This window comes from Actinoallomurus bryophytorum (assembly GCF_006716425.1).
Taxonomy (GTDB): domain Bacteria; phylum Actinomycetota; class Actinomycetes; order Streptosporangiales; family Streptosporangiaceae; genus Actinoallomurus; species Actinoallomurus bryophytorum.
In genome coordinates this window covers 2,733,193-2,790,863 of sequence record NZ_VFOZ01000001.1, presented here as the reverse complement: position 1 = coordinate 2,790,863, position 57,671 = coordinate 2,733,193, and the positions used below count along the sequence as shown (strand labels likewise).

The following is a 57,671-nucleotide window of genomic DNA, read 5'->3' as shown; positions in this document are numbered from 1 at the left end:
GGCGTGGCCGCCCTCGCTCTTCTGCTGGGCCTTCGCCGCCTCGGCCAGCGGAAGTACCTCGTCGATCCGCACCTGAAGTGTGCCGTCGGCGACCTCGCGCAGCTGCGTACTGATCACTGCGGCCACCTCTTCGGGCCGCGCCCACCTCGTCGACGACCCCGGCCGCCTCCAGGCCCGGTACGGACGGCAGCGGCGTGGGCATGAACTCCTCGAACCAGCCGCGACGCACCTTGTAGTCCATCGGGTTGACGCCGATCGCCCGTACGGCGATGCGCACCTCGCCTGGACCCGCGTGGGGCTCCTCGATCTCCTTGAGCCGAAGAACCTCGGGGCCGCCGAACTCCTCGAAAACCATTGCCTGCATTGGTCCGCTCCTCCAGCGTGAGAACGACATCCGACCGGCCGCGTGACCGGCCGTCTCACCCATGGTCGACAGAGCGCGGGGACGATCTCGCCGTCCGTTCGGACGGTTCGTCCCCGGCCGAACGGCGGGGCGGGCGCATCGCCCCGCAGTCGTACGCTTGACGACGTGGAGTACGCCGGATTCGCACAGCCCTCATCAGCCCTGGTCACAGCGGCGCACATCATGCATGCCCCGGCATCGGAGATGGCCGGTCACCTGTCCTCGGCCCTGGCCGAGGACGTGCCGCACCGGGCGGTCGCCCTCCTGGCGACCCAGTGCGCGTCATCACCCGTCGCGGCCGTGGGCGACCAGGAGCTCACCGACACGCTCACCGAGGCGGTACTCGGCGCGCTCGTCGCCCAGATCACACCGGGCTACCCGTGGCAGGGGACGGCGCACCTCTCAGGGCCCCGTGGCCGGTCCTCGCCGTCGCGAGCGACTTCACTCCCCGAGGCGCGGGAATGGTCATGGTCCTCGAGGACGACGCTCCTCTTCCGGCGGGCGTCCTCCTGACCGTGCAGGCGCTGGTGGACTTGTTCACCACTCACCTGGAGCGGCTGGTCACAGATGCCACGCCGAGCACACTGGCCCAGTCCCGTGCGGTCGCACAGCCGAGGTCCCACGCCGCCGCCGAACTGGGCGAGGCGCACGCGAGCGCCCTGTCCGGGATCCTGGGCGTGCTACGAAGCCACCGGCTGGACGACACCGTCGCACGGTCGGCCGCCGTCGACCTGGCCGTCGACGCGCTCATAGACCTGCGCAACGAAGCCCAGCGGGGAGTCGGCTGGCAGCTCGGGCTCACCGAGCTGGTGGCGACCGTACGAGACGACGGGCCCGGCGTGCCGCGCGACGATCTTCGCGCCGGCCAGATCGCCCAGCGGGTGGAGGCCCAGGGGGGCTCCTTCGAACTGGACGCCGTACCCGGCTGGGGGATGACGACCAAGCTGGCGTTTCCCCTGGCCATTGTCCGAGGTCGCAGCCGCGAAGACCCCCAGGCCCGCGTACGGCCCGTCGCCGAACGAGACAGCGGGCGCAGACCCGCTGGCCGGTCTGGGGGCACGGGAGATCGAGGTACTCGAACGCCTCGCGCTCGGCCACCGCAACAGAACCATCGCGGAGGAACTCCACATCAGCGAGTCCACCGTGAAGTTCCACGTCGCGAACATCCTGTCCAAGCTCTCGGTCGGTTCACGAGGTGAGGCGGCCGCGTTCTTCCATTCGGCGACGGCGATCTGAGCCCCCGGCCACCGCACTCTCTTGTCGAATCGGCAGGTCAGAGCCGGCGACACGATTTTCGGTACCGACGGCGCTTGAGGCGAATCCGACGCGGAGGTATCGCCCTCACCGCAACATCGCATAATTTGTTCGGATCCGTCGTTTGGCGCTGCCAGGAGATGGAAGATGCCCAGTGTTGACCGATACCGTCGGAACGCAGTGAGCAGGGACAGGTGCCATGCCTGACCGTAACTCCGAGTGGGACGCCTACCGGATGAAACGGCGATCGGAGCCGATTCCGCCGGAGGAGCCCGACACTCCACCCGCCGAGGCCTACTCGCCCGCCGTCGTCTGGGCATTCCCTCTGGACGCGCAGCCTGGTGAACGGGGCGTACAGCCGGCGGCCCCTCAGGCACCTCCCCAGCCCGAAGGACCGACCGGTCCTTCGGGTTCGAAGAGGCCACTCACCCTCCTCGGCATCGCCGGCATGACCGTGTTAGTGGCGCTGACAGCGGCTCTCGCCGTAGCGTTCCTGGCCGGAGGGAGCAGCGACAAACGGCCAGAGGTCACCAGACAACCCCCTCCGGCCGGGACAAGCACCACGCCTCCCCCTTCGAGTGCCGCCCCGAGCATCATCGGACCGGGCTGCGGAGGTGGCGCCTACAAACGTTTCGGTTACTACGTGGACGGTAAAGCAGGGTGGCTGAGCGGTTCGGGCGGCTATGCGGGAGCTGGCTGCAACGGGAGTTTCGACGCGCTTCCGATGTCCGGCGATGCGAAGAAGGCCGATCCCACGCTGTATGCCCAGTGGGAGTTCGATCCCAGGTTGAGGCGTAAATGTAAAGTGCTTCTCTATATCCCTGATAACACCGACAGGAGGTACGTCGGCGGGAGCCCCGCGCGCTATACCGTGGGGCAGAGAAACGGCGATAAGAAGCTTCTTTCCTTTAGTATCGACCAGCCCAAGTCTCTAGGTAAATGGGTGGACAGCGCGGTCTTCAATGTCGATGGCCCCTTTCATGTTCGCCTGGCGAACACAGGGAAGGACTGGACGGACGCGAGGAGCACCTTCACCCATGTCGTAGCGGCCCAGGCCCGCGCCATATGTAGCTGATCACCGCTCACTGCCCCGTGCCGGACGGCAGGCCTCCGGATTACGTGTCGGCGGTCGGCCGGAGTACGCCGGCGCCGCCCGCGATGGCGGCGGTGAGCAGGACGACGAACGCGAAGGACACCGTCAGCGAGGACAGGTGGGCGATGCCGCCGATGATGCCGGGGGCGATCAGCCCGCTGCCGTAGGCGATGCCGGCGACACCGGCGATGCTGCGGCCTGGATGCGGGCCGATGCGCCCCGCGGTGGCGAATACCAGGGGCACCACCACGGCGATACCGATACCGATGAGTGCGAACCCGCCGACCACCAGAATGATGTCGCGGGTGAGTACCACGCCCAGCGCACCCACGGTGGCGCACAGTCCGGCCAGGCGGACCGTGGCCACCGGTCCGACGCGACGTACCACCCGGTCCCCGGCGAAGCGCGCCGCGGCCATGCTGACCGAGAACGTGGCCACCGTCAGGGCCGCCGTACTGGCCGGATGCCCGAGCGCGGTGTGCACGTACACCGCCGACCAGTCCAGCCCGGCCCCCTCGGCGAACACCGCGCACAGCCCGACCAGGCCGATCACCAGCACGGCACGGGACGGCAGCGCGAACGCCGGCGGCGCGTCCACCTCAGGCTCCGGCCGGTGCGGCAGCAGCCAGGAACCGGCCACCACGCCCGTCACCGCGAGCACGGCCGCCGTGAGGAGGAAATGCGGGCGGGCGTCGGGCGTGACCCGGACGGCCACCGCGGCCGCGGCCGAGCCGACCAGCCCGCCGACGCTCCACCAGCCATGCATGCTCGACATCACCGACCGGCCGTACCGCTGCTCGACCACCACGGCGTGCGCGTTCATCGCCACGTCCGCCAGCCCGGCCGCCGCACCGTACAGCACCAGCACGCCGCACAGCAGCACGAGCGAGGTCGGCAGCACCGGCAACAGCAGAGCCGTGCACCACAACAGAATCATGACCCGTACCAGGAAGCGCAGGTCGTGGCGGTGCACCAGGCGCCCGGAGGCCGGCATGGCCACCATGGCACCGATGCCGGGCATCAACAGCGCGACTCCGAGGCCACCGACACCCACCCCGACGTGGCCGGCCACCCACGGCACCCGCGCCGCGAAGCTGCCCGTCACCGCGCCATGCACCGCGAACACCACACAGGTCGCCACACGCGCGCGGCGCAGGTCGGTGGGGATAGGCCGGGTCTCGGTCGCCGCGTCTCCGCCGGCAACGGTGTCTGCCATGAAGGGCTCCAGGTCAGGTGCTACGTCCACCGCCCGCTCACCATATCCGCAATACCGACCAAGTGGTAGGTTTCTTTGGGTGTACCAGAGGTGCGCGAGGTGACCGTGGAGGCCCCGCGCGGCTACGCCAAGGGCCGCGCGAAGCGGCGGCAGATCCTCGACCAGGCCATCGCGCTGTTCGGCGAGGTCGGCTACCGGGGTGCGTCGCTGCGCGAGATCGCCACCCGATGCGGCCTGTCCCACGCCGGCCTGCTGCACCACTTCCCGACCAAACAGTCACTGCTGCTGGCCGTGCTGGAACACCGCGACGAGGTCGACGGCGCACGGCTGGCCGACGGGGGTACCGGCCTGGCCGTCCTGCGCGGCATGGTCGACCTCGCGTCACTGAACTCCACCCGGCCGGGCATCGTCGAGCTGTTCACCGTGCTATCCGCCGAGGCGACCGCCGTCCAGCATCCCGCACACGCCTACTTCGTGCGGCGTTACCAGACGACGGTACGCACGGCCGAGCGGGCCTATGAGCAGGTCCGCGCCGATGGGGCACTACGGCCGGGCGTCGAGGTCGAGGCGGCCGCACGGCAGTTCGTCGCGCTCATGGACGGCCTGCAGATCCAGTGGCTGCTCAGCCACCGACGGCTCGACATGGCGGCCATCCTGCAAGCCCACCTGCAGGCTCAGCTGACGGTCCCGCTGGCGGCCGAGCCGCCCAGCGGTTAGGCACCAGGTGCGAGCGTCCGGCACACAGCGGCTGCCCGGTACACGACCCGGCGGGGTGCCGGGCAGCCGTGTGGCGTACGCGGTGTGGGCTAGCCGACGATCGACAGGGTCGCCTTGCCGCCCTCGAGGTCGCGCGGCTCGATCGGGCAGCGCTTCAGGATCGAGGCGATGCCGGGCGTGAAGTCGGTGACGACCATCGGCGCTCCGGTGAACTTGCCGGAGTCGATGGTGCCGAGGCCGAGGCTCACCGATGACGTGCCGACCTTGCCCGTCTCGGCGCCGGTCGTGCTGGTGGCGCTGCCGCCGTCGGCCAGGTCCCACACGAGGGTGGCCGAACCCGTCATGGTGGCGTTCGCGCAGGTGCCGGTCGCGCGGCCGGACGCCGTCCAGGTGCCGCCCTTCACCTTGGTGCCCTTCCCGGTCGAGAGGTCCTTGCAGGTCCCCAGGTTGCCGAGAACGCTCCAGCTGACGCCGTCAGGCTGCGGGAACGCCGCGCTCAGCGTCACCTCTTCCAGGGCCGCGCCGGCGCAGTGGACCGACGCGGCGGCGTGCGCGGGCGCGGGCCGGAGTAGCAAGAGCATCGACGCGAGGGTGACCAGTGTCAGGGCCGGGGCGACGAGCCACACGGGGATGCGCCGGTTCGTGGCGTACGGTGGCCGGCCGCCGGGATCGGCGGCGTCTGCGGGGTGATCCATATCTTCCTCCTTGGTCCGTTGGTGGGCCTTGGCCGGTCGGCCGGTCGTGGCCGCAGGAGTGCGTACTCACCTCCTCGTCCGTACGAGGGTGGACATCCGTGCGGGACGTGACCGGGCGGGTCACGTCGCCGGACGAGTCAGGCGATCGCCTGCGCGATGACGTGGGCGCCGCCGTCGACGTGCACGATCTCTCCGGTGGTGGCCGGCAGCCAGTCGGACATGAGCGTGACGCACGCGCGGGCGACGCTGGAGTGGTCGCCCGTGCTCCAGCCGAGTGGGGCGCGGGCTCCCCACCGGGTGCCGAGCCCGTCGAAACCGGGGATGGCGCGCGAGGCCACCGTGCTGAGCGGCCCGGCCGCGACGAGGTTGACGCGCACCCCGCGGCCGCCCAGAGCGGCGGCGAGGTAGCGGGCGCACGACTCCAGTGCCGTCTTCGCCACGCCCATCCAGCCGTAGCCGGGACATGCCTTTCCGGCGTCGAAGTCGAGGGCGACGACGGAGCTGGCCGGCGCGAGTATCGGCAGCAGCGCCGTGGTGAGGGCGTGCAGGGAGTGGGCCGACACTCGCAGGGTCGTGGCCACGTCCTCCCAGGAGGTGGTGAGGAAGTTGCCGCCGAGCGCGGCCGGCGGCGCGTACGCGATCGCGTGCAGGACACCGTCGAGCGGACCGCCGAGGAGCTCACCGGCCCGTTCGGCGAGCGGATCGAGGTGCGCCCGGTCGGTGACGTCGAGCTCGATCACCGGGGCCGGCTCGGGGAGCCGCCTGGCGATGCGTTCTACCAGGCCGAGCCGGCCGTGGCCGGTCAGCACGACCTTCGCTCCTTCGCGCTGGGCGAGCGCCGCCACGTGGAAGGCGATCGAGGCGTCGGTGAGGACGCCGGTGATGAGGAGGTTCTTGCCCGCGACGATTCCCGGCATGGACGGCACCGGCCTTTCCTGGCGTACGGGTGTGCGGATCGAAGGATGCGGCCGGCCGTGGTCAGGCGGCCCGGAAGACGAGGACGGCGTTCTGACCACCGAAGGCGAAGGAGTTGCTCATCGCCGCGGCCATCGGCCGCCGCCGGGGGCACCCGGCCACGACGTCGAGGTCGATGGCCGGGTCGGGATGGTCGAGGTTGGCTGTGGGAGGGATCGTCTGGTGCCGGAGCGCGAGCACGGTGCAGGCCGCCTCGATGGCTCCGGCGCCGCCGATGGAGTGGCCGATGACGCTCTTCGTCGCGGTGACCGGCGGCGGCGCCGCGAACACCGCGTGGAGAGCACGAGCCTCGGCGAGGTCGTTGTGGAGCGTCGCGGTGCCGTGGGCGTTCACGTGGTCCACGTCCCGTGGGTCGAGGCCCGCGTCGCGCAGCGCTTCGCGCATCGCCCGGGTCACCCCCCGAGCGGACGGGTCGGGGGTGGTCTGGTGGTAGCCGTCGGCCGTCGCGCCGTACCCGGCCAGGTAGGCGTGGACGTCCGCGCCGCGTGCCGCCGCGTCCGCGGCGCGTTCGAGGATGAGGACCCCGGCGCCCTCGGAGAGGACGAAGCCGTTACGGTCGGCGGCGAACGGCCGGATGGCCGACGCCGGATCGCCGCGACGCTCGGCCAGCACGCGCATCTGCGCGAACATCGCCGTCACCAGCGGCAGGCACGCGCACTCCGTGCCGCCCGCGATCGCCACGTCGCACGCTCCGCCGCGCAGCAGGTCGCGAGCGACACCGATGGCCGTGGCACCCGACGCGCAGGCGGTGGAGGTGACGAGGTTCGGACCGAGCGCACGCAGGTCCATGCCGATCTCACCGGCCACCATGTTGGCGGCGGTGCGGGGGATGGCCAGCGGTGAGATGGACCGGACGCGGCGGGCGCGGAACTTCTCGTACTCCTGGGTCAGCTGGTCACCCCCGCCTCCGCAGCCGATGACGACGGCGACCCGCGTGCCGTCCCAGCCGGCCGGGCGCAGCCCGGCGTCTGCGACCGCCTCGCGGGCGGCGACCAGGGCGAGCTGGGTGAACCGGTCGATGCGCCAGACGAGCCGTTGTCCCAGCCGGGCGACCGGGTCGAAGTCCGGCACCCGGCAGGACAGGTCGACGGGGAGGCCGGCGAGCCGCTCGTCACGTGCGGCGGTCGACCGCCCGGCACACAGGCCCGCCCAGGTCGCCGGCACGCCGACTCCTGCGGGCGTGACCAGGCCGAGCCCGGTGACCGCGATGTCGGTGGGGTTCACGAGGCGTTCTCCGCGACCCCGACCGGCTCTTCGGAATCACCGGGCCCGGCGCGACGGCGTTCGCGGTCCAGGCGTTCGGCGACCTCGCCGAGCGTCATGTCGACGGTGGCGTCGGCGACCGCGTCTTCCGCGCGGAAGCCGTACTCGTCCTCGATGATGACCGCGATCTCGGCCAGCATGAGGGAGTCGACCTCGAGGTCGTCCATGGTCGCCTCCGGCCGTACGAGGTCGGCGGACACACCGAAGTAGGAGACCAGACGCTCCGCGATCAGGTCGTAGACGGGATTCATCGGGAGGGACGCCTTTCTGCCGAGGCCGGATGCGGCCGTTCGATTCGCGGCGAGTCGAGTACGGCGAACAGGAAGTCGAAGCTCAGCGGTCCGGGCCGATGCCCGCTGGGCAGCGCGGAGACCAGCCGTGCCCGGTCGTAGGAGCGCCGGTGCCAGGCGAACGGCAGGAACGGCTGGAAGTACGTGGCCGCGAAGCGCTCGAGGAAGTTCGGGTCGGCGGGGGCAGGGCCGAGCGTGAGCCGGAACTCCGGGACGTTTTCGGCCGCGAGCCGCCACAGCTTCTCGGCCGGAGTGTCCTGGGGGTGGACGACGTGCAGCGTCGTCACGGCGCCGGCGGGACGGCCGGCGATCCGCGCGGACGCCTCCAGCATCGCCTCCGCCGCCCAGCCGACCTGCACCATGTTGAGCCGCGCGTCGGGGCGGCCCGGCAGCCGTACGGTCAGGGGTTCCCGGCCCGGCCGCCGGTGCACGGCGCGCATCCGTGCCAGCAGGCTGACCAGCGAGCCGATCTGGTGGTCCGGTACGCCCGCCGGGGCTGGACGGTCGTGGACCATGAGGCTGGGCCGCAGGACGAGGACGGGCCGGCCGGTACGGGAGGACCAGTCGCGTACGGCGACCTCGGCGTCGTACTTGGACCTCTCGTAGTCGTTCTCAAAGCCCGCCGAGTCGTCCAGCTCGTCTTCCAGGATCAGCCCTTCCCGGCGGCGGCCGGCCACGAACGCCGTGCTGAGATGGCGGACGCGGGCGCCCGGTGGCGCGGCCTCCGCCAGGGCGAGGACGTTCTGTGTGCCGCCGAGATTGACGCGCCGCAGGCTCGCGGGGTCCGCGTTCAAGGTCGTGTCGGCGGCGCAGTGCCACAGCTCGGTCATCGAGGCCGCGAGCGCGGCGAACCGGTCCGCCGGAAGGCCCAGCCCCGGCCGGGTGATGTCCGCCTGGACGGCGGTGACCTGCCGGCGCGCCGCCTGGCGTACGGCGGACGGCGCGGCGAGAGCGTCGAGCGCCCGCAGCAGGCGGCCGTGTGCCCTGCCGGGCTCGTCGCGGCTGAGCACGACCACCTCGCCGGGGTCGCGTGCCAGCATCGAGCGCAGCAGGAAGGTGCCGGTGAATCCGGTGCCACCGGTGATGACTACGGTCATCGCGGGTCCTCGGCGCGCATCCCGAGCAGCCGCCAGAGCAGTGAGCCGGCGGAGGTCATCAGGCCGAGCTCGGCGGCCAGCCGGCGCGGGCCCGCCACGGCCGCGCGGAACTCCGCCCGCCACGCCGGATGACGGTAGGCACGGGCTCTCACTCCGCGCGGGATACCGAACTCCCGGCTCATCGAGCGCGGCGGGCCGAGGACGAGCCCGGCGACGATGCGGACGATCACCGGCATCGCCAGCGCGAGGAGCACCCGGTGGAGACGGCCGAGACGGGGCACGCGATGCCGGAGGTGATGCCGGGCGAACGACAGGTGCCGGGCCTCCTCCGCCACATGGATCCTCATGATCCGCTCCTGCAACGGATGCAGCCGGCCGGCATCGCTCAGAACCCGGCGCTGCGCGTGGTCGATGGGCTCCTCGCCCGCCAGTGCGAAGATCAGGAACAGCTCCGGTGACAACCACGGCAGCAGTGGCACCAGCTCGCCGAGGATCCCGCGGACGGCAGGCAGGCCGGGAACGGGCAGGCCCGTACGGGTCGCGAACTCACCGAACATCAGTCCGTGGCCGGCCTCCTCGATGACCTCGAGGTAGGCGTACCGGAACGCGGGCGAGCCGGCCGGCAGCCGGCGGGCGAAGGTGAGCAGGCCGCGTTTGAGGATGTTCTCGAACTGCACGCCGGTCTGCATCATCGCGGTGATCCGCCACAGGCCCAGCCGCGCCTGCACGGCCGGGCTCAGCTCCTGGTACCAGCCGATGCCGCTCAGAGGGTCGGCGTCGGGGAGCCGCCAGCGAGGGTCGGCCGGGTCGATGCCGAAGTCCGGGTCGTCCCAGGGGATCTCGCGGTAGACCGGCGAGTGCCGGCGGACCGAGGCGCGGGACAGCCGGTCCACGACGTCGGCGTAGGGGCGACCGTCGTCGGCCGACCTGGTCACCATGCTTCCTCGCGTCGCCGGGTCGTGGACGCCAGGTCCCGTACGGCGTGCAGCCACCGGTCGCCGAGGTCGCCCGGGTCGGGGCAGCCGCTGTCGGTGACGAACGCGACGCATGCCGTTTCCCGGTAGGTGGTGAGCGCCGCGCCGAGAGGTTGCCCAGCGGGCAGGTAGGACACGGGGACGAAGCCGGTCACGGGCCTGCCCGCGAGTTGCAGCGGGCGGTCCGGGCCGGGCACGTTGGTGGCGAGCAGGTGGCTGTGCCGGGAGCTCTGGGTGAGCTCGACCAGGGTCCGGGCCAGCCATCCCGGCATGACCGCGCCGAGTCCGCTCTCCGCCGCCGTACGGCCGTCGCCCTTGCCGCGTTCGGTGGCCGCGTGCAGGATCGCCAGGCGTCGCGCGGGGGAGGGCTCGTCGCACGGCAGCTGGATACGGAAGGGAACGAACCGGTTGCCCAGGACGCCATCGCCCGGTCGCCCGCGCGTGTTCATCGGGACCAGCGCCCATGGCCGTCGTACCGGCTCGGACAGGTCGTACCAGGGCGAACCGGGCCACTCGCGCAGGACCGTGGTGAGCCCGGCGAGAAAGATCGTGTTGACGGTGGTGCGGTGCTCCCCGGCGGCGTGCCGCAGGAGATCAAGATCGGTGAACGTCCAGGTGAGCCTGCGCTCGCCGGTCCATACGCCGCTCGCCTCCGGCCGGGCGAGGGGCCAGAAGCCGCGCGTGAGGTTGACCCCGCCACGCGCGGTCTCACGCAGGCTCGGCCGATGCCGGACCTGGGCCCGGCGTCCGGGCGGCGGGGGACCGGCCGGCTCGGCACCGAGGAGCGCCCCCGCGACCCGGTGCGGGATGGACATGCCGTCGTGCAGTGCGTGGTGCCCGAGGTAGAGCAGCGCGAACTCGTCCTCGGCGTGGCCGTGCAGCAGCCAGGCCCGCCACATCGGGCCGCCGCGGGGGATGGCCTCCTGTAACAGCCCGTCGACCGCCGAGACCAGACCCGCGTGACCCTGCTCGGGCGCCAGGACCCGCTCACCGACCAGCGCGGTGAGGGCGTCCCGGTCGAGCGGCAGCCAGGCGCTGCGGCGACGGCCGGCCGGGACCAGCGCGCTGCTGAGCCGGGGCAACGAGGGCAGCCGGTCACGGAACCATCGGCGGACCTCACCGAGCGCGGGCGCGCGCCCGCGCATCAGCGTTAGGCCGCCGATAGCGAGGTTGACCCGGGGGTGTGCGGCGTCGTAGGCGAGGAAGGCGCGCTCCACCGGGCTCAGCGGTGGAACGTGGCCGGGTGGCCGCCCGTCCCGTGGCGCGTGGGTCTCGCGGCTTGCCATCTCATCACCTTTTCTCAGCGGTCGGCGCGTACGGGGCCGGTACCTACGGGGTCGGGTACGGGTGGGTGCCTTGGGAGTACGGTCCGCAGCGGGCGCGGCCACCACCAGTTCCAGCGCCCGAGGACCCGCATCACCGCGGGGACGAGGACCAGACGGACGATCGTGGCGTCGATGACGACGGCGACCAGCAGGGCGAAGCCGAACTCCTTGAGCTCGACGACGGGCGACGGCAGCAGGGCGGCCGAGACGGCGACCAGGACGGCCGCCGCGACGAAGATGGGCCGGGCGGTGCGCTGCACGCCGGCGGCGACCGACGCGGTGTTGTCCCCGGTGCGGTGGTAGATCTCCTGGACGCGGCGGACCAGGAAGACCTCGTAGTCGGTGGAGACGCCGAACACGATCGCGAACAGCAGCAGCGGCAGGTAGACCTGGATGATCCCGTCGCCGTGGAACCCGAGGACACGCTCCCCCCTGCCCCACTGGAAGGTCACGACGAACAGGCCGAGTGTGCTCGCGCAGGTCAGGAGGTTCATGACCACCGCCTTCAGCGGGATCAACAGGCTGCGCATCATGGCGGCGAGGATCAGCAGCGTCGACGCCAGGACGAACGTCAGCACCCACCACAGTTTCCGTACGAGCTCGTCGTGGGCGTCCACGAGCAGGGCGCTGACCCCGCCGACCAGCACCCGGGACGAGTCGTCCGTCACGGTCGACGGCACGATCTCACCGCGAACCCGGCGTACGAGGGCCGCCGTCCGCGGCCGGTCGGGGGCCTCGCGGGGCACGACCAGGAGGACCGCGGCGGACCGCTCCTTGCCCACGGCGACGGCGTCGACCTGGGGGTCGCGTTCGAGGGCGGCCACCAGCCGGGTCACGTCCGGGGCCGGCGCACCGCGCGGATGCCGGACGTCGATGAGGAGCGTGCCGGTCGCTCCGGCGAAGGAGTCGGCCTCCAGCAGGGCGAGCCCCGTGCCGCTCGGCGTCCCCGCGAGCACACTGCGCTGGAGGTCGGCGCCGAGCCGCAGGTGCAGCGCCGGCACGGCGCACAGGAGCAGCGTCGCGGTGCCGGCGAGGAGGTAGGGCCACGGGCGCCGCATCAGGTGCCCGGCCCAGCGTGCCCACCGTCCGTCGTCGGCGAAGGCGGCCTCGTACGGCCGGCCGCGCCGCCACGGCAGCGGCCCGGCGTCGAGCAGGCCGTGGCGTAGGGAAAGAGCGGCGGGCAGCAGGGTGAGCGAGGCGGCCACCGCGACGGCGATCACCAGGAGGGTCGCCAGCGCCAGCTCGGTGAAGATGGACACCTTGACGGCGAACAGGCTCGCCGCCGCGACCGCCACGATCATCGCCGAGTACACGACCGTACGTCCCGCCGTCGCCACGGCGGTCCCCGCCGCCGTCGTACGGTCCGCGGCGCCGTGCGCGGCCGCGAGCTCCTCCCGGAAGCGGCTGACGATGAGCAGCGCGTAGTCGATGCCGATCCCCAGGCCGACGACCGAGACCGCCGTCAGTACGAAGACGTCGAACGTCGTCACCCGGGACAGGACACCGATGGCGCCAAGGGTCACCAGGATCGTCGATCCGGACAGCGCCAGGGTCAGGACCGCCGCCCCCAGAGTGCCCAGCCCCAGCCACAGCACCAGGAACGACAGCACGACGGCCACGCCCTCGATGACACGGACGCCGGAGATCTCGACCGTCCTGACGTCGGCGTTCACGGGAGTGGCGCCGACCAGGAAGGCGGCCACCCGGCCGCCTGACGCCTGCCGGGCCGTGCGCTCGGCCGCCGCGCGCTGCGCGGGGTAGCGGGCAAGCCGCTCCCGGTCGTCGCCGTAGGCCGAGACGAACACGTAGCTGTTGTGCGGATCGCGGTAGGACAGTCCGCGCACCTCGAACAGGCCGATCGGATGAGCCGCCGAGACGTCGCGGACGGCGGGCGGGAACGCCTTCGTGATGATCACACCGGGCTGTCGCGTCAGCGCCTGTTCGGTGGCCGCGACCGTCGACCGGTAGAGCGGCGTCCCGGCCGTCAGCCGGTCCGAGTGGAAGACGAGCATCATCTGCTCGCTCCCCAGCACCGGCATGTCCCGGCGGAGCGCCGTGGTCGTACGGGCGGACTCGGCGTCGCGCACGCTGAGCGGTGGCGCACCGAGCGCGCCCAGCAGCGAGGGCAGCAGTGCGAGCGAGGCGAGGCCGAGCAGCCCCCAGACGAGAAGGACGGTCCATCGGTACTCCGCCGCCATGGCACCACAGCGGAACAGTGCCGAACGCACGCCGCGAGGCCGTGCTGCCATTGTGGGCCGTGACCTCCCCATTTCAGAAGCCCACCCTTCTACGCGGATATCCAGGCGCACGCGTTACGTTCATGCGGATGCATTGCTCGATGGCGCGGCCCAATGGTCGAAAGTCCATTTGCGGAATTGATGGCTCGGTCGCTGGACAACATGTCAACACGCCGCAAAATCAAAATCCACCGGCCGGGCGTTGCGTCGCGTTGCCTCGTTACGATGAGGGAGGTTGTGGTGACTTACCGTGATGTCGCGCGACCTCTGTGGGCGAAGGGACCCCTGTGACATGGCCGAACTCACCTATCGTCACCCGCTGGCCGCGCTGCGCGCGGCGCTGGGCGGCCTGTCCGCCGTGGAATACCTCAACCAGGTGAACCGCCGGCATCGGGCGCTCGGGTTCGGCGCGATGGCGATACGGCGGGAGAAGGTCATCCGATGGGAGTCGGGTGCTTCGGTCCCCCAGCTTTCGGCCCAGCTCGCCATGGCCGACCTGCACGGTGTCCCCGAGGACTCCGTGTACGACCTGGGCTGGCCGTCCTGGCTGTCGTTGGCCTTCCCCGCCGACCGGGCGTTGTTACGCGAGCCGTGGAACCTGGAGGGCACGCTCGCCGCTCTGCCCGGTGCGGCGCGAGGCCGGTTCGCCGACCGCCGCCGCACGCCGTGGACGGCAGGCGCCGGACTTGACGCACTTGTGGGGGAATGGTCCCGCGCGCTGTCGGCGCCGGTCCAGACGATCAAGAACGGCAGGGGACGTGTCACCGAGGAAATGATCGAGGCGTTCACCGACCCGCTCGCCAGGATCAGCCGCCTCGACGACGTTCTCGGCGGAGAGCTGACCCGCCGCATCGCACTGGCGAATTTCGAGGTGCTGAGCTCGATCGCCCACGATTCGACCTACGGAGAAACGACCGGACGCCGCCTTTTCCAGGCACTCGGAGAGGCGGCCAGAATCTGCGGCTGGCTGTATTTCGACTCAGGTCTGCATTCGGCCGCCCAGTCCTATTACGTGACGGCGCTCCGCGCCTCGGCCATGGCCGGCGACGAGGTGACCGGAGCCAACATCCTGGCGTTCATGGCCATCCAGTCCTACTCCGAGGGCGACCCCACGGACGCCGTGAAGCTCGTCGACGCGGCGCTGAACCACTGCGACGGCCGCGCCATACCACGGCTGCGCGCGATGCTCTACAGCCGCCGGGCCCGTGCCCTCTCCAAGACCTCCCACGGACTGAACGGGTGCCTGCGCGACTTCGACAAGGCGCGCCATTGTCATGCGCTCGGATCACATGACGATGACCCGTCCTGGCTCTACTGGCTCACCGAGGGTGAGCTGGAGATGCTCGCGGCGTCCTCGGAGCTGAGCCTCGGCCGGCCGCACCAGGCGCTACGCGCTTTCGACACGGCGGCGCGCGCGGGCCATTCGCCGGAGACCTTCCCCCGCGACCACGCCCTCTATCTCACCCGGACCGCCCGCGCCCACCTCCTCACGGGAGACGTGGAGCAGGCGGGCGCCGTCGCCACCCGGGCCCTCACACTTTCCCGCGGATTCGGCTCAGGACGGGTCCGTTCGGAACTCGCCCGCCTCGGCACGGCACTCAACCGCCATCGCTCCAGCCGCGCCGTACGGGAGTTCACCGACCTCCGCGCGACCACCGAACCTCTGGACGGCCAACCCGGTTGAGCAGCCGCACACCGCCGCGCTGCGGGTTCTGCGGGCGGCGGATGGAGCCGTGCTGAGCGAACGGACCACGCGGGTCAGTGGACCCGAGCGCGGTCGAGGACCTCCTCATTCGTCAACGGGCTCTTCGGATGATGGCTGAGGCACAGTGGCGTGCGGATCTTCTGCGGTGCCTCCCCCTCGGCCGCGACGTAGAACTCGCCCGAGCGCAGCCGCGACACATCGGGGATGTCTCCGCCTTTGGCCTTGGCCATCTCCCGGGCGGCTTCGATCTGGATCGGGCTGTTCAACAGGCCGTAGAACTGGGTGGCAGCGTTGCCCGGAATGCGGTTGTGCAGCCCCTTCGGCGCCTGGGTGGCGAACACCAGCCCGAGCCCGTACTTGCGTGCCTGCGAGGCGAGAGCGAGGGTGCTCTGCGTACACGCCGTCATGGTCCCGGACGGCGCGAGCGTCTGCGCCTCGTCCATCACGAAGAGGCCGAGCAGCGGCCGATCACCGGCCGGGTGCTTCTTGATGTACGCGAAGAGCGCCATCTGCAACTGGTTGACGAAGCTCTGACGCATTTCGTCGGAGGGCAGGCCGACCAGGCTGATCACCGAGACGCGCGCCCGCTTTCCGCTGGAGGGTGTCAGCAGGACCGCTGGGTCCAGGGGCGTGCTGTCGCCGCCGAACATCGGGTCGTTGTCCACCGACGCCCTGAGCGTTTGAGCCAGGTCGCCGGCGATCTTTTCGGCGTCGGCGAGCTCGCTGACCCCGTACGGTAGGTCGGCGAGCGTTTCGATCAGGCCGCGCAACGTGCTGCCGCCGCGCCGGCCGTAGTGGTCAACCGCCCGTCGCAGGACGGCGAGGCCGAGGTGCGCCTTCGCGGCCCGGCTGTCCAGCCGTGCCCGGGGGATCAGCGCGGCCACCGCCGAGTCCACGGCCTCGTTGAACTCATCCGGGTCATCGCGCGCGCTCTTGAAGTCCGGCAGTGGTTGGAAGCTCAGCGGCCGTCCGGTCTCCCGCCTCGGCGTCCACACCACGACCTCGGTGCCGGCGATGTAGTCGGCGGCCTTGTCCGCATCACCGGGTCCCCAGGCCGCCGGCGGCGCCGGCCACGGATCGCCGAGCCGGGCCAGGTCGTTGTTCGGATCCAGCACGATGGCGGACACGCCCTGGAGCGCGCACTCCTCGACCAGGCGGCGGATCAGCACCGTCTTGCCCGAGCCGGAGCCGGCGAAGATCGTGACGTGCTTGCGCAGTGACTCGAGGGCCAGCCGGGCCGGCTCGCCGCTCGTGTAGTCGTGACCCACCGTCAGCGCCGGCACCGGCTGCTGCGATGCACCGCTCGTACGCCTCGGAGCGGCCGATGCGTCCAACGGTGCGCTCGTCGGCTCGTCCGCCTCCGACCGCATCGGCGGGTCCGCCAGATCCGCCATGGCCTGGCGGAAGATCTGGATTCCGCTGGCCGGCTTGCGCCGCACCAACCACGCCGTGAGGTCGACAGGAGCCTCGTCGAACAGGACTTTTAGCGCGGCCAGCGTACGGAGATCGGACTCTTCGAGGGCCAGCGTCGCCGTGTTCTTGGACTTGAGCTCCTCGATGACGCTGAGTGTCTTGTCACCGGTCCATGGGCCGTTGCGCAGGAAGTAGAGCCTGCGCTTGGGCACCTGATACTCGACACCAGCCGCCGTGACCGCGCGCTTGATGCGGTGCAACGCGGCGACGCCGTGGTGCCCGGCACTGATCGCCCGGAAGGACCAATGCGCCTGGTCCTCCGTGTCCTCGTCGAGCGTGCGCCGAAGTCTCGCGTGGAGTGCCGGTTTGGGGCTCGGCGGACCGTCCTGGCCAAAGGACTCGTCGGCCATCCCCCGCTCGATGATCCATGCCATCAGCCCGGCCGAAAGCAGGCCTGGGATGACTGTGTCCTCGCGGTTCGGTGCGAGCGGTGCCCCGACGTCCGCTTCGTCCTTCAGCGCGTCGAAGCGTGCGTCCAATCGTTCGCGTACCTCATCCGAGATGTCAGGGGAATCGAGCGGTGCCGCACTTGCCTCACTGCTCGATGGTTCTTCCAGGCGCCCGAGCTCTAGGACCTCGTTATTCAGCAGACACTTCCTGACATGCCTGTCGATCTCAATGAGCAACTGGCGCGGAGTGAAACTTGTGGCGGTCTCGAATGTCTCCGGACGGATCGGCCATGATGGGTAGGGCGGTGAGAACGGGACCTGGCCGTAGCTGTGGGTGAACCGCTTCTCGACGATGCTCCGTGCGATGGCCGGATCTCTGATGGGGCGCAATTCCTCGGGCTCGCGGAATCGGTCGCCCACGGTGTCGGTCGCTCTGTTCTTGATGAGCATCCAGGATGGGGGAATGCACGCCACGAGGGTCAGCGTCCGGCGGGTGTCCTGGCGCAGCGCCATCAACCCGTGCGCGATCTGTTCCAGCACCAGCGACTGCGCCCAGTCCTCGGTGTCCGACGGCTCGGTCTGCCGGCGCTCGTGGGATGCCGCCGACGACTGTGAGATCAACGTGTCGATCTGGTCGACGGCCATCACGGTGGGGCCTGTCAGCGCGAACAGTTTGGACAGCTCGCGGACGATCTCCTGCGCGGTGCGCGGCCTCCGCCGCATGCGCCACTGGGCGCGCTCGCCTGTCTCGGCCTCCGGCTCGCAGCTGAAGTAGCTCTCCGCGAGCTCGCGATGCGCGAGGTCATCCGATACGTGCAGCGCGAGCGCGCGGACGGTGTCGTCACACTCGCGCGCGACCAGGCGGTCGTAGTCGCTCAGCCCGCGGACGAAGGCGTCCAGCGCCGCCGTGGTCAGTTCGGTCTCTCCCATGACGGCTCGCCGCGCCGATCGGGGCGCGCTGACCACAGACGAGAGCCTCCGAAGGAACAGGCGCAGCTGGGTATCGCTGCCCGGCACCGGCCGGAAGAGGCCCTCGGTCATGGAGGCCAGGACGCTGTCCCAGAACCCCTTGGCGTCGAGCAGGCTCACCAGGAAGAAGTAGCCGCCCTGGTCCTGGATCTGCTGGCGGACCCAGCCGAGCAGGTGAGTCTTGCCCGAGCCGCGCCGGCCCTTTAAGACCAAGCCGAGCGGACTGGCGTCCTTGCTCGCCTTCGCGTCGGCCATGGCCGCCAGCACATCCTTGACGACTCCCCGGTGCAGCCCTTCGACGTGGTACGGCGACGGGCGCCAGACATCGTCGGGTACCGGTGCCCAGTCGAACCTCAGCGCCTCCAGCGCCTTGCGTTCGTCTTCGTTCATCAGATTCCGATAGCGATCAGATGCGTGTCCTGTCCGCCGACCCGCACCGCGTTGCGGCGATCCTCGGCGGTGAGGATCTTCTGGTTGGCCTCACCCATCATGTCCACGTCCTCCGCCCGGCTCAGTGCGAGGAAGGCCTGGTCGAGCGCTTCACTCGGCACATCGGCGAGTTTCCGGCGAACGTCGGTGTGCCTGAGCCACGCACCGGGACGCGGGGCGAGCGAGCCGTAAGCCGTGCGAATCCGTGTCTCGAGATCGTCGACCGGCGCCTCGGCCGTGTGGGCGAACATCTCCCCGAACCGCCGGTACGCGCCGTGCTCCAGCACCCGCTCCCGGAGGTTGTCGTGCAACGCGCTCAATGCCGCACCCAGCGCTCGGGCCCGGGGACTGTCGAAGTTCAGCCCTTGGTGCACGCGATCCCAGCCCTTGTCATCCAGGACGTGAACGAAGGCCTGGCCCACTTTCCAAGTTTTGACGTAACCCAGGTTGTTGAGCTTCTGCCGGCTCTTGCCGGTCAGTGTTATCCGGTAGCGCTCGTTCAACTCCGGGTTGGAGATCTCTCGTGCCTCCGCCATCAACACCATGAGGGTTGCACTCTCCGCCGGGGTGAGGTTGTCAGCCACCCTGCTGTCCTTTCGTCATGTCATGCCTTCGTGTCCGAATGAGGTGTTCGATCTGCGCCGCCACCGCGTGCACGTCGTGCTTCACGCGCGCGTTGGTGAATCTGAGAACGGCGTAGCCATCCAGTTGCAACCGCACGTCGCGTACGCGATCGGTGTCGTACTGCTCGGGCCGGCAGTGCTCCAGCCCGTCCAGCTCCACCACCACGCGTTCGGCGGGCCACAGCAGGTCGGGCCGGATCGGGCTCCGTACCAATGTCGGCTGGTAGGTCCCGTTCCAGATCCGGCCGTACGCCCACTCCTGTCGCGCCAGTACCGCCTCGAGCGCGGCCTCGACGGTGCTCCGCGGATGCGGCCGGCCGACCACCGTCGCGGCCTCGCCCGATGACGTCACCGCCGTCTCCTGCGGGACGGGTACGAGGTGCAGGGTGCCGATGCGCTCCGGACCGGGCGATTCGGTGCCGGTGAGCCACACGCCCAGCCGGCCGCGATCGGCGAGCCACTCCGCACCCGCCACCACGACATCACGGACCGGCGGATCCCCGGGCTCCGTCTCGATCGGCATGGTCAATACCAGCCGGCCGCGCCGGAATCCCGTCGCGATGACGCGGGCAAGTCCCGAGGCCCGTAGCTCGGGCCGCAGCCGTGCCCGTGAAGGCCGGCCGGTCAGCGCCCGTTCCGCCAGATCGGCGAGGAACGTACTGGAACAACCCACGACGCGCGCCCGTTCGATGGCCACGGCCCGGATCGCCGCCAGGGCGGCACCCTGCGGACCGTCCAGCTCATCCGCTTCGGGCAGCCATCCGGGGAGGAGCCGCCGGGCGACCGTGTCGAGGGCGTCGAGCACCTCGGCCACGAAGGCGGCCACCGAGCCGGCTGCCGACGGGGTCACCACGACCGCCGCCGGAAGATCGCTGAATCGGGCGGCCGCCGTGGCGATGTCCTCGGCCGAGACACCCGAGAGGTGGACCACTCGATCGGTCGGTACGCTCGCCAGCCGGTCGTGCCAGGCGGCCTCGCCATCGCGCAGCGTCGTGATCGCGTCTCCCATCACGCCTCCGGTGGCGTGTACGGGGCGCCGTCCGCGGCGAGACCGTGCGCACGCAGCCGGTCGACGAGTACGCGGTCGACGGCCTCGTCGGCGTTGAGCAACGCCACGAGCCGCTCGGCGGCCTGGAAGGTGCCAGCGTCGACCTCGCGCCTGAGCTCGGCCTCGTTCCGCAGGTCGAACAGCAGCGCGGTCAGTTCCCGGGCCGCCACCTCGTCTCCATCGGCGCTGATCTGGCGTCGCAGATGGGCCAGCTGTGCCTGGACGGCGGCGCCGTCCTCGGTCGTCTCCGAGGTGAGAAGCTTTTCCAGCTGGCGAGAGGCCGCCTGGTCACCGGCATCGGCACGCTGCTGAAGCGCGTCCGTCCGGCCGTGCGCCGCCAGGAGCTCGGCCAGGGAGTCGACGGCCGGTTGCCTGCCCTGATCGGCCCGCTCACGCAGTTCGTCGACCGCCCCACGGTCCGCCAGGAGCGCCGCGAGGTCCTCCTCGGCAAGGAGGCTGCCCGTGTCGGCCTTGATCCGCAACGCGTCGGCCTCGCCACCGTCGGCGAACATCTCGGCCAGGCGCCGGCCGGCCTCCGGATCGCCACTCGCCGAGGCGGCGCGCATCTCGTCGATCCGATGAGTGAGTGCGGCGATGCGGCCGAGCCGGTCGGCGGCGGACCGATCGTGGGGAACCTCCGCCAGATGCCGCTGGAGCAGGTCCATGGCCTCTCGCTCGCGTCCGCCGCGGAAGAGCACCCCCGAGAGCTCGACCGCTCCCTCGCCGTGCAACTCGAAGAGTCGCCGCAACGCCTGCTCCTCGTGGCAGTAGCGCATGCGTGCGTTCGCCGCGGCGGCGAGGCGACGAAGGTCTTCTGCTTCCTCGGTGGCGAAGATCAGCGTCTCCCACGCACTGCGCGGAGGACAGTCGGTACGCCGGATGTGCTGAGCCACGTAGTCGGCCACGACGTAGCCGGCCAGTGATCCGGTATGGCCGTCGTCGACAGGTGCCAGGGCGGACACCGCGCCGTGCAGTTCTTGCCGGCCGAACGCCAGGGCGTCGGCAAGCCATCGCAGCGGTCGGTTGACGCGCTGCGGCGGGGTCAGATATCCGCCCACGGCCGTTGCGAACGCGTCCTCGACGATCGGCGACAGGACCCCGAGCCGCCGCGCGTCGGCGGCGAAGCTGATGACGGCCTTGGCATAGGGATCCGGCGCCTGCTCCCACCGGTGCCGCAGATCGGGTCCGGCCGCCAGCACCTGAGTGAGCCCCGCGTCCTTGACGTCGAGCGCCAGCCGGATCCGGGTGTCGGCCTTCGCGACGCGATCGGCCTCCGCCTGCTCCTCGATCGAGAGCGCGTCCGGCACGCTCACGACCTCGGCAAGATCGAGGAGGCGCTGGTCGTTCTCGAACTCGGCCGGAGCTCCCAGCCCGCGTGGCGTCTTCCTCTTCAGATAGTCATCGGGCCACAGCGTCGCGACCACGATCGCGGGAAACCGGAACAGCCGTATGACGTGCTCCTTGGTCAGCCGCGGGTCGGCGCCGAAGAAGCGGTGCATCTCATCGAGCCAGACGATGACCCTCTGCCGTGGCCCTTCGAGCACCTCGACGATGTCACCAGTGCCGGACGGCTGAACGATCGGCCAGTTCGGGGCGACCGTCTGGACGGCCTCGTACAGCGATCTCGTCTTTCCCGATGACGAGCGGCCGATCAGGAGAACGAAGCAGCCCCGCTCAATCCCTACAGAAATTCGTTTTCGCAGGTCATAGTCGAAGTCGCGCTCCACATATTCCGGAAGTTCCCCAACGCTGTCTCTCACCGTGATCGCTGCGTGAATGCCGAGCTGGCGGGGCGGCACCTCGTCGAAGCGCGGTATGGGCCCTGCCGACGGCAATTCGGCTAGCCGTAACCAGGTATTGTGCCATTCCGCATGGTCGGTCTGAGGTACACCGAATACATGGAGCAGGCACGACAACACATCTTTTGATGGGCGCCTGCCGTTCAACGTCGGGCTCACCGTCGCTGGTGGAAGGTCCCGCGGAAGGTCGAGCCGCCTGGCTCGCCGCTGGATCTCACTAAGTGACATGCCCACAGCGGTTTTCAGCCGACTGAGGAGTCTTCCGAAATCCGCCCAGTCCTGGGCGGCCGCAAGATCGGCAGCACTGACGGTCGTCAGGTCGCTCAGCCCCCTTGCGACGCCCCTATGCCGTTCGACAAGCAACGTCGAACGTCCCGGAACACCTTACGAACCACCCGTACGGAAAGCCATACCCACAGTTGAGTGCGATGACTGCCGGAGTGCCTCGTTCGAGGTCATGCGAGATCGTTCCATACCGTCGACCGAATGGTGTTTGCGCTGCTCACATGGTCCCGTCCGCGAACACACGGTTCGCGATCGTGAGGGGATCCAAATGGATAACCGGCTCACTATCCTGCGTGCGGTCGTGGCGTTCTCTCGGCCGCCGCCGCCACGGCGACCTTGATCAACACTCTCGTATGCGTCCGGCGTGACGGCGGCCGCAAGGCGAAGTCGTCGAAGTCCCATCCGGCTGAGCGTTGACTTGGCACGTCTCCGTACGGTCGCTCATCGCAGGGCGCACAGGGTGTCCGCGCCTCGGGAGAGAAGCCCAAATCGGGATTCCGGGCGAACATCGCCGCGGCGACGGGCGGACATCGTCCGTGCCGCCCCGTCCGTCCGCGGCATCGTGAACGTAGTGACCAGCGGTAATCCCAGGACGCAATGGCCCTGGATGCGGCCGGGGTTGACACACGCCCACGTGGGTGTCACGCTTTTGGCCTTGGCGCAGTTGTGCCCAAATCGGCTTTAGGCCCTCGCACACCCGAGATTAGTCATCGCGATCTCGTCGCCATTCTCTGACTTCAGATAGTCCTATCGGGACGCAGTTCTTTTCCTCATTATGGGTGAACTCGTCCGTCTCATCATGGCCCCACAACAGCACTGAAATCAGTCGGCCATGTTCAAGACAGCGGATCCTACGGGAGGTGGGTCGAGGCATGCCTAAGCTATGCAAGCCGTCGGTGAGTGTCCCGGAATACGTCGTCACGCTGGAAGATACCCTGCAGTTCGCCGAGAGGGTATACCACGGAAAGCCTTCGCTTCCGCTAGCGCTGCGACTGATCAAGAACACGGGGGTTCGTAAGCGGCATATCGTGCGGCCAATTGAGGAGATCCTCCATCACCCGGGATTGGAGGAACGCAATCGGGTCTATGAGATCGAATCCAAGAAGAGATGTCCCGAGGTCATCGAGCAGGCCCTGGCGAACGCGGGAGTCACGGTACGCGACATCGATTTGATCGTGTACGTGTCGTGTACCGGATTTCTGATGCCATCGCTGACCGCATGGCTGATCAACAACATGGGCTTCCGGTCCGCTACTCGGCAGATACCCATCGCGCAGTTAGGCTGCGCGGCCGGCGGGGCGGCGATCAATCGGGCTCATGACTTCTGTATGGCGTATCCGGACAGCAATGTCCTGATCGTTTCCTGCGAGCTGTGCTCGTTGTGCTACCAGCCGGACGACACCGATGTCGGTTCGCTGCTGTCTGACGGGCTGTTCGGCGATGCGGTCGCGGCCGCCGTGGTCCGGGGCAGCGGCGGTGTCGGCATAGAGCTGGAGCGCAATGCCTCGTACCTGATTCCGAACACCGAGGAGTGGATCTCTTTCGCCGTCCGGGCCACTGGATTCCACTTCCAGCTGGACCGCCGCGTGCCCGGAACGATGAAACCGCTGGCGCCGGTGCTGCAAAAGCTCGCCGCGGACCACGGCTGGGAGGCCGGAAACCTGGACTTCTACATCATTCACGCCGGCGGTCCGCGGATTCTGAACGAGCTCGCCAAATTCCTCGATGTCGACAGCAGTGTGTTCCGCCATAGCTGGGACACGTTGACCGAATACGGCAATATCGCAAGCGCGGTTGTGCTCGAAGCGGCACGTCGGCTATTCGAGGAAGGGACTCTGACGGCCGGTGCCACCGGCGTGATCGCGGGATTCGGCCCCGGCATCACCGCCGAGATGGCCCTAGGTAGATGGAGCAGTGACGCGACAAGCGACATGGACCAGATCCGGCAGGGAGTCGGCATCACGCCTCAAGCGGAATTTCGCATCTAGGATGAGGAAGCGAGTCATATGGACGGCCTGATCGTCGCACCTGGCCAAGGGCGGAAGGTGATTACGAAGGTGCAGGAGGTCACCTTCAAGGTCACCGGAGCGAACGGCTCCCCTGTGTCGTCTTTCGAGGTGGTGGTTCCGCCCGGTTTCGACGTCGGGGCACATACCCACAGCAACTCCGAGGAGTTCTTCTACGTCTTGGCCGGAGAACTCGACGTCCTGGCATTCGAGCCGATCGAACGCACAGAGGAGACCTGGCATGACTGGCAGTCGCCCGATGGGCGACGAAAGGTCCGTGCCGGCGCGGGCAGCTGCATGTTCGTTCCACGCGGGTGTCCACATGCCTTCACGAATCCCACCGACGAGCCGGCCGTCATGCTGTTTCAAAGCTCACCATCGCCCAATCACGAACACTACTTCGATGAATTGTGCGAGATCTTCGCAAGCGGTGAGGTCGTGGACCCTCATGCCGTGCAGAAGCTGCGTGACCGCTACGACGTCAACCAGATCACGCCGCTGCGCAACGAACCGCCTACGAGGTGACTCCCATGGACAGGGTTCCCCTGGTTCACGCGAGCTTGGGTGAGCAAGAACTCGCGGCCGTCGCGGAGGTGTTCTCCTCAGGATGGCCGGCCGGTCAAGGTCCCCAGGGAAAGGCACTGGAGACAGAGCTGGCCGAGCGCTACGGCGCCGCCGGCGCGGTCGCGTTGAGCAACTGCGGCGCCGCGCTGCACCTGGCCCTGCTCGCACTCGGTGTCCAGCCGGGCGACGAGGTGATCGTCGCCGACTACACCTTTCCTGCCCCCGCCCATGCCGTGCGGTACGTCGGCGCGGTCCCGGTCTTCGCCGACGTACGCGCGGATACCGGGACCATCGACCCGCTGGCGGTGGCCGACCTGGTCGGCCCGCGGACCGTCGGCGTGATCGCGGTGGACACGGTCGGCCTGCCGGCCGACTACGAGGACCTCAAGCTGATCACGGACCGGCACGGGCTGTTCCTCGTAGAAGATGCCGCCTGCGCTGTGGGCGCGACGTACCGCGGGCGCGAGGCGGGTGCGCTCGCTCCGGTGGCCTGCCTGTCCTTTCATGGCCGTAAGGGCGCCACAAGCGGTGAAGGCGGAGCCCTGCTCACCGCCGATCCCGCGCTCGCGGCGAAGGCAAGGCTTCAGTCGTCGTTCGGCATTCAGCCCATTTTCGACCAGGCACAGATCGTCGGCCTGCCGATACCGGTGTTCACCGAGATCGGCTACAACTACAAGCTGTCCGACATCGCCGCCGCGATCCTGCGCGTGCAACTCGGCCGGATCGGCGAGCTGCTGGATCGCCGGTGCGCGGTCGCGGCGCAGTACGCCGAACTGCTCGCTGACGAAGAGCTCGTCACACTGCCGCATGTGCCCCCGGATCGAACCCATGCCTGGCAGACCTACATGGTGAAGCTGGACGCCGGCGTGGACCGTGCCGGCGTCGCCGCTGACCTGCGCGCTCAGGGCATCGGTTGCGGGCACGGCACCTGGGCGTGTCACCTGCAGCCGGTATACGAGGCCAAGCAGGAGTGCCCGGTATCAGCGAGTCTTTTCCAAAGTCACCTCGCCATACCCATGCACGCCGAACTCACCGCTGGCCAGGTCGAACGCGTCGTCGATACCCTCCGTACCGCCCTCCGCGCCCATTCGCGTCCTTAGCAGACTCGGAACCGCCTTCATCCAGCCGGCCTCGGGGGTTGAGCGGCAATAACGAGCTTTTCCAGGTCACATCGACGACCTGCTCGAAGAAGGAATTCCGACGGCCTTTCCCACCTGAGGGCACGGTCGCCGGAAGCCGCGGCGATGTCACAGACCGGCGGCGCTGCTCGTCTTAGGTTTTGAGCCCTTAAGTCCGCTGATGAACAAGGAGATGATTATGGCAAGGGGTAGCGCAGCCCCCGCCGCCGAGCCGAGTTCGGAGGTGGTCGGCGACCCGAGGAGGTGGCTGATCCTCGGAACCGTCTGCACGGCCTACGCGATGGTCGGCCTTGACTTGACCGTGATGAACGTCGCGCTCCCGTCAGCGCAGCGAGCACTGGGGTTCTCGAGCGCCGACAGACAGTGGGTCGTGACCGCGTACGCGCTGGCCTTCGGCAGCCTGCTGCTGTTCTGCGGACGGCTGGCCGACCGGATCGGCCGCAAGGAGAGTTTCCTCGTCGGGGTGGCCGGCTTCGGGGTCGCCTCCGCCGTGGGCGGCGCCTCGACGAGTTTCGCGATGCTGGTGACGGCCCGCGCGTGCCAGGGAGTCTTCGCCGCGCTGATGGCGCCGGCCTGCCTTGCCCTGGTGGCCGCCAGCTTCACCGACACGAAGGAGCGGGGCAAGGCCTTCGGCATCTTCAGCTCGGTCGCGAGCGGCACGTCGGCGCTGGGACTGATCGTCGGCGGCGTGCTGACCTCGGGCCTGAACTGGAGATGGTGTCTGTACGTCAACCTGGCCTTCGTCGCCGTCGCGCTCATCGGGGGCGTGCGGCTGCTGGACAGGCAGCCCAAGCCGGATACCCGGATGGACGTCCCCGGCGTGGTCCTCGCGTCGGCCGGGATGTTCTGCGTGGTCTACGGCTTCGCCAACGCCGCGTCGCACAGCTGGAGCACGCTTGGGACGTGGGGCTTCATCGCGGCCGGCGGCGTGCTGCTGGCCGCCTTCGTGACCTGGCAGACGCGCGCGCCGCAGCCGCTGCTGCCGCTCCGGATCGTTCTCGACCGCAACCGCGGCGGCGCGTACCTCGCCGTGCTGATCCAGGGGGGCGGCATCTTCGGCGTCCTGCTGTTCCTCGTCTACTACATGCAGAGCATCCTCGGTTACTCGGCGATCACCTCGGGTGTCTCGCTGCTGCCGCTGTTCGCGGCCGTCACGGTCGCGGCGGCCGGGGGCGGCGCCAAGCTGCTGCCGATGTGGGGGCCCAAGCCGCTGATCTCCGGTGGCATGCTGATCGCCGCGGGCGGCATGGTCTGGCTGACCACGATCGGAGTGCACTCGGGCTACGTGGCGAACCTGCTCGGGCCGCTCATCGTGGTCGGCTTCGGCGTGGGCTTCGTCTACGCCGCGGCGCTGACCGCCGCCACCGCGGGCGTCGCGCTTCAGGACACGGGGATCGCCTCGGCCTGCGCCAACACGGGCCAGCAGGTGGGCGGTGCCGTTGGCACCGCGCTGCTCAACTCCATCGCCGCCACCGCCGTCGCCGGCTGGCTGACCAGCCACACGCACAGGGTGCCGACACTGGGGGAGTTCCAGCTCGCGTCGGTGCATAGCTTCACCACCGTGTTCTGGTGGTCCGCCGGCCTCTTCGCCGCCGGCGCCGTCATCACTGTCCTCCTGCTGCGCAACGGCCCGCTGCCCGAGGGTGCGGGCGGTCATGGCCACGGCGCCCCGGCCGCGGAGCCCGAGGCCCAGTCGGCCTGAGGAGACACCACCACCTGACGGACACCGAACGCCGTCACCGCCGGTCCTGGCGGTGACGGCGTTCGCATGACATCTGCAGCATGAGACTGGGAGGACGAATGTCCGGGGCTATAAAACTGGCGGATTTCTACTCGGCCATTGAAGATACGGCTCGGCCGCTGGATGTGCCCTGCTCCCGGGACCAGGTCTGGCCGATCCTGACGGCGTTCGGGGATGGGGAGGACGCGCTGTCGCAGTCCGTGATCGCCTTCCGGGTGGCCACCGACATCGGCCACGACGGAGAGCTCGACTGCCGGTTCACGGTTCCCAAGAACGTCGATCCGTACGACAGCGCCCTGGCGAAGGGTCTCATCGAGAAGACGGACCATCCCGTCGGCGCCCTTCTCCCGGACGTACAGAAACTGTGCCCCATTGACACGTACGCCATCGACTTCGGGGTCGTCGGCGGCTTTAAGAAGATCTACGCCTTCTTCCCCCCGGATGACTTGCAGGACCTGTCGGAGCTGGCCGGCATCCCGTCCATGCCGCGCGGCCTGGGCGAGCATCTCGGCCTTTCCGACCGCTACGGCCTGAGCAACAAGACGGGCTGCGTCGCCATCGACTACCCGGGCCGGACGGTGAACATCTACTACGGGGAGACCTTCCCCGATGGCATCGAGCGGGAGGTCATCCTGTCGCTGCTCCGGGAAACCGGGCAGCAGGCCCCGAGCGAGCAGATGCTCAGGTTCGCCCAGGCGGCATTCGGGATCTACATCACCCTGAGCTGGGACTCCCCGAAAATCAAGCGGGTCTGTTTCGCCGCGATGACCCCGGATCCGATGAGGCTCCCGATCCCGCTCGATCCGAAGATCGAGGGATTCGTGCGCCACATGCAGGACACCGGCACCGAGGGCAAGTTCGTCTGCGGCGTCGCGTCGTCTCCCCGCGGCGAGTACTACAAGTTGCAGGCGTACTACCAATGGCGCCCGTGGATGGTCGACCTGATGGCCCACCCGGCTTCCGTGTAACGGTTCCCCTCTAACAGGCTTCCTAGGACAGAAGGAGCAGGCGGATGAGCGTCACGGACAAGCCGCTGACGGAGAATCTCACGATCGCGCAGCCGGGCGCGCGGCCCGAGGTGGACGTGGCCGCGGACCTGCTGCCCCTGGAGTACGACAGCAACTCCTGGCTCGCGATCGGCCACTTCGAGGCGGACGGCCACACTCTGGACTACGCGTTCCATCTCCTGGCGAGCACGATCCCGGGCGTCGGGACCCTGTACGCCTCCGTCGTCTCGGTCACCGACGAGACGACGGGCCATTTCTACGCTCACGACGCGATCCACCCCCCTACCGCGGTGACGGCGGCTGAGGGCGGGCTCGACATCACCATGCCCGACGGCCACCTGCGCGGCGACTGGGACAAGATGCAGATCCACCGCGAGGCCCCCGGCGTCGTCATCGACATCGAGACCACGGCCGTCGGGTTCCCCATCTACTCCAAGGGGACCGGGCGTTTTTCCCTCCTCGGGATAGACGTGCACCATTACTCGGTGCCCTACCTGCGCACCACCGGCACCCTGACGGTCGAGGGCACGCGCTACGACATCACGGGGCGGGGCTACACCTGGTTCGACCGCGGATGGCAGAACTTCAACCCGGCGGCGACCGTCAAGCTGTCCTGGATGGGCATCTACCTCGACAACGGCGAGGTGATCAGTCTGTACGACACCGACGTCCCGGGCCAGGAGGAGAGCTGGGCGACGGTCCTTCATCCGGACGGGTCGCAGGCCGTCATCGCGATGGAGCCCCTGGACGTGTCCGGCTTCTGGCACAGCGAGCGGTCCGGCCAGCGCTACCCCGAGCACTGGGTGGCCAGGTTCCCCGAGCACGACGCGATCCTGGACATCACTCCCGTCCCGCTGGAGCAGGAGGTCGTGGCGTCGGTGCCGATGCTGCATCGCTACGAGGCCGCCAGCACGGTCACCGGCACATGGGGCGGCCGGGAGGTCAAGGGCCACGCCTGCGCCCACCTGATCGGCGACTGGGCGGGCTGACCTCGAGGCCAGCCCCTTTACGAACACCTGGAGCAGAAACCCAGACAAGCTTCGGCAGACCCACGGCCAGCGCTGGGAGGCGCGCTATGAGGCGACAACCTCCAGCCGCGGTATTCGCGCGGATCAGCAATCCGAACCCGCCCGCCGGCCTGCCACGGGTCGTGATGGACACGGCCGTGGTGCTCGGCGGTAGCGTCGCCGGCCTTGTGGCGGCGCGCGTACTCTCCGACCACGCCGCGACCGTCATCGTCATCGACAGGGACGATCCGGGCGACGGCGCCGGGTTGCGGCCCGGAGTGCCGCAGGGAACCCAGCAGCATTCACTGCTGCCTGCCGGGCTGATCCAGCTTGAGCGGTGGTTCCCCGGGTTCACCGAGCAGGCGCTGAAGGCGGGGGCACGGCGAGCCCCGCCGGCCGGCCGCCGGTTCTACTTCCAGGGCATCCGGCGGGCCGGCGGCTCGCAGGCGATGATGCTGACCGGCACCCGGCCGTTCTTCGAGGCGCAGATCAGGCGGCACACGCTCGGCCTGCCGAACGTCAAGACGATCACGGCCCGCGTCACCGGCCTGGAGTTCGGCCCGGACGCGGTCACCGGCGTGTGGCATGAGTCCGGCAGCCAGGAGAGCGTGCAGCGCGCCGATTTCGTCGTGGACGCGATGGGCCGGTCTTCCCGGCTGGGCGACTGGCTGGAGCGGGCCGGGTGGGATCGCCCCGCGGTCCAGCGGATACCGGTGGACCTCAGCTACTCCACCGCCCTGCTGCGCCGCGAGGAGGGCGACCCGGACGTCAACGGCGTCCTCGCCCTGCGCGTCCCCTTCGACGGCGTGGCGGGCGCCGCGCTCAACCAGGTCGAGGGTGACCGCTGGCTGATCGGGATGGCCGGCTATGCCGGCACCCGGCCCGGCCGTACCGCCGAGGACCTCGTGCACCGGTGCAAGACGGAGTTCCCGCCCGAGTTCGGGCAGGTGGCGGAGAACGAGATCCTCGGCGAGATCCGATCGTTCCGGCACGCGGAGAGCCTGCGCCGCGACTATCACGCGCTGGCCCGGATGCCGGCCCGCCTGGTGGCGATGGGGGACGCGGTGGCGGCGAGCAACCCCGTCTACGGGCAGGGCATGGCCTCGGCGGCGCTTCAGTCCTCGTGCCTGTCGGAGTACCTGCGGTCCGCCCCGGACCTGTCGGCGCCGGCCCGTCACTTCTTCGGACTCCAGAAGGTCGTGGTGGACGTGGCGTGGGGCACCGCCGCGGCCGGCGACTTCACCCTGCCCCACGTCGAGGCGCCGCCCCTGGGCCGCCGCGACCGGGTGATGCGGTGGGTCAACGGCCAGGCCCGCTCCGGATCCTTCTTCGACGCGGAGGTCGCGCGCCGGCTGGAGGAGGTCTCGTGGCTGCTCCGGCATCCCAGCTCGATGGCCGCCCCGGCCACGGTGATCCGCTCGCTGAGGGCCAACCGGCGGGCGAAGGCCCTCCAGCGGGAGCGGACGAGGGCGGGCGCTCCGCCCGCCGGCCCCGGCCCCGCCCGCTGACGCCACAGATTTTCCCCTTTGCCGGCGCTGTGACAGCAGCCGCCATGGCACAAACAGGAGGACAGATGTCCGGAGCCATCGAGCTGGAAGACCTATTCTCGGCCATCGGGGAATCGTGCGGGCTGCTGGACATAGCCTGCTCACGGGAGAAGATCGAGCCGTTCCTGTCCGAATACGGGTTCGCGCTCCCAGCGGGGGTGTTCTTCACCACGTGGACCGGCCCCCGCGCGGGAGAGTTCAACTACGCCCTCCTGGTGCCCCCGGTGGGTCCCGATCCCTACGAGCGCGCCCTGGCGAAGGGCTTCGCCGAAAAGACGGACCACCCTGTCGGCTCCCTGCTCTCGGATTTCAAGGAGCGGCTCGGGGTGAGCCTTTACGGCGCCGAGTGCGGGGTCGCCGACGGTTTCAAGGAGATCCACGCGTTCTTCAACTTCGAAGCCCTGCCGGACACCGAGCGGCTCGCCGAGATCCCGTCCATCCCGCCCAGCCTGGCCGGGAACGCCGGACTTCTTGCCGAGCACGGTGTGGGCGGCCTGGCGGGCCTGGCCGCGATCAACTACCAGGAGCGCACGGTCAGCGTGTACTTCGGCGAGCTCCGCCTGGACAAGGACAAGATCCTCTCGCTGCTGCGGGAGCTCGGGATGCCCGAGCCGAGCGAGCCGGAACTGGAGCTGATGAGCAAGTCGTTCGTGGTCTATCCCACCTTCAGCTGGGATTCCCCGAAGGTCGAACGGATCTGCTTCGCCGTGCCGTCCCTGGACCCGCTGGCGTTTCCCGCGCGGCTCGACCCGGAGGCCGAGCAGTTCGCGAAGAGCGCCCCGTACACGTACGACGGGAAACGCCTACTCGTCTACGGGTTCACGTTCACGCCCGGCGAGCGGTACTACCAGGTCCAGTCGTACTGGACGATCAACCCTCCGACGCAGATGCTCCTGACGGCGTTCAACGCCAACAAGGGCTGAAGTTCGCCGCGCTCGCCCGGCCATAGGCGAGCGACACCGCACCCCGGGGTCCTGCCGACCCCGGGGTGCTGGTCTCTCTGGGTCAGATCGACGACCTCTGTCCTCACCCGGATCGTGGCGACCGCGGCGCGTCCGCGTCACCCCCAGCGCAGACGGCGAAACAGGGCCGCAAAGGAGAAAGCCTCGATGAATAGCTCTGTGATCCCCAGGAGTGTGCACAAGCGTGGTCTTTATCTCGGCGTGCTGCCGGAGATGGCCGCCGAGCGGGACGGCTCCACCCCGACCATCCTCGATCATGACCTGGACGTCCTGCCCGAGGTGAAGCGGCGGCTGACCGTGGGTGAGCTGGCCGGTCACGTGGATGACCTGGCCCGCCGGCTGGCGGCGGCCGGCGTCAGACCCGGGGATCGCGTCGCGTTCTACAAGGCCCCCAACTTCGACCTGTGGATGCTCGGCTCCGCGACGGCGCGCGTCGGCGCGGTCCCGGTGATGCTCTCGCACCACCTGGACGCCGAGACGATGAGCGCCCTCTTCGGCCGCCTGGACCGCCCTCACCTGGTGACCGACGTCGAGCGGCTCGACGGGCTGGCCGGGATCTCGCTGAAGGATCTGACCCGGAACGTGATCCTCTCGGCCGGGTCGCGGCCGGGCGCGGTGTCGCTGGCCGATCTGGCGGGGGCACCCCCGGTCGAGCCGGTCTTCCAGGGGCTGGATGAGCCGGCGATGATCACCCACACGTCCGGCACCACCGGGGTGCCCAAGCTGGTCGTGCACACACCGCGGACCATGCGCCTCAGGCTGCGCCCGCAACTGGTCCTTCTGGGGATGATGTGGAATCGCGGGAGCGTCGCGATCCACTGTCCTTTCGGGCACTCGCGGACATTCGCGGCGATGTCGCTGTGCCTGGTCAAGGCGATGCCGGTGCTGGCAGTGAACAACTCCGATCCCGACCACGCCGCGGAGTTCTTCGCTCAGCACGAGCCGTGGCTGATCGAGGCGCTGCCCAACTCGTTCCTGGCCTGGGAGGAGCTGACCAGCGATCCGCGGCGGCCGTTCGCCTCGGTCAAGTACTTCAGCAGCACGTTCGACGCGATCCATCCCCGGACGATCAGCCGGCTGCTCGCGTCATCGCGGCGGCGGCTGCCGATGTTCTACCAGATCTACGGCCAGAGCGAGGTCGGCCCGGCCGTCGGCCGACCTTACTTCCGCAGGTCCGCGCAGCGGATGGACGGCCGCTGCGTCGGCTACGCGATGCTGGGCGGCCCGCGGGTCCGCGTGGTGAGCCGGGACGGCGCGCGGCCGTCCAAGGCCAGCCCCGGCTACATCGAGGTTCGGTGGAAGGCGCTGCTGCACACCTACCTCGGTGAGGAGGGCAAGCACGCCGCCAACCTGCGCGACGGCTGGTGGCGGATGGGCGATGTCGGCTACCGCACCAAGCTCGGCTGCGTACACATGCTCGACCGCGAGGTGGACGTGATCCCCGGGGTGGACAGCACCCTGGAGATCGAGGACATCGTGATGAACAGGCTGTCCGAGCTGAACGAGATGGTGATCGTGCCCGGCCCCCGCTCCGAACCGGTCCCGGTGCTCTCCACCATCGGGGACCAGCCGCTGGATCCGGACCGCTGGCGCGACGCCGTGGCCGACCTCCCCCAGCTCGCCGACCCCATCCAGATCCCGCTGGCCGACCTGCCCCGCACCGCGACGCTGAAGGTCCAGCGCATCAAGCTGTCCCGCCGGCTCGCGGACCAGATGGAGAAGCAGGCCTGACAACCGACCGAAAGGGATACCCATGCAATCACCAGAGGGCACGCTCGCGCGGTTCCGCGAGTACATGGTGGGGCCCACGCGCTTCATGACCCTGCTGTCCTGTTTCGAGCTCGGTGTCATCGACGCACTGCGGGACAGACCGGGGATGACCGCCGCCGAGCTCGGCGCCGCCGTCGGCGCCAAGCCGGACCCGCTGGAGCAGCTCCTGCTCCTGCTGGTCAAGGACGGCCTCGTGAAGTACGACGACGACTCCGGCGGGTACGCGCTCGACGCGCTGGCCGGCGTCGAGGCGGCCGACCTCAGGCGCGCGCTCGGCTACATGAACATGATCAAGGTCGTCGCGCTACGGCAGCTCTTCCACCTCACCGACAGCGTACGGACGGGCATACCTGTCGGCCTGAAGGAACTCTACGGATACGAGGGCACCCTGTACGGGGCCGTGGCCGAGCACAAGGACCTGCGCGAGTCCTGGGCGACGCTGATGGACGCCGTCACCGCTCGCATCGATCCATGGTTCTTCGCGAACATTGACATACCGCCCGGCGCGCGGGTGCTCGACCTTGCCGGGAACACCGGTCTCGGCGCGGTCAACGCCTGCAAGCTGAAGGACTCTCCGGGACTTCGGGTGACGACCTTCGACCTGCCGGAGAAAGAGGAAGAGTGCCTGCGGAACTTCAAGGCTCAGGCTGTGGACGGGCAGTGCTCGTTCATCGGCGGTGACGTCTTCGACGGGGTTCCCAAGGGCTTCGACGTCGTGCTGATCAAGCACTTCCTCGACATGTTCGACAAGAGCGACGTGCTCAAGATCCTCGGAGCCGTCGGCGAGTCGCTGGAAGTGGGCGGACAGGTCCACATCATGGTGCCGGTGTATCCGGAGAAGATCACGGACACCGACAACTACAACGTCGACTTCTTCCCGGCCTTTTTCATCGGCTGCACCATGGGCCAGGGCGGACCGCAGAAGCTGTCGACCTACCAGAGCTGGCTGGAGGAGTGCGGGTTCACGGTGACCCGGGCGATCACCAAGGACCCTGCGGAGATCCCGGCGGACGTCATCCCCGTGCCGGCGATCCTGTGCGCGACGAAGACCGCGTGACGCTACCCGAAACCAGCCGGCCCGAACGCCACGACCACCCGACGCTCGTGCAATCCGACCCAGAGAAGGGAAGTCGATCATGGAATCCGTGAACGTGGCGATCATCTACTACAGCGCCACCGGCACCATACATGCCCTGGCGCAGGCCGCCGCCGAGGGCGCGGAGAAGGCGGGCGCGCAGGTGCGCCTCCGCAAGGTCGCCGGGACCGAGGCGAAGGACAGCGCCGACGTCGTCGAGGCCGCCACCGACGATGTGGCCTGGGCCGACGCGGTGCTGTTCGGCACGCCCACCCGTTTCGGCAACCCGGCCGCCAAGCTCAAGGCGTTCATCGACGGCCTCGGCGTGCTGTGGCAGCCGGGCCAGCTGGCCGACAAGGTCTACTCGGCCTTCACCTCCAGCGCCACCCCCCACGGCGGGCAGGAGTCGACCATCCTCGCGCTGGGGAACGTCTTCTACCACTGGGGCGGCATCATCGTGCCCCCCGGCTACACCGACCCCATCCAGTTCCAGCTGGGCAACCCCTATGGAACCTCCGAGACGGCCTCCGGCAACCCGCCCGGCGACCTGGTGCTGGACGGTGCCCGCTACCAGGCCCGGCGCGTCACCGAGACCGCGGCGGTGCTCAAGGCCGGCCGCGCCGCCATCGGCGGCGACACCCCCGACCCGGCACCGGCCCCGTAAACCGGAAAGGGATCATCCACCGGCGCCGTCGCAACGCCTTCCTGAGGCCAACGCCCTTCTGTTCCCGCACGCGAATGCCGAGGACCCCGACCGCGGCTTCACCTCGTGAGAAATCGTCGCTGAATGCGTCAGAGCGGCGGCTACATTAGCGGGGAGAACCTGCGCTCCGGCTCCACCGAAGTGCAGGCCGCGCTGTCCCGGCAGAGCCGCATAAGGACGTCGCGGGCGACCTCAAGCTCAAGGAGGTGCGGATCGTTGAGGACGAACAGTTCATCATCTGTTTCAACCCCGATGCCGTCGAGCGCGACGCCGCCATCAGGACCAGGATGATCACCCAGCCCGAGGACGCGATCGCCGGCTCTGCACAGCTCAGCAAGGACAAGCGCGCCGAGCTCCCCGGCGTCATCTCCACGAAGCCCGGCCCGAACCGCTACCTGCGGGAAGAGCGAGACGGTCGCCGGAGCGGCCGCAGGGCTCGGGGTCGTCGGCGGCTGGAGGTAGGTCGAAGAGACTGTCTCACCCTGCTCGCCGTGCGGGCGCCGAAGCCGCGCGAGGCGGAGAGGGGGAACGGTTCATTATGCGTGTTCCATTCACTTTAGGAGGGCCCATGGATATGACTCCCCAGGTCGAAATTCCCGGTTACGTCGCCGACACCTGGCTCATCGACACCGCCCACTCCACCGTGTCTTTCCAGGCCCGCATGCTTGGCGCCTTCAAAAATCATGGTACCTTCGACGACTTCGAGGGTACGGTCGTTACGGCGGCGGACCCGCTCGACTCGTCGGCGAACGTGACCATCCGGACCGCCTCGGTGAACACCAAGAACGACAGGCGTGACAATGACCTCCGGAAGGCTTACCTGAACGTCGAGAAATACCCGACGATAACCTTTGCTTCGACGGGGGTGCGAACCGATGGGGACCACTTTCTCGTCGACGGCGACCTCACGATCCTCGAGACCACGAAGCGGGTAACGCTTAATCTGAGGCCAACGAGCTTCGACGCCGATGGTAAGTCGCCGGCCAGATTCACGGCCCAAACCGAGATCAGCTTGGGCGAATTCGGCGTCCCCCGCGGGCCGGCGTCGGTGATCGGCGACAAAATCCTGATTACTCTTGAAATCCAGGCGAGCAGGAAGAACTAAGGCTGCTCGCGGGTGAGTGGCGGGTCCCCGCCCTCACCCGCGAGACCTTATTTCCGAGCCAAGCATCCGGGCAGGTCGGACTGCCCCGACTACCTCCCCGAGCGCGGTCGCATCGCCGATCAGGGCCGCCGGCTCCGGCTCGTCATCGGCCACCCGGCGCGACGGCGGCAGCCCGCGTCGATGACCACGCAGTGATGACTTCGCCCTGTACGGCGATCCGCTCGCACATCTCATCAGTGGCCGGGGGCCGTCACCGGGAACCGGGCGGCCAAGCGTCCAGAGCCATCGGCGGCGGCGGCATGAAACCCCGCCATTCCCCATGGTCACTTAACCCCACAGGACCCAAGAAGAAGGTTCGGTAGCGTGATGAACAACCGGCCCACACCTGATCGTGTACTTCAGCTGATAAACGGTTACTGGGTTACCGGCATCATCGGCGTCGCGGCCGGCTGCTCGCTTTTCACGCATCTTGAGGACGGGGCGGGCACGGTCGTGGAACTGGCCGCCCGCGCCGGGATCTCCGAGAGAGGTGCGCAGACCCTCCTTGACGGCCTCGTCAGCGGGGGCCTGGTCGAGCTGTACGAGGGCCGGTACCGCAACACCCCCGAGGCGTCCACCTACCTGGTCGAGGGCAAGCCCACCTCCCTGAGCAGCTTCGCCGAGCTGAAGCTGAGGCAGATGGGCACCCTGGCCGGTCTGCCGGACGTGGTCCGCGCCGGCGGGCCGGTGACGGACCCGACGACCGAGGTGGCCGACAACCCGCACTGGGAGCAGGTCGTCCCGGCCATCGCCGCGCAGTCGGTTCCCGCCGCGACGATCGCCGCCGAGGTGATCGGGCTGGCCGATGCCGGCGAGATCTCGATCCTCGACGTGGGCGGTGGCTCGGGGATCTACTCGGCCATCTGGCTGGAGGCCAACCCCGCCGCCCGCTCGACCCAGCTCGACTGGGCGCCGATCAACGCGATCGCCCGTCGCCTGCTGGAAGAGCGTGGCATGGCCGAGCGGTTCACCTGCATTGACGGTGACTTCCACACCACGGACTTCGGCACCGCGAAGTACGACGTCGCGCTCTACTCTCACATCGCCCACCAGGAGGGGCCGGAGGACAACGTCGAGGTCTTCACCCGGCTCCGGCGGTCGCTCAAGCCCGGTGGGGCCCTGGTGATCTGCGATTACGTGGTCGATGACGACCGCGGTGGTCCGACCTTCCCGCTGATCTTCGCCTCGGAGATGTTGCTCAAGAGCAAGAAGGGCAACACCTGGCGGCGGGCGGACTACCACGGCTGGCTGATGAAGGCCGGCTTCGGGGAAGTCTCGTTCCACCCCGCGGAGCCCGCCACGTTGGTCGTCGCCCGGTAACGCGAGGGAATTTGGAGGATGAATGTCCAGCGTCACTTCGGCCGAAGACATGTATTCGGTCATCAATGAAGCGAGTCGCCTGGTGGGAGTCCCCTGCTCGCGCGACAATATCTGGCCTGTCTTGACCGCGTACGGAGATGTCTTCACAGAGGCCGGGATCGCTTTTAGCGTATCGACCGGCGAGAGCCTTCCGGAAGAGCTGGACTACACCATTACGGTGCCTGTCGCGTTCGGGGACCTCTATGCCACGGCCCTGTCGAACGGCCTCATTGCAGAGACGGGCCACCCCATCGACACCCTGCTCTCGGATATCCAGGCACGAGTCCCCATCGCCGAATATCTTATCGACGCTGGAGTCGTCGCCGGTTTCAACAAGATCTATGCGAATTTCCCATTCAATTTCCAGCGGGTGTCGAAACTCGCGGAAATTCCTTCCATGCCGACTACTCTGGCCCAGAACGCCAAGCTTTTCGAACGTCACCATCTGAGCGAAGTGGCGATGATCGGGATCGATTATCGGCGTAAGACGTTCAATCTGTACTTCGCCGGGCTGACTGACGAATATCGCGAAGAGCGAAACATTCTTTCGCTGCACCGAGAAATCGGCCTGCCGGAACCGAACGAACGCTGGCTGGAGTTCGCCAAGAAGTCCTTCCGGTTCTATGCCACGCTCAGCTGGGACTCTCCAAAGGTCGAGCGCATCTGCTTCGCTCATACGCCGACCCGCGACTGGGATCCGTCAGTACTTCCCGTTCGAATCGCGCCGGAGATCGAGAAGTTCATCAAAGGTTCGCCGCACGCATACGGCGGTCAGCCCGTTGTCATCACGGCCGCCAAGTGGGGGACCGGCGGAGGATATCTGAATCTCGGGCCGTACTGCCAACTCTCACCCCTGATGCGCAACATATTGGAGCAACTCACCGGCACCAAGCTGTGATCTCGCGGATCAGCGCGAGACTCCTCGTTGACAATCTTCCTACTGGCACAGGAGGAAACCGTGACCGATGCCAACCAGACCCAAGAAGGCTCGGCGGACCTGACCGACTTCGCGAGCGCGCTTGCGGAGGCCGGGGCGACGTCGCTCACCACCCAGCAACAGAAGCAGCTGGCAGAGAGCCTTCTCCAGGCGGCTCTGACGCGATGGGAAGACCCCCAGCTGAGGCCGAGGCTCCTGGAGAGCCTGACCGCCGCGCTCACCACCGAGGCCGGCGCGGACAAGATGCGCGACGTCCTGTCGTCCCAGATCTTCACGTTGTTCGGAAAGGCGCTTGATTCTTCGCAAACGACGGACATCAACCAGGCGGCGGATGTTCTCAAAGTGCCGCCGTTGAACATCAACGCGGCGCAGGCGCAGGTTTGGGGCACGATCATCCTCCGCTACATCCTGAAGGTCGAGCCGATCGCGTCAGTGCCGGCGGACGACCTTCTTGACCTCCTTGCCCCTACGGTCCAGCGTTATCTCGCTGGAGCGAATGCCACGTCGGCTGACTGAAGCCAGGCCATTTCGCGCCACACCGTACGGCACGGCCCCATCATCGCCGCGGATCCGGCAGTACTGAACCGACACGACTTCGGCGGGGGTGCTCCCGTCCTCCCCGGCGACCCCCGGCTCGGACTTCCTCCGGCTACGTCCACGCCGCCCGGCCGGTCACCCGATCGTTGATCGCCCACGACCGCTGACCGTGTTCGGAATGACTCCTCCAGGAGGAACCATGTCACCTTCCCGAGGCCGAGTACTGCTGGCCAAACCGCGGAGCTCCTGCGCCGGCGTGGAGCGGGCGGTGAAGACCGTCGAAGTCTGCCTGGAGAAGTACGGGGCTCCGGTCTACGTGCGCAAGCAGATCGTGCACAACGTGCACGTCGTGAAGAGCCTCCAGGAACGGGGCGTCATCTTCGTCGAAGAGGCCGATGAGGTACCGGAGGGAGCCATCGTCGTCTTCTCCGCTCACGGGGTGGCACCGGCCGTACACACCCAGGCCAAGGCCCGAAGCCTGGTGACGATCGACGCCACGTGCCCGCTGGTCACCAAGGTCCATAGGGAAGCGGTCCGCCTGGCCGCCGAGGACTATGACATCTTGCTCATCGGGCACGAGGGGCATGAAGAGGTCGTGGGCACCTCCGGCGAGGCGCCGGATCACATTCATGTCGTCGACGGCCCGGAAGACGTGGACAACGTGCGGGTGCGCGACCCCGCACGTGTCGCGTGGCTGTCACAGACCACGCTGTCGGTGGACGAGACCCTGGCCACGGTGGCCGCCCTGCGCCAACGGTTCCCCGACCTGCAGGATCCGCCGTCGGACGACATCTGCTACGCCACCCAGAACCGTCAGGTCGCGGTGAAGGATCTGGCCGTGGCCTCGGAACTGGTCGTCGTCGTGGGTTCGGCGAACTCCTCCAACTCCATCCGCCTGGTGGAGGTCGCGAAGGAGAACGGCGCTCGCGATGCCCGCCTGGTGGACTATGCCGCGGACATCGACGAGTCGTGGCTCGCCGGCGTGAGGACCGTCGGCGTGACGAGTGGCGCCTCCGTTCCCGACGAACTCGTCCAGGACGTACTCACGTGGCTGGCCGAACGAGGTTACGACGAAGTGCAGGAGATCGAGTCGGTCAAGGAAAGCATGCACTTCGCCCTGCCGCGCGAACTGCATTGCGGACCACCCCGTGAGGAGGAGGTGGTGTCATGAGTGCCGTCCAAAGAGAGATCGTCACGCCTGCCGAGGCCCGCGACGCGCTGCTGAGCCAGGTCGATGACCGGTTGCGCGGCCTGCTTGCCGCTGAGACGTCCCGGTGGTCGGCAGTGGACCCCCGTGCGGCGGTACCGGTCGAGGCGGTCGCGGCCCTGATTGCCTCCGGCGGCAAGCGGCTGCGCCCGGCGTTCTGCCTGAGCGGCTTCCTGTCGGCCGGCGGCGATCCAGCGTGGGAGCCGGTCGCGGTGGACGCGGCCGCCGCGCTGGAGTTCCTGCACGCGTTCGCCCTGCTGCACGATGACGTGCTGGACGACTCGCCGCTGCGGCGGGGCGAGACGACCGCGCACGAGCGGCATGCCTCGGTGCATCGTGCCGCCGGCTGGGCGGGGGAGCCGCGCCGGTTCGGCGAGGGCGTGGCGGCTCTGGCCGGGGACCTGGCTCACATCTACGCCGACCGGCTTGTCAGCGCGCTGGCCCCTGCCGCCAGGGAGATCTGGCACGAACTGCGCACCGAGGTCATCATCGGCCAGTACCTGGACATCCGGGTGGCGGCCGAGCGGATCGCGGACCCTGAACTGTCCCGGTGGATCGCGATATGCAAGTCCGGGCGGTACACGGTGCACCGGCCGCTGGTCCTCGGCGCGTCCATCGCCGGCCGGCAGGACCTCACGCCCGCGTTCACCCGGTACGGGGCCGCGCTCGGCGAGGCGTTCCAGTTGCGTGACGACCTGATCGACGCATTCGGAGACAGCGCCGTGTCCGGCAAGCCGACCGGGCTGGACTTCTCTCAGCAGAAGATGACCCTGCTGGTCACGCTGGCGATGCGCCGCGACGACAGGGTCTCCCGGGTGCTGGCCGGTCAGAGCGGCGACGGCGCCGGCGACGGCGCCACCCTCGCCCAGATCGTCACCGACCTGAACGTGCGCGGTGAGGTCGAGCGCCGCATCGACCACCTGGTCGAGCAGGCCCAGGCCGCGATCGCGGCGGCGCCACTCGACCTCGAGTGGCGGGACGAGTTGGCGCGGGTGGCCGTCGAGACCGCGTATCGCCAGAAGTAGGACGAGAAGAGGACACCCATGGCGTTACTGAACACCATCCGAGGATCGGCCGACCTGCGCCGGTTGCCTCCGGCCGATGTGCTCGCGCTGGCGGATGAGATCCGCGAGTTCCTGGTACAGACGGTGTCCCGTACCGGCGGGCACCTGGGTCCCAACCTTGGTGTCGTCGAGCTGACCATCGCGCTGCACCGGGTCTTCGAATCGCCGCACGACCGGATCCTGTGGGACACCGGTCACCAGGCGTACGTGCACAAGCTGCTCACCGGCCGGGCCGCCGGGTTCGACCGGCTGCGCAAACGCGGCGGGCTGTCCGGCTACCCGAGCCAGACCGAGTCCGAGCACGATGTCATCGAGAACTCCCACGCCTCCACCGCGCTGTCCTACGCCGACGGGATCGCCAAGGCGTACGCCCTGACCGGCGAGGCCGACCGCTCGGTGGTCGTCGTGGTCGGCGACGGGGCGCTGACCGGTGGCATGGCATGGGAGGCGGTGAACAACATCGCCGCGGCCGAGGACCGGCCGGTGATCATCGTCGTGAACGACAACGGGCGCTCGTACGCGCCGACCGTGGGCGGGGTGGCGGATCTGCTGTCCGCGATGCGCACCGCGGCGCCGTACGAACGCTTCCTGGCCTGGGGTAAGAACTCCGTGCGTCATACGCCCGGGATCGGCCGGCCGCTCTACAACCTCGTACACGCGGTCAAGGCGGGCTTCAAGGACCTGTTCGCACCGCAGGCGCTCTTCGAAGGGCTGGGCCTGAAGTACCTCGGCCCGGTCGACGGGCACGACGTGACGGCGGTGGAGGCCGCGTTGCGGCGGGCCCGCCGCTTCGGCGGGCCGGTGCTGGTGCACTGCGTCACGGAGAAGGGACGCGGGTACGTCCCCGCTGAGACCGACGAGCAGGACAAGATGCACGTCTTCCGGCAGATCGACCCGGTCACCGGCGCCAGCATCCCCTCCACCACGCCCACCTGGACCGAGGTGTTCGGGGCGGAACTGCCCGCGCTGGCCGCCGAGCGACCGGAGCTGGTGGCCATCACCGCGGCCATGCTCGAACCCACCGGACTCGAGCCGATGCACGAGAAGTTCCCGGACCGGGTCTTCGACGTCGGCATCGCCGAGCAGCACGCGGTCACCTCCGCCGCGGGCCTGGCCATGGGGGGCATGCACCCGGTGGTCTGCCTCTACGCGACGTTCCTGAACCGCGCCTTCGACCAGCTCCTGATGGACGTCGCCCTGCACGAGTGCCCGGTGACGTTCGTGCTGGACCGGGCGGGCGTGACCGGCACTGACGGGCCCTCGCACAACGGAATGTGGGATCTGTCCATCCTGCAGGTGGTGCCCGGCCTGCGGATCGCCGCACCCCGGGACGCCGCCACCCTGCGCCTGGCGCTGCGCGAGGCGGTGGACGTGGACGGCCCGACGGCCATCCGCTTCCCCAAGGGAACGCCGGGCGTCGACCTGCCCGCGCTGTCCCAGGTGGCCGGCCTGGACGTGCTGCGGGTGGGCGAGCCCGAAGACGTCCTGCTGGTCTGTGTCGGCGCACTGGCCGGACTCGGTCTCCAGGTCGCCGACGAGCTGGCCACGGAGGCCCTCGGCGTCACCGTCGTCGACCCGCGCTGGGTCCTGCCGGTCAACCCGGAGCTGGCGCGGATGGGCGGCCGGCATCGGCTGGTGGTCACGTTGGAGGACGGTGGGCGGGTCGGCGGTGTCGGCGCGGCCGTCACGCTGAGCCTCCGCGACCAGAGGGTCGCGACACCGGTGCACGTCATCGGGCTGCCGCAGCGCTTCCTGGAACAGGGCACGCGCGCCGAGGTGCTGGCCGACTGCGGCCTGACCGCCTTGGAGATCGCCGACCAGATCAGGGGTCTGCTGACAACGGAGAGGAATCCGCTGTGACCGTTTCCCTAGGCATGCCATCCGCCCCGTCGGACCGCCTGGTCCGACGGCGCAAGTCCCGCCAGGTACGGGTCGGCGACGTCCTCGTCGGGGGGGACGCGCCGGTCTCCGTCCAGTCCATGACCACGACCAAGACCTCCGACGTGAACGCGACCCTGCAGCAGATCGCCACGCTGACCGCGGCCGGGTGCCAGATCGTCCGGGTGGCGGTGCCGGACACCGATGACGCCCAGGCCCTGCCGCAGATCGCTCGTCGCTCGCAGATCCCGGTCATCGCCGATATCCACTTCCAGCCCAGGTACGTCTTCGCGGCCATCGACGCGGGTTGTGCGGCGGTCCGGGTCAATCCGGGCAACATCAAGAGGTTCGACGACCGGGTCGGAGAGATCGCCGAGGCCGCGTCGGCGGCAGGAGTCTCGATCCGGATCGGTGTCAACGCGGGTTCGCTGGACAAGCGGCTGATGGACAAGCACGGCCGGGCCACCGCGGACGCGCTGGTGGAATCAGCACTGTGGGAATGCTCGCTCTTCGAGGAGCACGGCTTCCGTGACATCAAGATCTCGGTGAAGCACCACGAGCCCCCAGTGATGATCAACGCGTACCGCAAGCTGGCCCGGGCCTGCGACTACCCGCTGCACCTCGGGGTGACTGAGGCCGGCCCGGCGTTTCAGGGCACCGTCAAATCGAGCGTCGCGTTCGGTGCGCTGCTCGCCGAGGGCATCGGGGACACCATTCGGGTCTCGCTGTCCGCGCCTCCGGAGGAGGAGGTCAAGGTCGGTATCCAGATCCTGGAATCCCTGGGCTTGCGTCAGCACAGCCTGGAGATCGTGTCCTGTCCGTCCTGCGGTCGCGCCCAGGTCGATGTGTACCGGCTGGCCAACGAGGTCACCGCCGGCCTGGAGGGACTGCCGGTGCCGTTGCGAGTCGCGGTGATGGGCTGCGTGGTGAACGGGCCGGGCGAGGCCCGCGATGCCGACTTGGGGGTGGCGTCCGGCAACGGCAAGGGTCAGATCTTCGTCCGCGGAAAGGTCGTCAAGACGGTGCCTGAGTCCCAGATCGTGGAGACGCTGATCGACGAGGCGATGCGGATCGCGGACGAGATGGTGGCCGACGGCACCGTCGCCGGCACGCCCGAGGTCAGCGTCTTCTGACCACCGCGTCACAGGGCGATCAGTTCGCCGGCCGACGGACCTGAGCCACCTCACGGGCGATCGCCCAGGCGTCGGCCACCGGGCCCAGGTGCCCGAGCTTGTCGGGGTTGCTGACCGAGCGGATCGTCTGGATCTTCCTGTCGAGGATTTCGAGCGTCAGGGCGACGAGCACCTTGTCGTCCCGGTCGTGGAGTATCGCTCCCGGCTGGCCGTTCACTTCGCGTGGCTCCAGCACCACGTCGATCTGAACGAGCCGGGCGAAGAACGAGGCCAGCGTGCGGGCCACCTTCTCGTGGCCCGTGAGGCTACTGGACAGTGCCGGGGACTTGCCGCCGCTGTCCCCGACCAGCTGAATGTCGGCGGCGAGCAGCTCCTGCAGACCGTCGACATCGCCTTCCCGTAGCGCGCCGTAGAACTTGGCCGCAAGCTTCTCCCGCGCCCTGCGATCCGCCTCGAACCGGGGAGACCCCGCGTCCACGTGGCGGCGGGCCCGCACCGCGAGCTGGCGGCACGCCGCCTCGGATCGCTCCACCGCCGAGGCGATCTCCGGAAAGCTGAACCCGAACACTTCCCGTAGCACGAAGACCGCGCGCTCGAGTGGGGTCAGCCGCTCGAGCAGCAGTAAGGCCGCCATCGATACCGAGTCGGCCAGCTCCGCCGCGCGCTCGGGATTCTCGTAGGGGTCGGTGAGCAGCGGCTCGGGAAACCAGGGCCCGATGTACTCCTCTCGCTGGAAGCGGGCCGAGCGCAGCACGTCGATCGAGACCCGGGTGACCGTGGCCGAGAGGAAGGCCTTGGTCGACCTCGGCTGTGTGGCGGAACCCGCGTAGCGCAGCCAGGTCTCCTGAACCGCGTCCTCGGCCTCGCCCACGCTCCCGACGAGCCGGTAGGCGATCGAGAACAACAGCGGCCGCAGTTGCTCGAACTCCTCGTCCTGGGTCATGCGGGTTCGTCCTCGAAGCCTTGGCGCCACGACGGGTAGCGTGCTCCCAGTCGAGCTCCCCGTGGCGAGGCGGCCGGCGGATGGTGGTCCCGCTAATTAAAGCCCCTCCGGCGAGTCAAAGCTCCTCCGGTTTCCCGGTCATTGCCCCCAAGGATCCGGCTTAATAGTGGTCTCAGCCCGAGTGTCCGGTTCGGGGGTGCGTCGAGACGCGTACAGAGATGCGTCGAGATGCGTATTGCAGATGCGTCGAGATGCGTAGAGGAAAGGCCCGCTGCCTTCTCTGATCGGCTCGAAGTCCTTGGCCACATTGTCACACTCACCGCAGCCGTCCGACTCCATGCGCCAACATGGGACGAGGTTCGCCGGCATACGCTCAGCTGAGTATTTACTTTCCGACTTAGATGAGGCAACAGTGGCCAGATCGAGTAACGCGAACGTGTTAACGCCCTGCTCATCGCGTGGTTCAAGGATCTGCGCCGGGTTGGCCCCGATCCCAGCATGCTGGGACCATCACCGCCGTTCTTATATTGCTCCATCACGCACGAGAACGGCCACGCCATATGGGGATCACACAGAGCAACCGATGTTAGCGTTAAAGGCTTGTTAATCCGCTGGCGGTCCGCGCAGATGCCTATTGACGTCAAATAGGAGGATATCTATGCTCGTGCGAGAAGTAGCTGATCATCTCGACCCGGCATGGCCCGACCTGAGCAGGTGATAGTACCGCGAATATGGTCAATCGTTCGACGGGGCAAGTATCGCAAGAGGTGGACCACGCGCTGGAAAGCATCTCTCAACGCTTTCCAGATCGCCTCCGAAGGCCGCCTGATCACGGGGCAACAACTTCCCACCCAACGGCCGGCCATCGGCTGGCGCGGTCGATTCGCTGTGCCCTGGCTAATTCAAGACGTGAACGACTTGAGAACGGGCGAGGTGATTTCAGTGAAGCAACAGGAGTGTGGCGTCTCAAGCTGTGCCGCTCCCCTAACGAGAGGCGAGATATTTCGCGGTCTGAGGCTGTGCGTGTCATGCCGGAACTCTTTAGCCACGCACCTCACCACACTTCCTGAGATGTATCAGGCTTGTGAGGCTGAGCTGGAGGTACACCGCCAGGATCCGATCAGGGTGATAGGCGGTCGCCGACCGACGGGGATCTCTCTTAACGACAAGACCGTGGCCGTGCGCGAAAACGTGATCTGCGTACTCTCCTCTTGGTGCGACATGATCGTGGAGGAGCGCGGGGTGGCCGGCCCCGGTAGCCGTGACGTCCGCAGACTCGCTTCGTTCATCAAGACTTGGTCGGACTGGCTGGCGACTCACGCCGTTGCCCCCGTCTTGGTCGAAGAGATCGCCGGCCTCGTCCGGTCGGTCAAGAGAGTGCTCAATCCGGTACAGGTGCGGACGATCGAGCTTGCTCCCTGTCCCAGGGAGGGATGCGGCCAGATTGTTCGCGCCAGCATCAACGTCGCCCAACACTATTTGCCACCCCAGGTCACCTGTGGCGCCGGACATACCTGGCAGCCACGGGAGTGGCTGAACCTCAGCCGCCAACTTGACCTGCGTGCATTGTGATGCGCTCGCATGGCGAACCATTTGGTGCGGCGAGATCCAGTGGCCACACCACGGTGCCGACCGAGCTCGCGGCGCTTGCCGCCGGCGTATCCGTGGCGACCATTAGGAAGTGGGCGAGTCGCGGCAAGCTTACTCGCTATGGTACCCCCGGGCGCGCGGAATATGACCTCGGAGAGATTATGGAGCTCATGCCGCAGAATTCGGCGCGGCAGCAGACTGGCTCGCCTGAGTGAAGAGGATCTTCACCTTCGCCTTGACCTTCGGGGTTGCGCCTTAGGCCGGATGTGGCAGCGGGGGATCTGGCCCTGTGCTCGGCGCTCATGTTCCCACACTTCTTGTAACCGCTGATGGTCCGGCATCGGGGTCGACCGGTCACCGCCGGTCGCTGCGAATACCCGGCTCAGCATTTGCGGTCATTGTTTGTTGCACTGCATAGGGAACTCGCGGTACTGAGCCGGCCGGAACGTGCGCCTCGTCATGCATACCAACCACGAGCAGCAGACCGATGAAGTGCTGCCCGCTGCATAACCGCCGGTGTCCACGCTCCTGAGGGAAACCCCCAGGTGATCCATCTGCTCCAGGAAAGGGACGATCAGTATGTCGCGCTATGACTGGGATGACACGAATCCCGCCATCGAGAAGCTCAAGGCCGCGGTCGAGCCGGCCCGCCAGAAGGTGGTCAGCCACCCGCTGTACGGGGGGCTGAAGACCAAGGACACAGTGGTGACGTTCATGGAGCACCACGTGTACGCGGTCTGGGACTTCATGTCCCTGCTGAAGTCCCTGCAGCGCAACCTGACCTGCGTCGAGGTGCCGTGGGTGCCGACCGGTGGGATGGTCAGCCGGCGGCTCATCAACGACATCACGCTGGTCGAGGAGAGCGACGAGCTGGACGGCGGCTTCATCAGCCACTTCGAGCTGTACCTGGACGGAATGCGGCAGGCGGGCGCCGACACGACCCGGGTGGACGCGTTCATCGACCTGCTGCGTGCCGGCAAGCCCGTACTCGCTTCGCTGCGCGAGGCCGAGGTGCCGGCTCCGTCAGCCGAGTTCGTCGCGGTGACCTGGAACTTCATCTCCGACGCGCCGGTGCACTGCCAGGCCGCGGCATTCGCGTTCGGCCGCGAGGACCTGATCCCCGACATGTTCGACCAGGTGTCGGCCCTGAACGCAGGCTCGGGCGACCTGACGACATTCGTCGACTACCTGAGGCGGCACATCCAGGTGGACAGCGAGGAACACACGCCCATGGCGATGCAGATGCTCGTCGACCTGTGCGACGACGACGCCAAGTGGGCGGAGTGCGAGGACACCATCAACCTCGCCTTCGCCGCGCGGCTCAAACTGTGGGACGGCATCCTCGCGGCCACCCGCGAGCGCTGATCCGCCCTGGCCGGCACGGCACTCGTCCACTGCTCGCATGCCGGCCGGCCTTGCCCGCCGTCGACCTCGGACGGCCCGTTCCGATGGATGTCCCGCCGATCCTGCCCGGCTACACGTTCCACGAAGGGCGGCACATCCACCAAACGTGGCTGGCCGATGACGGGATACCCGAGGTCGGGCGCGCGGCCCGTCTCGGTCAGAGCCTGAATATCGCCATAGACGCCTGAGGCCCTGCCCCTCCTTCGGAGGGGCAGGGCCTCTACGCTTTTGTGCGGTGGGCGACCGCGCCCATCAGGAACACCGAGCAAGTCCCTAGGTTGCCTCGGGGCTTGGTCTGGCGATGCAGGAGCGGGATAGTCGCCCACCGAGGTCGACCGGGTATGGCTGTGGTACCGCGACTTCATCGCAGTCGCGTTCGCGGCCGTTTCATCATGGACATCCCTTTCACCGGCCGGAGCCGCTGCATGAGCGGGTGTCTGTGCCTGCTGTAGCGATCAGGCCTTGGCGCTGGGGATTTTCAGCGGGTCGGTGGGGGCGTCGGCCTTGGCAGTGGTCATCTGCTCGCCGAGCTCCTGAAGCGTCTTTCGGCCCATGCCCTTGCGGACTTCGGGAAACCAGTCCTGCTCCTCTTCCTCGACGTGGTGGCGGACGTTTTCGATGAGCACGGTCACCTTGGCGTCGTAGGTCTCGTCCGACGGGTCGAGCTTGGCGAGCTCGGACAGCAGCCACACCACGATGTGATGCTCCTCGACGCTCTCCAGCACATGGTCCTCGGTTGCCGGGACGACCTTCCGCGCGGCCGGATAGAAGATCGTCTCTTCGATGTAGGTGTGCTTGGTGAGCTCGGCGGTGATCTGTTCGACCAGCTTCTGCTTGGTCTTCTTCGCTCCGTCACCGGCCTCCTCGAACTTCTTGAAGAGCTTCTCGACCGTCTTGTGGTCGTCCTTCAACAGCGTGATCGCATCCACGAGGACCCCCTTCACCTGGGCTGTCGTGCTGCCCTTCCCCGCCGTTGACCTCACAAACGACAGGGAGGCAGAGTCAGAAGATGGAACGTTCCAACCACGCCCCACCGGGGGGTGTGAACGCACACTGGCGCGACGGCGCCGGTCGGGGATGCCGTTGCCGGGACGTTCGGGTTTGACATTTTTACTTGCATGAGTAATCTCTTACTCATGCAAGTAACTAATCGAGAGCTTTCCCCGACCGCCACTGCGCGGAGGGAACAGATCATGGCCGCGGCCATCGAGGTCATCGCGGCAAAGGGGTACGGCCAGGCGTCGTTCGGGCGGATCGCCGAACACGCCGGACTGAGCAGCACCCGGCTGATCTCGTACCACTTCAAGGGCAAGAGCGAACTGATCCAGGCGGTGGTCGACAGCGCCCTGAGCGACGCGGCCGCGTTCATGCGCCCCCGCATGGAAGCCGCGACCACCCGGCGGGACACCCTCGCCTCATACATCGAGTCGAACCTGGAGTTCATGCGCGACCACCCCGCGCACATCCGCGCTCTGGTCGAGATCATCGCCGGAACGCGCGGAGGCGCCGAGACGACGGTCTCGGACACCTGGTCGACGGTGGCGGAGGAATTCTTCCGTGCGGGCCAGGCCGAGGGCGCGTTCCGCGCATTCGACCCGCATGTGATGGCCGTCAGCCTGCGCGCGGCGATCGATGCCGTGGCGATCATGCCGGACGTCGACCACACCGCCTATGCCCGCGAACTCGTAGCCCTCTTCGATCACGCAACCCGTAAGGACCAGTCATGATGTCCTCAGAACTCACCGAGCGTCCCGACACCCCCGGTCAGCCGAAGCACTCCGGTCAGCAGAAGACCCCCGGACGGCTGGCGCCCCTGATCCCCATCGCGATCGACCTGATCGTGCCGCTGGTCGTGCTGTACGGGCTGCGCGCGGTGGGTGCGAGCCTGTGGCAGGCGCTGATCGCCTCCTCGATCGTGCCCATCGTGGTGGTGGCCGCCCGGTTCGCCAGGAGGCGGGTGGTCGACTACGCCGCACTCTTCGTTCTGGCGCTCATGGTGTTCGGCATCGTGCTGTCACTGCTGACCGGCGATCCTCGCGCGCTGCTGATCCGCGACTCCTGGATCTGGATGCTCGTCGGCATGGCCGGACTGTGGATGCTGGCCTCGGTGGTGTACGGGCGGCCCGCACTGATGGTGGTGTTCCGGTCGTTCGTCCTGACCAAGGTCGGGCCGGAGGGGCTGCGCCAGTGGGAGAGCCGCTGGGACAACGACGCGGAGTTCCGGCACGGGCTGCGGACACTGACGGTCGTTTGGGGTGTGGCCACCGTGCTGAACGCGGTGCTGCATGTGATCGGCGCCTTCGTCCTGCCGCTGGACGTCGCACCGCTCGTACTCAACATCATCTGGCCGGTGATCGCCGCACCGCTCGCGACGTTCCACTTCGTCTACACCAAGCGTAAGGACCTGCGCGCATGATCGCCGACGTGATCGTGGTGGGCGCGGGGCCGACCGGCCTGATGCTCGCGAACGAGCTCGCCCTCGCCGGCGTGAGCACCGTAGTGCTGGACAGGCTGCCCGAACGCACCGGACAGTCCAAGGCCCTCAACCTTCAGCCACGCTCCGCACAGATTCTCGACCTGCGCGGAATGTTGAACCCGCTCCTCGAACAAGCGGTGGACACGATCCCCGCCGGGCATTTCGCCGGCATCCCGCTCGACTACACCCCATGGAACGAACGTCAGATCGGCATCCCGCAGGCACGGATCGAGAACTACCTCGAAGACCGTCTCACCGAACGCGGCGTCCCGGTCCTGCGCGGACACGAGGTCACCGACGTCGAGCAAGACGAGCAGGGCGTCACGCTCAAGGCAGGACAGACGTTTCACGGCCGCTACCTGGTGGCCTGCGACGGCGGGCGCAGCACCATCCGCAAGCTGCTGGAAGTGCCCTTCCCCGGCCGTGACGGGCGCATGTCAGCGCTGGTCGCCGACGTCACCCTCACCCAGGAGCGCTCCAGCGAGTGGCGACTGCCGTCGTTCGACCGGCCGGGAGGCGGCGGCATGGTCGACGTCCTGCCACTGCAGAACGGGGTGTACCGGGCGCTGATCGCCGGCCCCGAGCAGCAGACCATCGATCGTGACGCACCGATCACCCTCGACGAGGTCCGCCACGCCGTCCCGGACGTCCGCGAGATCCGGTGGGCCTCACGCTTCACTGACGCGTCCCGCCAGGTCGAGCGATACCGGTACGGCCGGGTGCTGTTCGCGGGCGACGCCGCCCACATTCACACCCCCACCGGCGGACAGGGCCTCAACCTCGGTCTCCAGGACGCGTTCAACCTGGGCTGGAAACTGGCAGCGGCACTACACGGCAACACCACGGTGCTGGACACCTACCACGACGAACGCCACCCGGCCGGCGCCGCCGTTCTGGCCAACACACGCGCGCAGGGCGTCCTGCTGATCCCCGACGACGACATCGCCGCTCTACGCGACATACTGAGCGACCTCCTGCGGATACCCGAGGCCAACCGCCACCTCGCCGGCCTGATCTCCGGTCTCGACATCCACTACGACCTCCCCGGCGAACACCCGCTGGTCGGCCACCGCATGCCCCATCTCGACTCCTCCGTCCTCCACTCCGGCCGCCCCGTCGTCCTGGAGCTGGGTGACGTCCCCCGCCACGGCGGCGTGCAGCACCCCCGCGGCGACATCGACGTGGACACACTCCTGGTCCGCCCGGACGGCTACGTCGGCTGGGTCGACGACGGCTTCGAAACACTCGACACGGCCCTCACCCGCTGGGGCGCGCCTCAGGGGAAGGCGCGCGGTAGCGGGGCGGGCCGGTAATGGATGAAGTTGGGTGTGACCTGCCCCCAGGCGCCGTCGTACCAGCTCAGCACCTGCTGGTACGCGGCCGGGAGGCGGCCCGCGGCCGTGTTGAGCGTGGCCGGTCTCAGGTCGCCCCATTGACCGGTGTCGACCCGGTGCAGGAGGGCCTGCAGCGCGACCAGCTCCTCGGAGGCGGTGTAGGTGCAGTGCCAGCCGCGATCGACGAACAGCTCCCGCAGCTCGGCCGGGTCGCCGTTGCGCCGGACCTGGTCGGCGTACTCCCGCTCGTGCTCGACCTGCGAGGCCCCGTCACCGGTCGTATGCAGCGTCACGACCGGCCAGGACGTGTGTCCCTGCGGGGTGCCGTAGCGGTACTGATAGGCCACCGCGCCGGGGTCGGCGGCGATCCGAGGCGTACGGGCCAGCGTCCGCAGGTCCTTCGCCAGGCTCAGCCCGGCCGCCCGGTACGCCTTGACCACCAGGTCTCGCTCGGTCGACATGGTGAGCAGGTGGCCATAGTCGACGCCCGTGTTCCAGGACGCGTTGCCGCCGGCGGTCTGCTCGTACGTCTGCCGCAGGCTGCCGCCGCTGATCGGGAACATCGACGTGTCGAAGTGCGCGAGCTGGTTGATCTCCTCTGCCAGGTCGGTCGGGTGGGGGTGCAGAGGGCTGAACCACGCCGGCGCCCCGGCCACCGCGTTGGCCAGCGCGAGCCGCGCCCGTCCCTGCGGGGTCTGCTGCGCGGTCTGCACGATCCGCTGCTGCTCGGCGGTGTCCCCGTCCGGGTCGGTGACGTGCACGAGCCGCCAGTCGCTGTCCGGTGCGAGCAGGGTCTTGGTGGCGAAGTTCAGGTCGAGGAAGCTGTTCCAGGTGCTGATCAGCCCGCCGAGCGGCGCGCAGAGGGTGCCGACGCCGTCGAAACGCCATGGCTGCCGCTCGGCCAGCAGGACGGCGGAGACGCCGCCCAGTGACTGCCCCCAGGAGATGGTGCGGCGCGGCTTGCCGATGTGGGAGTCGAACCAGTCGAGCATGGACCGCTGCCCCTGGAGCGTGGCCCGGACGTCCGTCGTCGACGCCGCCGCGAGCGCGTAATGGTGGTCCAGCAGCCACTGCTCCGACTCGGGGTAGCTGGCCAGCAGGATCTGCTGGTCGTTGACGTTGCTGTACAGCAGCAGCGTGCCGTTCCACCGCGCCGGCACCTCGGCCTTGTACGGCAGCCCGTCGAACGTCCCGGAGTACACCGCGACGTCGTCGGCGCGGGCCGCCGCCGGCACACCGAGCACGCCGGCCAGCGCCAGCGCCGCCGCGACGGCCGTCCTCACGCGCCGTAAACCGGTGACCCGTGGTCTCATCCCCGGCCCCTCTCTCATCCGCATCGGTACAGCTGCTGATAGACCGGGCCGGTGGGGCGCGGGCCGTACTCCCCGGGATCGACCGGCGGACAGTTCGTCCTGATCCACCCCGCGATCGGTGTGCCGGCCCAGGGGCCCTTCGTGTCGAGGAAGAAATAGTGCAGTCGGCCGTCGCGGACGTAGGCCGCGATCCGGTCGACGGTCAGGATCGGGTCCAGGCCGCCGAAGCCGCCCATCGCCATCACCGGCCGTCCGCCGGTCTCCACGATGATCGTGGAGGCGACGAGGCCACTGTTGGCCGCGGCCAGCCAGGTCGCGCGATCACGGTGCGCGACCAGGTAGCGGGCCATGCCGGGGGGTATCACGCCCAGGCCGCTGGAGCTGTCCGGCCGCCCGTCGGACCGTTTGCCCGGACGATGAGGCTTGGGCGGCTTGACGCCCTTGGGCAGTGGGACGAACGCCGGCACCCCGGTCTGCGACACCTCGACCGGTCCGGCCTGGGGCGCGTACCCGGAGCTGGTCTCGGTCAACGGTGTGACCGCGTACGCCGCAGGCCCGGCGAGCACCGTGACCAGTACGGCGACGCTCACCGCGACGGCCACCCCGCCCGGCCGCACCGGGCGCAGGAGCAGCAGCGCGGCCGCGGTCAGCACCGCCAGCACGACGATCGCCCAGCGCAGCCAGGGCACGAAGTCCGGGGTCCGGCGCAGGATGACGAATGCCAGCGCGGACGTCCCCACCAGGGACGCCGCGAGCAACCACGCCCGGCCGGTGGCGGTCAGGCGGGTCAGGGCGACGGCTCCGGCGGCGGTGAGCGCGGCGATGGCCGGCGCCATCTGGGTCGTGTAGTAGGTGTGAAAGTTCCCTCTGAGTGAGCTGAAGAGCGCGAAGTGGACGACCAGCCAGCAGCCCCACAGCAGCAGCGCGGCGCGCCGCGGGTCGGTGCGAGGGGTGCGCCACCAGGCGACCAGCCCGGTGACCAGGCCGACCACGGCGAACGGCAGCAGCCAGGTGATCTGGCCGGCCAGGTGCTCGGAGAACATGCGTCCGATACCGGGCGGGCCGCCGAACTCGGGAGCGGAACCGGCGTTGGGCGCGCTCACCGAACCGCCACCGAAACCCACATTGCCCCCGCAGCGCAGGCCGAGGACATGCTGCAGGCCGTTGTAGCAAAAGATCAGGTTGGCCTCGGTGTTGTTGCTGCTGCTGCCGACGTAGGGCCGGTCGGACTTCGGCCACAGTTCCACGATGACCGGCCACACGGCGCTGACCGCCACGAGCACCCCGCCGCCCAGGGCCAGCCGCCCGAAGCGGCGGCGCAGCGGTTCCCGTGCGGCGACCAGGTAGGTCACGGCCAGGGCCGGCAGGATCAGGTACGCCTGAAGCATCTTGGCGTCAAAGCCCAGCCCGACGAACACCGCCGACCACATCAGCAGCGAGCGGCGCCCGGTCCGGATCGCCTCGACACACGCCCACGTGGCGAGCATCAGCAGCAGGAGGAGCACCGGCTCCGCCTGGTTCACCCGGTCGACCACGACCGTCATCGGGGTGAGCGTCAGCACGAGCGCCGCCAGCAGGCCCGCGGCCGGCCCGAACACGCGACGAACCATCGTGTAGAGGATGGCGACCGAGGCCACGCCGGCGAGCGCTCCGGGCAGCAGCATGCTCCAGCTCCCGTAGCCGAACAGGCGGCACGAGAGTTCCATCACCCAGAGGAACAGCGGCGGCTTGTCGACCGTGACGAACGACGCGGAGTCCAGGGAACCGAAGAAGAAGGCCTTCCAGCTCTCGGTGCCGCTCCGCACCGCCGCGGCGTAGTAGTAGTCGGCGTCGCCGTTGTTCGACAGCGCCCAGCAGTAGAGCACGGCGGCGAGGGCGAGCACGGCCCAGAGGCCGGGACGGGCCCAGCGGGGGTCGCCGGGCGGCCCGGCGAAGATCCGGGCCAACCGGTCGCGTACCGCCACGGGGCGTTCGGGGCGGGTCTCGGTGACGATCATCGCGACTTCTCACTCTCGGGCCGGGGGGACCGGCGGAGGCGTCTGGGGTTGAACACCCAGCTACGCAACAACACGAACCGGATGAGCGTCGCGAGCGCGTCACCGGCCAGCACGGCGGCCGTTTCGACACGCGCCGATCCGTGCGGGACGAAAGCGTGCAACAGCGCGAGACTGCCCGTACTGACCGAGAGACTGACGAGGAAGGCCACCCCGCCTTCGAGCTGGTGCCGCAGCGCGCGTTCGAACCCCCGGATCCCGAAGGTGAAGCGCCGGTTCGCGGCGATGTTGCCGATCGCGGTGAGGAGCAGTGCGAAGGTGTTGGCCACGAGCGCCGGCATCAAGCTGCGCAGCCACAGGTACAGCAGCAGGTGGGCGACGGTGCTCAACGCGCCGATCACGGAGAAGCCGACGAGCTGGCGGGCCATCCCGCTCGGCAGCCGGGCGTACTTGACGCGCGGTGGCACCGGTACGCGGATCGCGCCGGCGATGATCCGGCGTGCCACGCGCCGCATCCCGCGCACGTCGTCCAGCGCCGTGCGCAGCACATCGACCTTGCTGTCCGGGTCGTCGACGAAGTCCACGGGGACCTCGTGGATGCGCAGGTCATGCCGTTCGGCGACCAATAACAGCTCCGTGTCGAAGAACCAGTCGTCATCCTCGACGACCGGCATCAGCGCCCGGACGACCTCGGCGCGACCCGCCTTGAACCCGCACTGCGCGTCGGAGAACCGGGCGCCGAGCGTGGTGCGTAACAGCAGGTTGTAGCCGCGGGAGAAGACGGCCCGTTTCATGGAGCGCGCGACGCTCGCCCCCCGCAGGTGCCGGGTGCCGATCGCCAGGTCACTGTGGCCGGACAGCAGCGGCGCCACCAGCGGCAGGAAGGCGTCCAAGTCGCTGGACAGGTCGACGTCCATGTAGCTGACGATCTCGGCTCCGCTGGCGTTCCACACCTGACGCAGCGCGCCGCCCCTCCCCTTGCGGCCGATCCGCACGGCCCGGACGTGGTCCAGTTCGCCGGCCAGCCGGGTGGCGATCTCCCAGGTGGCGTCCGTGCTGCCGTTGTCGGCGATGCTGATCTGGAAGCTGTACGGGAAGGTGTCCAGCAGGTACTCATGCAGACGCCGGATGCTGGCCGCCAGCACCCGGTCCTCGTTGAAGACCGGAATGACGATCTCGACGAGGGCGGTGTGGCGCTCGCCGTCCGTACCGGAACCGGCCGCGCCGCCCACCGGCTTGGCGGAGGTCTCAGGCCGGTCGTGTGCCGCCGCGGAAGGGCGGTGCTGGGTGGCCGCCGGTTCGCCGCCGGGGATGGCGCTGGGGACGGCGCCGGTGGCGAGCCGCACTGGTAGGCATTGGTCGAGGACGATCGCGGATCGGGGTCGGATTTCGGTGTCCGCCACGCCATGTCCGTTCTTCCGTGCGACCGAGCGATGACGGCGGCTTCTCGCAGAACCGTCGACCCGATTGCGGCCTTTTCTGCATGAGTCAAATATCGTCAGTGTCGTGACATAAGTAACATGCGAGAACGTCGAAGGGAATACGTCGACCGATCTTGGCCAGCCTGGAACTGCTACC

At 68.6% G+C, this 57,671-nt stretch carries 49 protein-coding genes and 2 pseudogenes (1 of these 51 running past the window's edge); 31 read left to right on the top strand and 20 right to left on the bottom strand.

All coding sequences use genetic code 11. The features are described 5' to 3' along the window. Positions 1–117, bottom strand: the 5' portion of a protein-coding gene (locus tag FB559_RS13085; protein ID WP_185792178.1) for a zinc-binding dehydrogenase. Its footprint begins 27 nt before the window's first position; 117 of the gene's 144 nt are visible here — the first part of the coding sequence; it begins with the start codon at positions 115–117; its stop codon lies off the left edge, out of view. 25 nt (positions 118–142) lie between these two features. Further along, positions 143–355: pseudogene (locus FB559_RS46190) on the bottom strand (alcohol dehydrogenase catalytic domain-containing protein); the annotation flags it as partial. Positions 356–529: 174 nt separating this feature from the next. Between FB559_RS46190 and FB559_RS13075 the strand changes: the two are divergent. The 3 genes from FB559_RS13075 (at position 530) to FB559_RS13065 (ending at position 2,732) form a co-directional block, all read left to right on the top strand. Beyond that, the gene (locus FB559_RS13075; RefSeq protein WP_141955861.1) at positions 530–916 is read left to right on the top strand and encodes a hypothetical protein; all 387 of its coding nucleotides are present in this window, start codon (positions 530–532) and stop codon (positions 914–916) included. Between the two features lie 450 nt (positions 917–1,366). Then, positions 1,367–1,639, top strand: coding sequence for a response regulator transcription factor (locus tag FB559_RS13070; protein ID WP_141955860.1), 273 nt, complete (start codon positions 1,367–1,369; stop codon positions 1,637–1,639). A gap of 217 nt (positions 1,640–1,856) precedes the next feature. Beyond that, the gene (locus tag FB559_RS13065) at positions 1,857–2,732 is read left to right on the top strand and encodes a hypothetical protein (RefSeq protein WP_141955859.1); all 876 of its coding nucleotides are present in this window, start codon (positions 1,857–1,859) and stop codon (positions 2,730–2,732) included. 40 nt (positions 2,733–2,772) lie between these two features. On the opposite strand, the gene FB559_RS13060 is transcribed toward FB559_RS13065, so the two are convergent. Next, complete coding sequence (locus FB559_RS13060) at positions 2,773–3,966, bottom strand: MFS transporter (RefSeq protein ID WP_141955858.1); 1,194 nt, start codon at positions 3,964–3,966, stop codon at positions 2,773–2,775. A 99-nt stretch (positions 3,967–4,065) separates the two neighbouring features. On the opposite strand from FB559_RS13060, the gene FB559_RS13055 reads away from it, so the two are divergent. After that, positions 4,066–4,683 carry a TetR/AcrR family transcriptional regulator gene (locus tag FB559_RS13055; protein ID WP_141955857.1) on the top strand — a complete coding sequence of 206 codons (618 nt, stop codon included), beginning with the start codon at positions 4,066–4,068 and terminating at the stop codon, positions 4,681–4,683. Between the two features lie 89 nt (positions 4,684–4,772). On the opposite strand, the gene FB559_RS13050 is transcribed toward FB559_RS13055, so the two are convergent. The 8 genes from FB559_RS13050 to FB559_RS13015 all read right to left on the bottom strand — a co-directional run bounded on the left by FB559_RS13050 (position 4,773) and on the right by FB559_RS13015 (position 13,551). Next, positions 4,773–5,378, bottom strand: coding sequence for a hypothetical protein (locus tag FB559_RS13050; protein ID WP_141955856.1), 606 nt, complete (start codon positions 5,376–5,378; stop codon positions 4,773–4,775). Between the two features lie 137 nt (positions 5,379–5,515). Further along, on the bottom strand, positions 5,516–6,295 hold the full coding sequence (fabI, locus tag FB559_RS13045; RefSeq protein WP_141955855.1) for an enoyl-ACP reductase FabI: 780 nt from the start codon (positions 6,293–6,295) through the stop codon (positions 5,516–5,518). A gap of 61 nt (positions 6,296–6,356) precedes the next feature. Next, positions 6,357–7,577 carry a beta-ketoacyl-[acyl-carrier-protein] synthase family protein gene (locus FB559_RS13040; RefSeq protein WP_141955854.1) on the bottom strand — a complete coding sequence of 407 codons (1,221 nt, stop codon included), beginning with the start codon at positions 7,575–7,577 and terminating at the stop codon, positions 6,357–6,359. Beyond that, positions 7,574–7,867 (bottom strand): acyl carrier protein, encoded by a 294-nt coding sequence (locus tag FB559_RS13035; RefSeq protein ID WP_141955853.1) that lies wholly within the window; start codon positions 7,865–7,867, stop codon positions 7,574–7,576. Before FB559_RS13035 ends, FB559_RS13040 begins: the two co-directional genes overlap by 4 nt. Next, a complete protein-coding gene (locus FB559_RS13030) occupies positions 7,864–9,003 on the bottom strand; it encodes an SDR family oxidoreductase (protein WP_141955852.1) in 1,140 nt (379 codons plus the stop codon). Before FB559_RS13030 ends, FB559_RS13035 begins: the two co-directional genes overlap by 4 nt. Then, the gene (locus FB559_RS13025) at positions 9,000–9,941 is read right to left on the bottom strand and encodes an AurF N-oxygenase family protein (protein ID WP_185792177.1); all 942 of its coding nucleotides are present in this window, start codon (positions 9,939–9,941) and stop codon (positions 9,000–9,002) included. Before FB559_RS13025 ends, FB559_RS13030 begins: the two co-directional genes overlap by 4 nt. Continuing rightward, entirely contained in the window at positions 9,935–11,263 is a 1,329-nt protein-coding gene (locus FB559_RS13020) for a WS/DGAT domain-containing protein (RefSeq protein WP_141955850.1), read from the bottom strand. The genes FB559_RS13025 and FB559_RS13020 overlap by 7 nt, the downstream gene beginning before the upstream one ends. Positions 11,264–11,277: 14 nt before the next feature. Next, entirely contained in the window at positions 11,278–13,551 is a 2,274-nt protein-coding gene (locus tag FB559_RS13015) for an MMPL family transporter (RefSeq protein ID WP_185792176.1), read from the bottom strand. A gap of 280 nt (positions 13,552–13,831) precedes the next feature. Between FB559_RS13015 and FB559_RS13010 the strand changes: the two genes are divergently transcribed. Beyond that, positions 13,832–15,223, top strand: coding sequence for an NsdA family TPR-like regulatory protein (locus FB559_RS13010; RefSeq protein ID WP_141955848.1), 1,392 nt, complete (start codon positions 13,832–13,834; stop codon positions 15,221–15,223). Between the two features lie 74 nt (positions 15,224–15,297). Here the strand turns inward: FB559_RS13010 and FB559_RS13005 are convergent, their stop codons facing one another. Genes FB559_RS13005 through FB559_RS12990 form a run of 4 tightly spaced genes read right to left on the bottom strand, consistent with a single transcriptional unit; the run spans position 15,298 to position 21,902 of the window. Then, positions 15,298–18,465: a helicase HerA domain-containing protein gene (locus FB559_RS13005; RefSeq protein ID WP_141955847.1), complete on the bottom strand. Its 3,168-nt coding sequence runs from the start codon at positions 18,463–18,465 to the stop codon at positions 15,298–15,300. Further along, on the bottom strand, positions 18,465–19,088 hold the full coding sequence (locus FB559_RS13000; protein WP_141955846.1) for a hypothetical protein: 624 nt from the start codon (positions 19,086–19,088) through the stop codon (positions 18,465–18,467). The genes FB559_RS13005 and FB559_RS13000 overlap by 1 nt, the downstream gene beginning before the upstream one ends. Then, a complete protein-coding gene (locus tag FB559_RS12995) occupies positions 19,081–20,136 on the bottom strand; it encodes an endonuclease domain-containing protein (protein ID WP_221640002.1) in 1,056 nt (351 codons plus the stop codon). The genes FB559_RS13000 and FB559_RS12995 overlap by 8 nt, the downstream gene beginning before the upstream one ends. Beyond that, positions 20,136–21,902 carry an FUSC family protein gene (locus tag FB559_RS12990; RefSeq protein WP_141955845.1) on the bottom strand — a complete coding sequence of 589 codons (1,767 nt, stop codon included), beginning with the start codon at positions 21,900–21,902 and terminating at the stop codon, positions 20,136–20,138. Before FB559_RS12990 ends, FB559_RS12995 begins: the two co-directional genes overlap by 1 nt. Positions 21,903–23,131: 1,229 nt before the next feature. Between FB559_RS12990 and FB559_RS12985 the strand changes: the two genes are divergently transcribed. The 20 genes and pseudogenes from FB559_RS12985 (at position 23,132) to ispG (ending at position 45,039) form a co-directional block, all read left to right on the top strand. Next, complete coding sequence (locus tag FB559_RS12985; RefSeq protein ID WP_141955844.1) at positions 23,132–24,247, top strand: type III polyketide synthase; 1,116 nt, start codon at positions 23,132–23,134, stop codon at positions 24,245–24,247. A gap of 18 nt (positions 24,248–24,265) precedes the next feature. Then, positions 24,266–24,790 (top strand): cupin domain-containing protein, encoded by a 525-nt coding sequence (locus FB559_RS12980; RefSeq protein ID WP_141955843.1) that lies wholly within the window; start codon positions 24,266–24,268, stop codon positions 24,788–24,790. A 5-nt stretch (positions 24,791–24,795) separates the two neighbouring features. Then, complete coding sequence (locus FB559_RS12975) at positions 24,796–25,929, top strand: DegT/DnrJ/EryC1/StrS family aminotransferase (RefSeq protein WP_141955842.1); 1,134 nt, start codon at positions 24,796–24,798, stop codon at positions 25,927–25,929. Positions 25,930–26,146: 217 nt separating this feature from the next. Then, entirely contained in the window at positions 26,147–27,670 is a 1,524-nt protein-coding gene (locus FB559_RS12970) for an MFS transporter (protein ID WP_141955841.1), read from the top strand. Positions 27,671–27,750: 80 nt separating this feature from the next. Further along, the gene (locus tag FB559_RS12965; protein WP_342780931.1) at positions 27,751–28,677 is read left to right on the top strand and encodes an aromatic prenyltransferase; all 927 of its coding nucleotides are present in this window, start codon (positions 27,751–27,753) and stop codon (positions 28,675–28,677) included. Between the two features lie 44 nt (positions 28,678–28,721). Then, positions 28,722–29,705 (top strand): lipocalin family protein, encoded by a 984-nt coding sequence (locus FB559_RS12960; protein ID WP_141955839.1) that lies wholly within the window; start codon positions 28,722–28,724, stop codon positions 29,703–29,705. Between the two features lie 86 nt (positions 29,706–29,791). Next, positions 29,792–31,231 (top strand): FAD-dependent oxidoreductase, encoded by a 1,440-nt coding sequence (locus FB559_RS12955; protein ID WP_141955838.1) that lies wholly within the window; start codon positions 29,792–29,794, stop codon positions 31,229–31,231. A 65-nt stretch (positions 31,232–31,296) separates the two neighbouring features. After that, the gene (locus FB559_RS12950; protein ID WP_185792175.1) at positions 31,297–32,193 is read left to right on the top strand and encodes an aromatic prenyltransferase; all 897 of its coding nucleotides are present in this window, start codon (positions 31,297–31,299) and stop codon (positions 32,191–32,193) included. Between the two features lie 186 nt (positions 32,194–32,379). Next, positions 32,380–33,963, top strand: coding sequence for an AMP-binding protein (locus FB559_RS12945; RefSeq protein WP_141955836.1), 1,584 nt, complete (start codon positions 32,380–32,382; stop codon positions 33,961–33,963). Between the two features lie 22 nt (positions 33,964–33,985). Then, the gene (locus tag FB559_RS12940) at positions 33,986–35,059 is read left to right on the top strand and encodes a methyltransferase (RefSeq protein WP_221640001.1); all 1,074 of its coding nucleotides are present in this window, start codon (positions 33,986–33,988) and stop codon (positions 35,057–35,059) included. A 79-nt stretch (positions 35,060–35,138) separates the two neighbouring features. Continuing rightward, the gene (gene wrbA, locus FB559_RS12935) at positions 35,139–35,741 is read left to right on the top strand and encodes an NAD(P)H:quinone oxidoreductase (protein ID WP_185792174.1); all 603 of its coding nucleotides are present in this window, start codon (positions 35,139–35,141) and stop codon (positions 35,739–35,741) included. 141 nt (positions 35,742–35,882) lie between these two features. Then, positions 35,883–36,196 (top strand): annotated as a pseudogene (locus FB559_RS46680) (IS1634 family transposase); the annotation flags it as partial. Between the two features lie 158 nt (positions 36,197–36,354). Then, positions 36,355–36,885 (top strand): YceI family protein, encoded by a 531-nt coding sequence (locus tag FB559_RS12925; RefSeq protein WP_141961658.1) that lies wholly within the window; start codon positions 36,355–36,357, stop codon positions 36,883–36,885. 366 nt (positions 36,886–37,251) lie between these two features. Then, positions 37,252–38,244 (top strand): class I SAM-dependent methyltransferase, encoded by a 993-nt coding sequence (locus FB559_RS12920; RefSeq protein ID WP_141961657.1) that lies wholly within the window; start codon positions 37,252–37,254, stop codon positions 38,242–38,244. A gap of 22 nt (positions 38,245–38,266) precedes the next feature. Beyond that, a complete protein-coding gene (locus FB559_RS12915) occupies positions 38,267–39,181 on the top strand; it encodes an aromatic prenyltransferase (protein WP_141955833.1) in 915 nt (304 codons plus the stop codon). A gap of 60 nt (positions 39,182–39,241) precedes the next feature. Beyond that, positions 39,242–39,736: a TetR/AcrR family transcriptional regulator gene (locus FB559_RS12910; RefSeq protein ID WP_141955832.1), complete on the top strand. Its 495-nt coding sequence runs from the start codon at positions 39,242–39,244 to the stop codon at positions 39,734–39,736. A 220-nt stretch (positions 39,737–39,956) separates the two neighbouring features. Further along, positions 39,957–40,928, top strand: coding sequence for a 4-hydroxy-3-methylbut-2-enyl diphosphate reductase (locus tag FB559_RS12905; RefSeq protein ID WP_141955831.1), 972 nt, complete (start codon positions 39,957–39,959; stop codon positions 40,926–40,928). Then, positions 40,925–41,989 (top strand): polyprenyl synthetase family protein, encoded by a 1,065-nt coding sequence (locus FB559_RS12900; RefSeq protein ID WP_141955830.1) that lies wholly within the window; start codon positions 40,925–40,927, stop codon positions 41,987–41,989. Before FB559_RS12905 ends, FB559_RS12900 begins: the two co-directional genes overlap by 4 nt. An 18-nt stretch (positions 41,990–42,007) precedes the next feature. Beyond that, complete coding sequence (gene dxs, locus FB559_RS12895) at positions 42,008–43,888, top strand: 1-deoxy-D-xylulose-5-phosphate synthase (protein ID WP_141955829.1); 1,881 nt, start codon at positions 42,008–42,010, stop codon at positions 43,886–43,888. Then, on the top strand, positions 43,885–45,039 hold the full coding sequence (gene ispG / locus FB559_RS12890; RefSeq protein ID WP_141955828.1) for a flavodoxin-dependent (E)-4-hydroxy-3-methylbut-2-enyl-diphosphate synthase: 1,155 nt from the start codon (positions 43,885–43,887) through the stop codon (positions 45,037–45,039). The genes dxs and ispG overlap by 4 nt, the downstream gene beginning before the upstream one ends. Before the next feature lie 19 nt (positions 45,040–45,058). On the opposite strand, the gene FB559_RS12885 is transcribed toward ispG, so the two are convergent. Beyond that, on the bottom strand, positions 45,059–45,982 hold the full coding sequence (locus FB559_RS12885; protein WP_141955827.1) for an RNA polymerase sigma-70 factor: 924 nt from the start codon (positions 45,980–45,982) through the stop codon (positions 45,059–45,061). Between the two features lie 1,173 nt (positions 45,983–47,155). Here FB559_RS12885 and FB559_RS12880 point away from each other — a divergent pair. The 3 genes from FB559_RS12880 (at position 47,156) to FB559_RS44610 (ending at position 49,164) form a co-directional block, all read left to right on the top strand. Further along, positions 47,156–47,554: a hypothetical protein gene (locus FB559_RS12880; RefSeq protein ID WP_141955826.1), complete on the top strand. Its 399-nt coding sequence runs from the start codon at positions 47,156–47,158 to the stop codon at positions 47,552–47,554. A 597-nt stretch (positions 47,555–48,151) separates the two neighbouring features. Beyond that, on the top strand, positions 48,152–48,937 hold the full coding sequence (locus FB559_RS12870; protein WP_141955824.1) for a DUF3050 domain-containing protein: 786 nt from the start codon (positions 48,152–48,154) through the stop codon (positions 48,935–48,937). A 50-nt stretch (positions 48,938–48,987) separates the two neighbouring features. Continuing rightward, positions 48,988–49,164 carry a site-specific integrase gene (locus FB559_RS44610; RefSeq protein WP_221640558.1) on the top strand — a complete coding sequence of 59 codons (177 nt, stop codon included), beginning with the start codon at positions 48,988–48,990 and terminating at the stop codon, positions 49,162–49,164. Positions 49,165–49,431: 267 nt separating this feature from the next. Here the strand turns inward: FB559_RS44610 and FB559_RS12860 are convergent, their stop codons facing one another. After that, positions 49,432–49,905, bottom strand: coding sequence for a hemerythrin domain-containing protein (locus tag FB559_RS12860; RefSeq protein WP_141955823.1), 474 nt, complete (start codon positions 49,903–49,905; stop codon positions 49,432–49,434). A gap of 189 nt (positions 49,906–50,094) precedes the next feature. Between FB559_RS12860 and FB559_RS12855 the strand changes: the two genes are divergently transcribed. The 3 genes from FB559_RS12855 to FB559_RS12845 are packed head-to-tail and all read left to right on the top strand — an operon-like array spanning position 50,095 to position 52,765. Then, positions 50,095–50,703, top strand: coding sequence for a TetR/AcrR family transcriptional regulator (locus tag FB559_RS12855; protein WP_141955822.1), 609 nt, complete (start codon positions 50,095–50,097; stop codon positions 50,701–50,703). Continuing rightward, positions 50,700–51,392, top strand: coding sequence for a VC0807 family protein (locus FB559_RS12850; RefSeq protein WP_141955821.1), 693 nt, complete (start codon positions 50,700–50,702; stop codon positions 51,390–51,392). Before FB559_RS12855 ends, FB559_RS12850 begins: the two co-directional genes overlap by 4 nt. Further along, the gene (locus FB559_RS12845; protein ID WP_141955820.1) at positions 51,389–52,765 is read left to right on the top strand and encodes an FAD-dependent monooxygenase; all 1,377 of its coding nucleotides are present in this window, start codon (positions 51,389–51,391) and stop codon (positions 52,763–52,765) included. Before FB559_RS12850 ends, FB559_RS12845 begins: the two co-directional genes overlap by 4 nt. Here FB559_RS12845 and FB559_RS12840 read toward each other — a convergent pair. From FB559_RS12840 to FB559_RS12830, 3 genes are read right to left on the bottom strand one after another with little or no spacing between them, the layout of a single operon-like run. Continuing rightward, positions 52,729–54,069: a hypothetical protein gene (locus tag FB559_RS12840; protein WP_141955819.1), complete on the bottom strand. Its 1,341-nt coding sequence runs from the start codon at positions 54,067–54,069 to the stop codon at positions 52,729–52,731. The genes FB559_RS12845 and FB559_RS12840 overlap by 37 nt on opposite strands. Positions 54,070–54,113: 44 nt before the next feature. Continuing rightward, positions 54,114–56,096, bottom strand: a complete 1,983-nt coding sequence (locus tag FB559_RS12835) for an ArnT family glycosyltransferase (RefSeq protein WP_141955818.1) — start codon at positions 56,094–56,096, stop codon at positions 54,114–54,116. Then, a complete protein-coding gene (locus tag FB559_RS12830) occupies positions 56,093–57,496 on the bottom strand; it encodes a bifunctional glycosyltransferase family 2/GtrA family protein (protein ID WP_342780930.1) in 1,404 nt (467 codons plus the stop codon). Before FB559_RS12830 ends, FB559_RS12835 begins: the two co-directional genes overlap by 4 nt. Positions 57,497–57,671: the final 175 nt, after the last annotated feature.

Coding starts and splice junctions, on each gene's coding strand:
- FB559_RS12915 (WP_141955833.1), top strand. CDS start 38,267: ATGTCCAGCGTCACTTCGGCCGAAGACATGTATTCGGTCATCAATGAA.
- FB559_RS12955 (WP_141955838.1), top strand. CDS start 29,792: ATGAGGCGACAACCTCCAGCCGCGGTATTCGCGCGGATCAGCAATCCG.
- FB559_RS13065 (WP_141955859.1), top strand. CDS start 1,857: ATGCCTGACCGTAACTCCGAGTGGGACGCCTACCGGATGAAACGGCGA.
- FB559_RS13060 (WP_141955858.1), bottom strand. CDS start 3,966: ATGGCAGACACCGTTGCCGGCGGAGACGCGGCGACCGAGACCCGGCCT.
- wrbA (WP_185792174.1), top strand. CDS start 35,139: ATGGAATCCGTGAACGTGGCGATCATCTACTACAGCGCCACCGGCACC.
- FB559_RS12980 (WP_141955843.1), top strand. CDS start 24,266: ATGGACGGCCTGATCGTCGCACCTGGCCAAGGGCGGAAGGTGATTACG.
- FB559_RS13005 (WP_141955847.1), bottom strand. CDS start 18,465: ATGAACGAAGACGAACGCAAGGCGCTGGAGGCGCTGAGGTTCGACTGG.
- FB559_RS12945 (WP_141955836.1), top strand. CDS start 32,380: ATGAATAGCTCTGTGATCCCCAGGAGTGTGCACAAGCGTGGTCTTTAT.
- FB559_RS12970 (WP_141955841.1), top strand. CDS start 26,147: ATGGCAAGGGGTAGCGCAGCCCCCGCCGCCGAGCCGAGTTCGGAGGTG.
- FB559_RS12905 (WP_141955831.1), top strand. CDS start 39,957: ATGTCACCTTCCCGAGGCCGAGTACTGCTGGCCAAACCGCGGAGCTCC.
- dxs (WP_141955829.1), top strand. CDS start 42,008: ATGGCGTTACTGAACACCATCCGAGGATCGGCCGACCTGCGCCGGTTG.
- FB559_RS12850 (WP_141955821.1), top strand. CDS start 50,700: ATGATGTCCTCAGAACTCACCGAGCGTCCCGACACCCCCGGTCAGCCG.
- FB559_RS12940 (WP_221640001.1), top strand. CDS start 33,986: ATGCAATCACCAGAGGGCACGCTCGCGCGGTTCCGCGAGTACATGGTG.
- FB559_RS13015 (WP_185792176.1), bottom strand. CDS start 13,551: ATGGCAGCACGGCCTCGCGGCGTGCGTTCGGCACTGTTCCGCTGTGGT.
- FB559_RS12900 (WP_141955830.1), top strand. CDS start 40,925: ATGAGTGCCGTCCAAAGAGAGATCGTCACGCCTGCCGAGGCCCGCGAC.
- FB559_RS12985 (WP_141955844.1), top strand. CDS start 23,132: ATGCCTAAGCTATGCAAGCCGTCGGTGAGTGTCCCGGAATACGTCGTC.
- FB559_RS12855 (WP_141955822.1), top strand. CDS start 50,095: ATGAGTAATCTCTTACTCATGCAAGTAACTAATCGAGAGCTTTCCCCG.
- FB559_RS12845 (WP_141955820.1), top strand. CDS start 51,389: ATGATCGCCGACGTGATCGTGGTGGGCGCGGGGCCGACCGGCCTGATG.
- FB559_RS13010 (WP_141955848.1), top strand. CDS start 13,832: ATGGCCGAACTCACCTATCGTCACCCGCTGGCCGCGCTGCGCGCGGCG.
- FB559_RS12965 (WP_342780931.1), top strand. CDS start 27,751: ATGAGACTGGGAGGACGAATGTCCGGGGCTATAAAACTGGCGGATTTC.
- FB559_RS13020 (WP_141955850.1), bottom strand. CDS start 11,263: ATGGCAAGCCGCGAGACCCACGCGCCACGGGACGGGCGGCCACCCGGC.
- FB559_RS12925 (WP_141961658.1), top strand. CDS start 36,355: ATGACTCCCCAGGTCGAAATTCCCGGTTACGTCGCCGACACCTGGCTC.
- FB559_RS12920 (WP_141961657.1), top strand. CDS start 37,252: ATGAACAACCGGCCCACACCTGATCGTGTACTTCAGCTGATAAACGGT.
- FB559_RS13050 (WP_141955856.1), bottom strand. CDS start 5,378: ATGGATCACCCCGCAGACGCCGCCGATCCCGGCGGCCGGCCACCGTAC.
- FB559_RS12995 (WP_221640002.1), bottom strand. CDS start 20,136: ATGGGAGACGCGATCACGACGCTGCGCGATGGCGAGGCCGCCTGGCAC.
- FB559_RS12885 (WP_141955827.1), bottom strand. CDS start 45,982: ATGACCCAGGACGAGGAGTTCGAGCAACTGCGGCCGCTGTTGTTCTCG.
- FB559_RS12960 (WP_141955839.1), top strand. CDS start 28,722: ATGAGCGTCACGGACAAGCCGCTGACGGAGAATCTCACGATCGCGCAG.
- FB559_RS13025 (WP_185792177.1), bottom strand. CDS start 9,941: ATGGTGACCAGGTCGGCCGACGACGGTCGCCCCTACGCCGACGTCGTG.
- FB559_RS12950 (WP_185792175.1), top strand. CDS start 31,297: ATGTCCGGAGCCATCGAGCTGGAAGACCTATTCTCGGCCATCGGGGAA.
- FB559_RS12975 (WP_141955842.1), top strand. CDS start 24,796: ATGGACAGGGTTCCCCTGGTTCACGCGAGCTTGGGTGAGCAAGAACTC.
- FB559_RS13030 (WP_141955852.1), bottom strand. CDS start 9,003: ATGACCGTAGTCATCACCGGTGGCACCGGATTCACCGGCACCTTCCTG.
- FB559_RS12835 (WP_141955818.1), bottom strand. CDS start 56,096: ATGATCGTCACCGAGACCCGCCCCGAACGCCCCGTGGCGGTACGCGAC.
- FB559_RS13035 (WP_141955853.1), bottom strand. CDS start 7,867: ATGAATCCCGTCTACGACCTGATCGCGGAGCGTCTGGTCTCCTACTTC.
- fabI (WP_141955855.1), bottom strand. CDS start 6,295: ATGCCGGGAATCGTCGCGGGCAAGAACCTCCTCATCACCGGCGTCCTC.
- FB559_RS12870 (WP_141955824.1), top strand. CDS start 48,152: ATGTCGCGCTATGACTGGGATGACACGAATCCCGCCATCGAGAAGCTC.